This is a genomic window from Prevotella melaninogenica (assembly GCF_018128065.1).
GTDB lineage: Bacteria > Bacteroidota > Bacteroidia > Bacteroidales > Bacteroidaceae > Prevotella.
The window spans coordinates 114676-172346 of record NZ_CP072359.1 but is presented as its reverse complement, the minus strand read 5'-3'; the positions used below and the strand labels follow the sequence as shown (position 1 = coordinate 172346).

Genomic DNA, 57671 nt, shown 5'->3' with positions numbered 1-57671 from the left:
ACTGTTGTCAGCAGAAGATATAACGCGAAGCGTAATACATGGTTGTACATCAATACGCTCTAAATCGTCAAGCTCAGCTACCATGTTAGAGTGTATTTCTGTTTTTCCGCCAACAGTCTTAATCAGTTGAATGAGCAAGGACTCCGCTTCAGCAGGATAAGTTTCCTGTGCTAATATTTCTTTATAGATCTTATATTCAAAGTCAGATGGAATGAAGACAGAATAGTCTGTTTCAGAATTCTTCTTTAGAAAGAAAGATGATCTTTCACCATTCTGCAATTCTTTTACATTTGTAGATACTTTGAAAGAACCATTTGCATTTTTATCAATGATAAGATGAGGGTTGTCCTTATGAATCTTTATAGGCTGGAAGTCATAAGCAGAGCCTGTATAAACGTGGTCGCAATCAACAAAAAGATATATATACTTTTCAATGTAAATACTATATTCCCATGAAGAGATTCCAGCTTTAATCCGCTGATCAATACTATCCAAGCATGGAACATCCAGTTGTATGAGTTCACGTACAGACAGCTCCTTACCCACAGACCAACTACCATTCTTCAGTCTTCGTTTGAGCACAGGGACAAAAATCCCATAACGGAGAAGGTAGATAAGCATTGTGTCATGAATTGTTTCTGCAGTTTTATTCTCATCTTGTTGATTCTCTGCAATAAGTGTTTCAAGACGAAGCTGCCAAAGTGATTTAATCTCCAAACGGCTTAATAGAGATGTTTCACCGAAGTTTTTTCTTAATTCATCAGCTGATGAGTTGTCGCCCATGATACCAGTCTCCTGTTGTAAGAAAGCCCAGTTTGGAGTGTCGGTAGGTTTAGTTGCTCCATCTGGAAGTATTCCGAAACGCTCATACATCTTCCAAGTAAGCCAAGCCACCATCCGCATATCTGTATCTTTGCATGCATCAAGATAGTTCTTTTCTGGTATTTTCGCATCAATTTTATTATAGAAATAACTTTTAATGGTTCAATCAGAAAGTAATTTTGCGTATAGGTCCTTTCTCCATTGCGCCTCATCATTATTTCTAATTTCTTTAGAGATGCCTCTGTATTAGTAAAGATATTTGTAAGTGCGAAATAATAATTGCCAACAGGATTTTTGAAAATGCCTTTAACAATGGTTATCTTGTTGTAGGCTGTCATCACTTTGGTATACAGCTTGTTGGCTAAAGGATAATCTCCTTTATACAATGCATAAATCGCAGCTATCTGGAGAGTAAAGATATCGTCTTTCGATGTCTTGGAATCAAGGAAGATTTTACCTGTTGCTAAATAATAATAGAAAGCAAAGATGGATTCTATTGGTTCTTTTCTTCTTTCAACTCTAATTGGTGTTTTATGGTTGATAACAAGGTCTTTTAAATATTCCCAATCCAATAGTCTGTTCTGATACATTGACCTCTGAAAGATTGCATTCAGGACATGAGCAAACATATCATCGGGCATTGATTGAAAGAAAGCCTTGTGCTCTATCTTGTCAATCAAATGATAACAACAAGCATATAAGCTGTGCATGATTGCCTCATAGGAGGTTGTCGTCGCCTCCACTGCTTTAGGTGCAATACAATAGATTATTAAACCTACCAAAGGAGCCGGTTTGTCGTTAGCATAAGTCCTCCTATAAAGTTCGCGAATATCCTTTAATAAATATCTGTTCTCTTTCTTGAAAAGTTCAACGAGAGCAGGTATCAACAAATCCTGATTTATGTATAAAAGATCTGTAGCCCCATAGTATTGATGATTTTCTTCTATCAGCAGACCTTATTTTTAACTTTTCAAATGCTGAATCGGAAAAAGGAGACGACATTATCTTTTTCAACAACTTTGATAGTTTTATCTTATTCTGACCATATTTGTAAAAATAAGCCATTAGCATAAGAATTTTACGCTCGTTGTAATCAAGAGAAGAGAATGACAACATAAGTGGAATTGAATATTTTTATGATTAGATGTGTTCCTTATAAAGAGTAATTAAACAGAAAACCCATGTTGATTAAAAAATCTATGGTGTCAAGAATAAACTTCATCGAAGGAGTAACATTCAAGACACCATAGGTTCGTACTTATTACTTTGTCTGCTCGACGATAGCGTTCTTAATCAAGCCTTCCAGTTCTTCTGCAAGTTCTGGATTATCCTTAATCATTGTCTTGGTAGCATCACGACCCTGTGCGAGTTTAGTTCCGTTATAGCTAAACCAGCTACCACTCTTCTGAATGATACCATACTGAACGCCCAAGTCAACAATCTCACCAATCTTTGAAATACCCTCACCGAAGGTAATCTCGAACTCTGCCTTGCGGAAAGGAGGAGCAACCTTGTTCTTTACAATCTTCACACGAACCTGATTACCGATAACTTGATCGCCATCCTTGATAGATGTAACACGACGGATGTCAAGGCGTACAGAGCTATAGAACTTCAGTGCGTTACCACCTGTTGTTGTCTCTGGATTACCAAACATCATGCCAATCTTCTCACGCAACTGGTTGATGAAGATGCAGCAAGTATTAGTTTTTGCGATAGTTGAAGTAAGTTTACGCAATGCCTGACTCATCAATCTTGCCTGTAAACCAACTGCAGAGTCACCCATGTCACCCTCAATTTCCTTCTTCGGAGTCAAGGCAGCAACAGAATCGATAACAAGAATGTCAATAGCAGAAGAGCGAATTAGCTGGTCTGCAATCTCTAAAGCCTGCTCACCATTGTCTGGCTGTGAAATCCAAAGATTATCAACATCTACGCCTAACTTCTCTGCATAGAAACGGTCGAATGCGTGCTCAGCATCAATGAAGGCTGCAATACCACCCTGCTTCTGTGCCTCAGCAATGGCATGGATAGCTAATGTTGTCTTACCAGAGCTTTCCGGACCATAAATCTCAATGATTCTACCACGTGGATAACCGCCCACACCGAGTGCTGTGTCGAGCGCAACACTACCTGTTGGGATAACCTCCACCTGTTCTATTTGTTCGTCGCCCATACGCATGATGGACCCTTTACCAAAGTCTTTTTCTATCTTAGACATTGCAGCTTGCAATGCTTTCAACTTACCTTCAGCTGCCGATGTCGTACCTGTATCTTCTTTTGCCATATACTATTATCTTTTTTTCTGATTGATAAAATATTATTTATTCTTCTTTCTACTCTTTGGATAAGGTAACACTTCTGCCAAGACCTTAACAACCTTGACAGCAAAATCAGACCTTGAAACATCTAAAACGTAGTGTTCCTTAGCTCCTTCATAAGGGAATCCACGTTCGGCAGATAGCATCATTGACTTAATTGCCTCGTGTTCTTTGACATAAGGTATATTGTCACAAACTATGATAACAGGCTTTTCGTCAACATAAATCATGTATTCACCGAACATCTTCCTGTATCTTACAGTCCCTGCAGCAGCTATCTGACTACTGACAAATTCAATAAAGTCCAAAGAGCAAGCCATCTTCTTATAGTTCTAAATCACCACCAAACTCTTCATGCCAAGGTAAGCCCTGCTTATTGAGTACCTCCAAGAATGGATCTGGGTCGAAGTCTTCCACATTCCAGACTCCGGGCTTACGCCAAAGACCCTTGAAGAACATCATTGCACCAGCCATTGCTGGTACACCAGTAGTATAGCTAACGCCCTGCATACCTGTCTCGTTGTAAGCATCCTGATGCTTGCAGTTGTTATAGATGTAATAAGTCTGCTCCTTACCATCCTTGATACCACGAATACGGCAGCCGATAGAAGTCTCACCATCATAGTTCTCACCGAGGTCCTGTGGGTTAGGCAATACTGCCTTCAAGAACTGTAAAGGAACGATATTAACCTTAACTGTCTTGCCAGACCCATCAGCCAATGGTGCTTCATACTCAATCTCATCGATACGACTCATACCAAGATTCTGAATACAATCAAGGTAAGTGAGGTACTGCTGCCCAAAAGTCATCCAGAAGCGTGCACGCTTAATCGTAGGATAGTTCTTAACCAATGACTCCAATTCTTCGTGGTGCATCAAATAAGAATCACGAGGACCAATATTTGGATAGGTTATATCCTGATGTACTACCAATGGGTCAGTCTCAATCCATTCGCCATTCTCGTAGTAAAGACCTTTCTGGGTAATCTCACGGATATTGATTTCTGGGTTGAAGTTAGTTGCAAACGCCTTGTGGTGGTTACCTGCATTACAGTCAACAATATCAAGATAATGAATCTCATCAAAGTGATGCTTTGCTGCGTATGCTGTATAAGCCTGTGACACTCCAGGGTCGAAACCACAACCAAGGATAGCTGTCAAGCCAGCCTGCTCGAACTTATCCTTGTAAGCCCACTGCCAGCTATACTCGAAGTGTGCCTCATCTTTTGGCTCATAGTTAGCGGTGTCAAGATAGTTGCAACCGCAAGCTAAGCAGGCATCCATGATAGTGAGGTCCTGATAGGGTAGTGCAAGATTGATAACCAGCTCAGGCTTGAATGAATTGAAGAGTTCCTTCAACTGCTCAACATCGTCTGCATCAACCTGCGCAGTCTTGATGTCAGCCTTGTAGCCCTTATCATGAATTGCCTTAACCAGTTCGTCACATTTCTCCTTACGACGGCTGGCAATCATGAACTCTGTAAACACGTCCTGATTCTGGACAATCTTAAAAGCGGCTACAGTAGCTACGCCACCTGCGCCAATCATTAAAACTTTTCCCATAGTTCAATTCAATTCCCTATCATTTATTCCTATTTCTCTCTCCGAAGAAGAGAGTAAAGAATGCAATGTTGGGAATCCTTATTTTATTATTATTACTTTATTTTTTACTTAATCTTTTGTTCAATCTCTGATGAGGATATACCCATTGCATTAAGAAGCGAGTAACCCAAAATTTGCTGTTTGAAATTACCTCCTTCGAGTGGTTGCATTGCAAACAAGGTAATATGCTTTAATTCATCATCTGCATCGCGAAGGGTAGAACGAAGTGTACTCATTAAATGGCTGTCCTCAGCATTTGGTACAATCATAATGCGTTTAACCTCTCCATGATTAAGAACCGTCTTGAGAAGATCGAGGAGAACATCGTCTTTCTCGGCTGCTTCAACACCTGTTGCAATGGCATTGATAATAAATTCGCCAAGCTGTGAATCTTTGAATGCTTGCCCATTCAGTTCTTTCAGATAATCGGCTGGGGCAAAATTCTCAAGTTTAGGATTCTTCTTATCATGTAAAAGAACCACTTGTGTTTCGTGATTTCCTGGCTTTAAACGTCCGTCAAGGGCAATGTTTACAACCCACTGGCTGAAATCAGCAGCAGGAATACGACGGTTCAACATTCGCTCAAAGTTGACAATGAGATCAAAAGCGACATGGTCTATGTAATCACCATCCACAATGATGATATTCTCACTCCATTTAATGTTCTGTGCTTCTTGTGCATTCATAGCTACAAAGATACATTAAATCAAGCGAAATGCAAAATAAATAAGGTCGTTTTTATAGCTTTGTCGACTTGTGTGATTTATACATAAAGAAAATTATAGCAATAATAATAAGAGAGAAGGGTACTATTGATGACATGGAAATTATTTGGACAGAACATGCTGTAAGATACAATATAACCAACAATAGGATTGGCATTATATCACGAAGTGCTTTCGGATTCCTGTTCTTTCGAGTTTTTCCGCTCACAAGACTTGTGTCGTATGGATGCTTTTCTTGATTGACAATCAGCAAGAATATTATTAATGAAATAACTGGGAGTGCCAGTATAAGATACTTAGAACCATAGCTTTCTGCCTCCCCACTAATGTTCCAATGTAGGATAATCGTCTCAGGTCCATTCAGAACACAATATAATGCAATTATTGTAATAGCTATGATAATGGCTAATGATAAGATTTTACTTTTCATATTATGATTGTTGTTTACGTTAGAAGATTCAGTTCTCATGACAAAATACAATTTATTTTGTAAAATACAAAGCAAATACACCTTTTGTTATATAAGCCTCAATATTGTATTTGCTTCTGAAAACCAAGGTCCTAAGCATATCATTTGATTTTGTTTTTAGTATCATAGCTTGTTCTTAATAATAAGTTGGTTTTGTTTTGGTAGTATATTCCAACGTGTTTATTACTCCGCACCAATGGTGTTAATGGTGAGCACCATTGGTGCTAAGCCTTAGCACGATTGGTGTTGGATAGTGATACATCGGCTAATGAGAATGAAAGTGAGACACTACCATTATAATTATGAGGACATAAGATGCTAATACATATATGAGAAAGGTATAGCAAGCAGTACGAATAGGTAAAAAAAGAGGCTCCTCCATAATGAAGAAGCCTCTTTATATATGTTATATAGTGTTTTAACTATATCCGTTTAATCTGTGGATTAGGCGATTATGCCTCCTCGCTCCAGTCTTCCTGAGTCTTGCGAACATAGCTCTTGTAACGGAGCTTAGCCATATCCTCACAAGCCTTGAAGAGCTCCTCGCCCTCATTTGGATAAGCCTTGAGGACAGAGAGGAAACGAACCTCACTGTGAAGGAAGTCTTGGAACTTATCCCATTCTGGTTCCTTAGAATCGAGTGAGAATGGGTTCTTACCCTCTTCAGCCAACAGTGGGTTGTAACGCCAGAGCTGCCAGTAACCACAAGCAACAGCATTTGCTTCCTGAGCCTGGCTACGACCCATACCGCCCTTCACCTTCAAACCATGGTTGATACATGGAGAGTAAGCGATGATGAGTGATGGTCCAGGATAAGCCTCAGCCTCACGGATAGCCTTCAATGTCTGTGCATTGTCAGCACCCATAGCAATCTGAGCTACGTAAACATAACCGTATGTTGTTGCCATCAGACCGAGGTCCTTCTTGCGGATACGCTTACCCTTAGCAGCGAACTGAGCAATAGCACCGAGTGGAGTAGACTTAGAACTCTGACCACCAGTGTTAGAGTAAACCTCAGTATCAAGAACCAAGATGTTAACGTCCTCACCAGAAGCGATAACGTGGTCGAGACCACCGTAACCGATATCGTAAGAAGCACCGTCACCACCAATAATCCACTGGCTACGCTTAACGAGATAGTGGTCAAGTGTCTTCAGCTCTGCACATACAGGGCATCCCTTTTCAGCACCAGCAGCAATCAATGGCTTCAGCTTAGCAGCAGCAACCTTAGATGCATCAGCATCATTCATGTTGTCAAGCCATTCCTGAGCAGCCTCCTTGAATTCTGCAGGTGTATGGTCGTTAGCCATAGAATCGTTAAGAAGTACAGCGATACGCTCGCGCATCTTCTTGTTACCCATAGCCATACCCATACCGAACTCACAGAAGTCCTCAAACAGTGAGTTGTTGAATGCTGGACCATGACCTTCCTCGTTAGTTGTGTATGGAGTAGAAGGTACTGAAGCTGAGTAGATTGAAGAACAACCTGTAGCGTTAGCAATCATCTCACGATCACCGAAGAGCTGTGAAACAAGCTTAACGTATGGAGTCTCACCACAACCAGCACAAGCACCTGAGAACTCGAACAAAGGCTGAGCAAACTGAGAGTTCTTAGCGTTTGACTTGATATCAACAAGGTGCTGCTTAGTCTTAACGTTCTTAACGAGATAATCCCAGTTAGCAGCACGGTGGTTAGCCTCTTCCTCGCCAGCAACGAACTGTGTCATAGAGAGAGCCTTGTTACCCTTCTTACCTGGACAAACATCAGCACAGTTGCTACAACCTGTACAGTCGAGAACTGATACCTCAATACGGAACTGCATTCCCTTGAGCTGCTTTGGAGCGATGATGTCGAGAGTCTCCTCATTGAAGTTAGCCTTCTCTTCCTCATCCAATACGAATGGACGGATACAAGCGTGAGGACAAACGTATGAACACTTGTTACACTGGATACAGTTCTCTGCATCCCACTTTGGAACGAAGGTAGCAACACCGCGCTTGTCGAAAGCTGCTGTACCTACTGACCATGTACCATCAACAGTACCATGATTAACGAAGTCAGAAACCTTCAAGAGGTCACCTGCCTGTGCGTTCATTGGACGAACAAGCTCCTTAACGAATGCTGGTGCATCGTCAGCCTTAGCTTCATCATCAGCGAGGTTAGCCCATGCTGGGTCAACAGTTAACTGCTTGTACTCGTTACCACGGTCAACAGCAGCGAAGTTCTTGTCTACAACGTCCTGACCCTTCTTACTGTAACTCTTAACGATGAACTTCTTCATCTGATCAACAGCAAGGTCGAGAGGAATTACCTCAGTAATACGGAAGAACGCAGACTGGAGGATAGTATTGGTACGGTTACCAAGGCCAATCTCCTGTGCAATCTTAGTAGCGTTGATATAGTAAACGCTGATATTGTTCTTTGCGAAGTAACGCTTAACCTTATTAGGGATGAAGTGTACAAGTTCCTCACCATCAAAGATAGTATTCAACAAGAATGTACCATTCTTACGCAAACCACGTGTAACATCGTACATGTTCAAGTAAGCCTGAACGTGACAAGCTACGAAGTTAGGTGTATTTACCTGATAAGTAGAACGGATTGGGTTGTCACCGAAACGGAGGTGAGAGCAAGTGAAACCACCAGACTTTTTAGAGTCGTAAGAGAAGTAAGCCTGACAGTATTTATTGGTGTTGTCACCGATAATCTTTACAGAGTTCTTGTTAGCACCAACGGTACCATCAGCACCAAGACCATAGAACTTAGCCTCATATGTGCTTTCACCACCCAATGGAATCTCCTCAACCTCTGGGAGAGAAGTGAAGGTAACGTCATCAACGATACCTACAGTGAAGTGGTTCTTTGGCTCTGGCAACTCAAGGTTGTCATAAACAGCGATAATCTTAGCTGGTGTTGTGTCAGAAGAACCAAGACCATAACGACCACCAACGATCAATGGCTTGTTCTCAACATCATAGAATGCGCTCTTAACATCGAGGTACAATGGCTCACCCTCTGCACCTGGCTCCTTTGTACGGTCAAGAACTGCAATACGCTTAACAGACTTTGGAACTGCAGCGAGCAAGTGCTTAACAGAGAATGGACGATAGAGGTGTACAGCAACCATACCAACCTTCTTACCCTGAGACATCAAGTAGTCGATAGCCTCACGAGCTGCCTCAGTAGCTGAACCCATCAAGATGATGATGTTCTCTGCATCCTTAGCACCATAGTAATCGAAGAGATGATATTCACGACCAGTAATCTTTGATACTTCGCCGAGATAGTGCTCAACAACCTCTGCTACATTCTCGTATGCACTGTTAGATGCCTCACGATGTGTGAAGAATGTCTCAGGATTCTCAGCTGTACCACGAACAACTGGACGCTCTGGAGACATTGCACGGTCGCGGAAGCGCTTGATATCCTCCTCGTCAACTAATGGACGAATGTCCTCTGCATCGATGCACTCAATCTTATGATACTCGTGTGATGTGCGGAAACCATCGAAGAAATTAACGAATGGTACTGATGTCTTCAATGTAGCAAGGTGAGGAACTGCAGAGAGGTCCATAACCTCCTGTACAGAACCAGAACAGAACATAGCGAAGCCTGTCTGACGGCAAGCCATTACGTCCTGGTGGTCACCGAAGATACAAAGAGCGTGACTTGCGAGTGTACGTGCTGAAACGTTGAATACACATGGCAAAAGTTCACCAGCAATCTTGTACATGTTAGGAATCATCAAGAGAAGACCCTGTGATGCGGTGAAGGTTGTCGTGAGAGCACCAGACTGCAGTGAACCGTGTACGGCACCTGCCGCGCCACCCTCTGACTGCATCTCCTGAACGCTTACTGTCTGACCCCAAAGGTTCTTACGTCCGCGTGCTGACCACTCGTCAACGTGCTCAGCCATTGGAGATGATGGAGTGATAGGATAGATAGCTGCTACCTCTGAGAACATGTAGCTCACATGAGCAGCGGCTTCGTTACCATCACAAGTGATAAACTTCTTTTCTTTAGCCATTTTGAAATTTATTAAATGAATATTGTTATAATGTTTTTGGTCTTGCCTAATATAGGAAACCTATTAGCCAAAGTGGTACTTGATTGTCTTTTCCCACCTCAGTATTGTATATAGTATAGGTTGTGTCTGTGCTAAATCGCTTTTTAGTCTTTCCAGTATCACATACCTTAAACTTTTCTTTTTGATTGATAATATATGTGCCTTGTTTATTCCCTTCATTTACCGAGCATACCTCCTGTAACGCATTTACAAAGAATGTCTCCATGAGTTGCTGTTCGTCAAGCTGGATAGGGTAGATGGCATATATCAAGTTAGAGTTCTGTAACATAACCGTTGCAGGCTTTTTAGGAAACTCTTGTCCTACTGGATATACAAGGTTGATAAGTCGTGCATCAGCAAGATTCTTGATATAATTCATTACCGTAGCACGGCTGGTATTGATGTCTTTGGCAAGGTTGCTGATGTTCGGAGCCTTTGGACCTTCCAAGGCAAGGAGGTAAAATAACTTCTTAATCTTAGTCAGATATTTCAAGTCTATCTGTTTGATGAGAAGGATATCTACCTCAGTCATCATGTTCATCGTCTTCAGTAGATTCTCAGAGTAGTTGCGATGTTCTAAGAAGAAAGGGTAAAAGCCGTGATGAATATAATCTGCAAAGAATTTCATCGGATTTACCTTTGAGAGAATTTTCCTTGTAATCTCCTCATGGTTGTTTGTGATGTCCTTTAGTGTGTAAGGCTCAAACTCCTGATTTGTTTGTAAGTTCAAGTATTCACGAAAAGAGAAGCCTCTGAGGTTGTAACTTTTGACAATACCGTTAAGCTCAGGGTTTTCTTCTTTCAGTCTCATGACGCTTGAACCTGTGAAAACAATCTTTAACTCTGGGTAATTGTCATAACATTGACGGAGCTCACGACTCCAGTCTGGCTGTTTGAAAACTTGGTCAATCAATAAGACTTTTCCTCCGTGGCGATAAAACTCGCCTGCGAAGTCTGCTATGCCTCTGCCTTGGAAGTAAAAGTTGTTCATATTTACATAAAGACATTGGCGATCTGTAGATCCGTAACGCTCTTTGGCATATTGTAGGAGGAAGGTTGTTTTACCTACGCCTCGCGTACCCTTGATGCCAATGAGTCGGTCGTCCCAATTAATCTCATCCATGAGGCGACGACGCACAGGAGCATTTACATGCTCCACCAAGTAAGTATGCGTGCGAAAGAATGCGTCCATCTTGTTCCCGTTATATATAATATTATCCACATGCAAAGTTACTATTAATTTCTTTAATTTGCAAACTATAGATAGCAAAAAATGATTTTTTTGTTTTTATTTTGTGTTATATTTGGTTTGATGTACCTTTGCACAGCATTAATAAAGGAATTCAATGACATTACATGTATTTAACCCCGAACACGATATTGCATTAGCTTATGATAATAAGTACTTTACAGCTCCACATGCAGGTAGGCAGCTTCGCCATGACTTAGATTATCTGCCTGCTCTTTGGGCAGAGGAAGGTGATTGTATACTTGTTGAGAATGTGAACTCTGCCCAGCAGCATGCCCTTCGTTTTCAACGTTATAGTAAGCATGTGCATTTTGTTAATAAGGAGGATGTTAGACATCTATCAGCACAGATAGACAATGTTTTACCGTGGGGATGGGATGCTTCTGTTAAATTTCAGTTGGGACAGATGGACGTTAGAGATTCTATATTGCTTAATAATGAGCAACTTGCTGATATACGTAAATTGAGCAATCGTCAGTTTGCTTCTGTCGTGTTAAAGGAGTTGCAGGCGTCGCTTTCTAATACGACTCTACTGGGTGAAGCTTTCTATGTTGATAATCTTGTGGATTTAGAAAATATTCTTCAACAAAACGGAAGGGTTGTTATTAAGGCACCCTGGAGTAGTAGTGGGAGAGGTGTACGCTATATTGATACCGTTTTAGATGCTGCTTTAGCTAATTGGACTAAGAATATAATAAAGACCCAAGGTGGTATTATGATAGAACCTTATTATAATAAGGTGAAAGATTTTGGTGTGGAGTTTTATTCTGATGCTGAAGGTATCCATTATGCAGGGCTGTCAGTGTTTCATACGCTTAATGGAGCGTATATCGGTAATAGTCTTGCTGATGAGGTAGAGAAGCAATCTACTTTGTCTACTTACATCTCAAATGAGCTGTTGAATAAGGTGATAACAACTTTGGAACAGTTACTTACTACTCGCTTAAAAGGTTTTTATAGTGGTCCGTTAGGTGTTGACATGATGATTGTTACATCTAAGAATGGCTTTATGCTTCATCCCGTTGTGGAGATAAATCTAAGACGTACAATGGGACATGTTGCCTTGGCTTTGTCTGCTTGTGAAGAACTTCATAACAGAATGATGCGAATAGATTATGATGGGTCGCATTATCATCTTCATGTAGTTCATAAGGATAGATAATGTATGTAATAAGAAGAACGTTTACCTGCAATATATTATAAGGTGTTTAACGCTCAACACTATTGGTGTTAACCATGAACACCAATGGTGTTCATGGTTAACACCACATGTGCGGGGCTGCAACACATAGGTAAATGGTAGTATTATAGCCTGTATTATACTTAGTTTTTCATTCTTATTCGGCTATTTGTAGCTGAATAAGGATAAGATTTTGAACTTTTGCTCGTGTTTGATGTTAATGGATTTAGTTGTTATACAACCAGTACACCAATCCTAAAATTGCTAAGGTAAAGAATGTCATAACAATCTTCATTACCTTGTTTAACGCTTTACGGCGACGTGCTGCTGATGAAGATGGAGGTTTAATTCCTCCAGCCTGATAGTTGGTATGCTGATGTCTTGTCATGTTTTAGAGTTTGTACGATGAGATCTTTCCGTGAGTAGTATAAGATCTTTGTTTATTAATATATTTACATTATTTGTAGCAAAAGTACAAAAAATCACGGAAACAGCCTAATGTATCCGTGATTTTCTTAAAATTAATTTATTTTAGAAGCGGAAACTTAATTCTAAGTCAAACATTGAGTAGTTTGGTTTACTTGTTGGACTATTCAAAGAACGGTCGTGCACATAAGAGTAAATGCCACTTAACTCAAGGTTTTTTGTGAATTCATAATCGATTCCTATGTCGTACTGTGTACGCTGTTTCTCTGCACCATCTGAAGGCTGATACATGTCATAACGAGCCTTTGCATGTAGTTTCTTAGGAATGATAGGCGCAATCACCAATGCATAAACACCTTGTGCCTTATTGCCATCTGCGCTTAGATTGCAGTCTGTTGCTGCTGAAGCATCCGTATTGCTCAATGCTTTTGCAAAGGCATAACCTGTTGAATGAACGTACTCTGAACGAAGTGTCCAGTCGTTTACTTTGTATTCTGCTGAAAAAGCGTAGCGACGTTGCTGTAGACTGCGTACACCTGTTTGTGTTGCACCAGCATTATCTGTCCATGAACCCTTACGTGCATAAGAACCAGTCCATCCAAACCATCCTAAGCGCATGCCTTCTACAGGCATAATCCATACGCCACCGATGATATTCTTCTGTTGGTCAACATCTTTAACGTTGATGCCCTGTCCATCAAATACACCTACTTGGTAGTGTATAAGGTTTCTGTCTGCATTATTCTTCAGGAAATCACCTTGTATCTGTACACCGATGTCACGTCCATTAGATGGGTGTGCACCTGCTCGGTCAGAGAAGCTTGCCAATTTCTGAACACTTTGTGCAACACTCATAAATCCCTGGTCGATAGGATGTATGGGATTGTCAAAAGTGAATGGGTTTTTGAATTGTCCTGCTTTAACACGGAAGAAATCGTATTTCTGCCATTCGAGAAATAGGTCAACGACACGTGGTGATGATCCCAATGTTGATGTGTTGCCGTTGACTTGCAACTGTGCTTTCCAATACCAGTCGTCCAAAATTCGACCATCAAGTGAGATACGCCCCAGACGAAGGTTGAAAGTGTTTGACTTGTTATTGTTCATACCATTGTATTGGTACTGAACGATGCCGAAGCCAGATAATTTTACGTTATTAATCCACTTGGGTGCTTCCTGTGCTTTGCCGAGAAGTGAGCATAGCATCATAGCTGATAGGATAATTGTTTTTCTCATAACTCTATGAATTTAGGTAATGATAATATTTTTAGGTTTATAACTCGGCTGTTAACGATGCAAAGATAGTATTTTATAAAATAATAACAAAATATTATGCTGCTTTTGTCATTTGTTTTTCTTGGTAATGGTGGGTGATGAGTTGTGGCTATATATATTAAGGTGAAATTGCCTGCTATGTCAGTTGTTGAAAGGGTTATTTCTGTTAACTGATATAGCAGGCAATCTTAAAATATAGAGTTTATTAGTTTTTCTATCGTTTCTCCAATAAGACAACGTTCTCGACGTGTGGTGTATGTGGGAACATATCTACTGGTTGAACAGCAGCTACCTTATAGTCGACATCAAGTAGTGCAAGGTCGCGTGCCTGTGTTGCAGGATTACAACTAACATAGACAATTCGCTTTGGACTTGCACCGAGGATAACGTTTACAACGTCTGGATGCATACCAGCACGTGGAGGGTCAGTGATGATAACGTCCGGACGTCCATGCTCGCTGATAAAGTCCTCAGTAAGAATGTCTTTCATGTCACCTGCATAGAAGAGTGTGTTGTCAATTTTATTGACTTCAGAGTTTACTTTTGCATCTTCTATTGCCTCTGGAACGTACTCAATACCAATAACTTTCTGTGCCTTCTTTGCGACGAAGTTCGCAATAGTACCCGTACCCGTATAGAGGTCATATACAAGTTCGTTGCCAGTGAGGTTTGCAAACTCTCGAGCAACTGTATAAAGGTGGTATGCCTGCTCGGTGTTTGTCTGGTAGAAACTCTTTGGACCCACTTTAAACTTCAGGTCTTCCATTGTTTCAAAGATATGGTCGTTGCCTTTGAAGAGAGTAAGCTCAAGGTCGTTGAAAGTATCGTTACCTTTCTGATTATCAACGTAGAAGAGTGAGGTAATCTGTGGGAAACGGTCTGCAATATGTTGCATCAATGCTTTCGCGCGCTCATCGTCTCCCTCCTCGTCATAGTGGAACTGTATCAGTACCATCCATTCGCCTGTATTAGAGTTGCGCACCATGATGTGTCGCAGCAAACCATGCTGAGCACGGATGTCGTAGAATTTCATGCCAGTGCTAAGTGCATAGCCGCGAATATCTTTGCGAATCTCGTTACAGAGATCGTTCATCAGCCAGCATTTCTCAATAGGATATACCTTATCAAATGCACCTGTTATGTGGAAGCCAATAGCCCCTTCTGCTAAACCAACTCCTTCTGGTAACGCCTTTAATTCTTCTTCCGTATACCAACGCTTATTAGCACAGCCGAATTCGAGCTTATTACGATATTCTTTTGTATGTACTGAACCCATAATTGGGCGGAACTCAGGGAGTTCTACTTTGCCAATACGGCTCAGTTGGTCATACACCTGTTGCTGCTTTGCTTTTAGCTGTTCGCCGTAAGGAAGATTTTGCCACTTACATCCACCACAGATGCCAAAGTGTTCACACATAGGCTCCTCACGTACAGCGCTTTTGCTGATGAAGCGGATGACGGTTGCTTCGCAATAACTACGTTTCTTCTTACGCACCTGAAGATCTACTACATCCCCTGGTACAACAAAAGGAACAAAGACAACTTTATCGTCAACATGTGCAACACATTTACCTTCGGCAGCCACAGCTTCTATTGTGACATTCTCCAGAATGGGTAATGGCTTTCTTTTTCTACTCATAATCTGTTTTGTATTTCGGTGCAAAGTTACTATTTTTTTTCTGTTTGTAGTCTGCTTGATAGCTTTTATCGGGTCTGTGTTCGCCAACAGATTAAAAATGTAAGGTGAGGATAGCAATTTTTATAGAAAAGTTTGTTACTTTACCTATTTATTGGTATATTTGCACTAAGAAATATCTAAAAATTTATTATCATTTATAACTTATGAGCGAAAAGAGAGTTTATACCTTTGGTAATGGTAAGGCTGAAGGTAAGGCTGATATGAGAAATCTCCTTGGTGGCAAGGGTGCTAATCTGGCAGAGATGAATCTTATTGGTGTTCCTGTTCCTCCAGGATTTACGATTACCACTGATGTATGTAATGAGTATTTTGAGAAAGGTAAAGAGACTGTTGTTGGCTTGCTGAAAGCAGAAGTTGAGAACAGTGTAAAGCATGTTGAGAAATTGATGAATTCAACGTTCGGTGACCCTTCCAATCCTCTGTTGGTGAGTGTACGCTCTGGTGCACGTGCTTCTATGCCAGGTATGATGGATACCATTCTTAACCTCGGTCTGAATGATACCGTGGTTGAGGGCTTGGTAAAGAAGACGGGTAACGAGCGTTTTGCTTATGACAGCTATCGTCGTTTCGTACAGATGTACGGTGATGTCGTATTGGGTATGAAGCCTGTAAACAAGGAAGATATTGATCCTTTCGAGGCAATTATTCAACAGGTTAAGGCAAACCGTGGTGTCAAGCTTGACAATGAGATGACCGTTGAAGACCTTAAAGAACTTGTAGTTCTCTTCAAGAAAGCAATCAAGGAACAGACTGGCAAAGACTTCCCAGATGATCCAATGGAACAGCTTTGGGGTGCTGTATGCGCAGTATTCGATTCATGGATGAATGAGCGTGCTATCCTCTACCGTAAGATGGAGGGCATTCCACAGGAGTGGGGTACAGCTGTTACCGTTCAGGCAATGGTATTTGGTAATATGGGCGATTCATCTGCTACAGGTGTTTGCTTCTCTCGTGATGCTGGTACTGGTGAGGACCTATTCAATGGTGAGTACCTTATCAATGCACAGGGTGAAGACGTTGTTGCAGGTATCCGTACACCACAGCAGATTACAAAGGAGGGTTCACTCCGTTGGGCTACTCAGCAGAATATTGATGAGGAGACTCGTGCTACTAAGTATCCTTCAATGGAAGAGGCTATGCCAGAGTTGTACAAGCAACTCTATGCACTTCAGGACAAGCTGGAGAAGCACTACCATGATATGCAGGATATGGAGTTTACTGTACAGGAAGGTAAGCTTTGGTTCCTCCAGACTCGTAACGGTAAGCGTACTGGTACAGCAATGGTTAAGATTGCAATGGACTTGCTCCACGAGGGTGAGATTGACGAGAAGACTGCACTTATGCGTTGTGAGCCAAACAAGCTTGACGAACTCCTCCATCCAGTGTTTGATAAGGAGGCATTGGCACAGGCTCGTGTGTTAACTCGTGGTTTGCCAGCTTCTCCAGGTGCTGCAAGTGGTCAGGTTGTGTTCTTCGCCGATGATGCAACAAAGTGGCACGAGGATGGTCGTCAGGTTGTCATGGTTCGTATCGAAACATCTCCAGAGGACCTCGCTGGTATGTCTGCAGCTGAGGGTATCTTGACAGCTCGTGGTGGTATGACTTCACACGCTGCCGTTGTTGCACGTGGTATGGGTAAGTGTTGTGTCAGTGGTGCTGGTGCAATCATGATTGATTATAAGGCACGTACCTTAGAGATTGATGGAACTATTATCCGTGAGGGTGACTATATCTCTTTGAATGGTTCAACGGGTGAGGTTTATCTTGGTGAGGTGAAGACTCGTCCGGCTGAGGTAACAGGTGACTTTGCTGAGTTGATGGATCTTTGTAAGAAGTATAGCAAGTTGGTAGTTCGTACCAATGCAGATACTCCACACGATGCAGAGGTTGCAAGTAACTTCGGTGCTGTTGGTATCGGTCTTTGCCGTACTGAGCACATGTTCTTCGAGAACGAGAAGATTAAGGCTATGCGTGAGATGATTCTCGCTAATAGCACAGAAGAGCGTGAGAAGGCACTTGATAAGCTCTTGCCTTATCAGAAGCAGGATTTCTATGGCATCTTGAAGTGTATGGACGGTATGCCTGTTAACATTCGTCTGCTTGATCCTCCTTTGCATGAGTTCGTACCACACGATCTTAAGGGACAGGAAGTAATGGCTGAGGAGATGGGCGTAAGCGTTCAGTTCATCCAGAACCGTGTAAATGCACTCTCTGAGAGTAACCCAATGTTGGGTCTTCGTGGTTGCCGTTTGGGTAACACATTCCCAGAGATTACCGCAATGCAGACTAAGGCTATTCTCGGTGCTGCTGTTCAGTTGAAGAAGGAAGGCTTCAATCCTAAGCCAGAGATTATGGTACCATTGGTAGGTATTGTTAATGAGCTTGACATTCAAGAGAACATCATTCGCAAAACTGCAAATAAACTCTTCAAGAAGGAGGGTGTTGAGGTTGAGTTCAAGGTAGGTACGATGATTGAGATTCCTCGTGCTGCTTTGACAGCTGATGTTATTGCACAGAAAGCAGAGTACTTTAGCTTCGGTACAAATGACTTGACACAGATGACTTTCGGTTATAGCCGTGACGACATCGCAAGCTTCTTGCCAAGCTATTTGGAGAAGAAGATTCTTGATGTAGACCCATTCCAGGTTCTCGATCAGAAAGGCGTTGGTCAACTCATTAAGATGGCTGTTGAGAAGGGCCGTGAGACTCGCAAGAACCTCAAGTGTGGTATCTGTGGTGAGCATGGTGGTGAGCCAAGTTCTGTTAAGTTCTGCCATCGTGTAGGTCTTAACTACGTTAGCTGTTCTCCATTCCGTGTGCCTATCGCAAGACTTGCTGCGGCACAAGCAGCAGTGGAAGAAAAGTAGTATTTTGCTAAAATTCAATATGTTAGGCGGTGTGCCACGTGTTCACGTAGGTACTCCGCCTAATTTGCATAAGGGAGAAATGTTCATTTTTCACACTTTATGCACCCTTTTGAATAGTAAAACTTACCAAAACTTACAATACGTGTGTAAAGGAGTACATACCATTAACTTACCAAATATAACAAACGATTATGGCAATATTTAAGGCGGTAGTCAGAAGACCACGCAAAGATGGCTTCTGGCAGGTATATATCAGAGTAGGTGTAGGCGTAAAGGTCGGATATATAACAACTGGCAAGTATGTAACAAGTAAGGGACTTAGTAAGACGAACGAAATCACCGACCCATACGTTTTGCAATATTGCTCAAGTCTGATCATCGAGTATAATGATAGGCTTAACAGGGTGAACACATCAAGATGGACAGTTAAGCAAGTGGTTGACTTTTTACGCACAATGGACTCTGACTTATGTTTCAGCGAATACGCACGTAAGCACATTGATAGAATGGTTGACAGAGGGCAGCAACGCAATGCACGCAACTACGAACTTGCCTTACAACATCTTGAACGTTTTGCTGGTACAACCAAAGTCATGTTCTCTGAACTTACTTCGTTGTTCATTAACCAATGGATAAAATCTCTTGAAACAACAAAACGAGCAAAAGAGATGTACCCTATTTGCATTCGTCAAGTTTTTAAGGCTGCTCTTGTAGAATACAACGACTACGATAACAATCTCATCAGAATTAAATCCAATCCTTGGATGAATGTTGAAATACCAAAGGCAGATAGACCAGAGAAACTTGCTATTACTCCTGAAGCATGTAGAGAGTTTTTCTTTTTTCCTCTTCCCGAGAGCAAGATGGCGCATCCACTTGAAGAGTTAGGACGTGACGTTGCTATGATTGTTATCTGCCTGGCAGGAATTAACACTGTAGATTTATTCCACATGAAGAAGTCTGATTATTACGATAGCATTCTTCACTATCAGAGAGCAAAGACAAAGATGTTTCGCACTGATGGTGCTTATATGGAAATGCGTGTTCCTGCTATCCTGCAACCCCTATTTGAGAAATACAAAAGCACAGACGAGGATGATGAGCATCTTTTTTGTTTTGCAAAACGCCATACGACATCTGACAGCTTCAGCGCAAATGTAAACATTGGTATTCGACACCTTTGCGAGGCTATGGGAATCGATAAAGATAACGATTATTCTGTTTACACTTTCCGTCACACCTGGGGAACTGTAGCACAGAATGATTGCAATGCAAGTATTGAAGAAGTTGCATTTGCAATGAATCATAGCAGTGCTCACAAGGTAACACGTGGTTATATTAAAACAGATTACTCTCCAGCATGGGAACTCAACGATAAGGTTATTGATTTTATTTTCTTTTCTGATAAACCGTCACGACGTGAACAAAAACCGAAAGAAGAACGTTTTAAACTATCATACCGTTACCAAGTACATGGAGAAGCATTTTTTCAAGGACGTAAGTTAGCCGAGATAACTGATGTCGGTTTTAACAACGTTGATGAGGTTATAGCAAAACTCGCAGCGCAACTCCCTGATAGCATTCCCAATCGCTCAATGGTTATTTTCAAAATAGAAAACCAAGACAAGAAACAATCGGCTGTCTACGAGCGAATGAAAGGCAAAGGTTTTTAATTCACTTCTAACCTACAGAAGAACTTTCTTTTGTAGGTTTTCTTTTTTACTTTCATTAACAAAAGGCAAATGCTCCTCGCGTACGTACACGCGCGCGGTAGATGTATATTATTTATTTTACTTTACTTTATGCACTTTTTTCCGAAGAAATGCGTTTCAAGTGGGATTTCTTCCGAAGAAATGCGTTTCAAGTGGGATTTCTTCCGAAGAAATGCGTTTCAAGTGGGATTTCTTCCGAAGAAATGCGTTTCAAGTGGGATTTCTTCCGAAGAAATAAATTAACGTTCGTTTGCAATAATACTTTTGGGTATAAAATATCAATTCCCGAAGCCAAGAAAATGATATAAGTGCGACATATAGGGAGCATTGTAAATGATATAAAAAACACCAAAGTGCGACATATAGGGAGTATTTTGTAAATACTTGTAATTAAATTAGTTACAAATAATAAAGGGACTATTCTCACGAACAATCCCTTTTAACTAAAACAAATCAATTCAATTAATTCAACAATCTAATAAAAGCGTTTCTATAGTAGTTATTTGTAGATTCTATTTGCCTCCACCAGACAAAGCGATAAGTCTGTCCTCGATGGTCTTTTTGGTCTCTGTTGCAACGTCAAGGGTTGTTGCCTGTAATTTTGGAGCAATATAAGCTGTAAATCTCTCCATTGCTTGTATACGTTCTTTAGGCTCAAGACTTGCTAAGTCTTTCTCAAATAAGTCAGAGTCATAGTAATTGCCAGTAACATTTGCTAAAATACTTCTTACTTTTCCCGACACTTTGTTTGGAGTTCCAGCAACGCGACCACCTGTCTTCGCTATTCCTTTAGGGCGTCCTCCTTTCTTCTTTTCAGTAGTCATATTATTTGGTGTATTAAAAGTTAAACGAACCATGCAAAAGTAATGTATTATTTTCGCAGAAAATAGATAACTTTTAATAATAAGTCATTATGGGAATGATAGGAGCTGCAGTAGGAGCTGCAGGAAGTATCTTCGGTGGTATTTCGGCTTCAAAAGCTATAAACAAGATGAAAGCCAATATAGAGGCTCAGAAGAAATCTAATCAGGATTGGTACGATAGGCGTTACAACGAGGATGCAACGCAGAGAGCTGACGCACAGCGTATATTGACCATGACAGAGGAAAGTATCAAAAATCGTAACAAGGCTGCTGCAGGTGCTGCTGCCGTAATGGGTGGCACGGAGGAAAGCGTGGCGGCAGCTAAGGAGGCAAACAACAAGGCTCTTTCGGATGCAACCTCGCAGATTGCGGTTAATGCAGAGCAACGCAAGGATTCGATAGAGCAGCAGTACCAACAGCGTGATGCAGACCTTACCAATCAGCTCAACAGTCTTGAACAACAGAAAGCAGAGGCTATTGGTCAAGCTGTTCAAGGTGTTGCTGGTGCTGCTGGTAGTATGCCATTCTAATTCAGAGAGAAGAATATGAGTGCTATAAATGATATTTTAGGAAGCAAGCCTGCCGCAATGCAACCACCGCCTGCAAGTCCATCTAAAGGACTGAAAACGGAAACAGCATTGGGTGCTGCAGGAGTAGCGCAGCAGAGAGCAGAGAATGCCCACTTTAGGGAAAATAGGGCTGTTCCGACAACTCAGGCTGGAAATATTAGCGGTAACAACACCGCCCCCTCTGTTTCAGTTCCTCTTGCTCCAAGTATTGAACAGAGCGTTGCAGCAAAAGGAGAGGATAATGAAACTCCTGTAAAGGCTGCAACGCCAAAACGTATGTCTTATGTTGATATGTTTGCGAAGCTTAGTCCGTATCAACCTCCGACAGAAGAAGAGTTGGCAAAGGAACGAAAGAAGGAGAAACGTGAGAAAATCTTTGCTGCTATTAGCGACGGCATATCAGCATTATCTAATCTTTATTTCACTACAAAGTATGCACCCAACATGTATAGGCATGAGAACTCACAATCTGCTAAGACGGAAAACAAGTGGGAGAAACTTCGTGCAAACAGAGATGCGCAGCAAAATGCATATATAAGAAATCTTATGGCGGCACAGCAAGCAGACGATGAAAGGGAGGACAAGGAGAGAGCTTGGATGCGTCAATTAGGCATAGATGCCTATAATCAGAAAAAGGATGCCGATGCAGTTCAGTATAAGAAAGATCGTGACAACGTCAAGGATAACCAATGGCAAAAAGCATTTGACCAACGAGATAGTCTGTTTGCTCAAGATATGGAGCATAAAGGTAAAGTCTTAGCAGAAACAAAACGTGCACACAAGGCAAACGAGGGACTAAAAGGTGCACAGATAGCCGAAGATGGTCGTCATAACAGAGTAAGTGAAGCACAAGGTGCTGCAAGAATTAGCCAAGCTGAAAGTCATTTTAGAGCAACGCACAATCCTGATGGAACGGTTAAAAGCTCCGTTACAGGAAAAGATAGAGGCGAAAAAGAGACAATTAGACTCAAAGATGGTAATATTTATGCCTATTCAGCAGACAGAAAAGGTGCTCTTACCTCTCTTGCTCCATCAATGGTGAAAAAAGCAAAGGTAGCAGCAGAGCGTTATCGTAAAGCAGGTGACCGTAAGACAGCTCAACATTACAACGCCATAGCGGAACAGCTGGAGAAGACGCAAAGTAAAGATGGAATTGCTGCGATTGTTGTTTCTAATATAGGAGACTTCCCTTCTATGGATAGCGAAGTTCGTAGCGTGTTAGGAATGACAAACGCATCACCGTCTAAATCAACTTCGTCAGGAGGTTTCAATGCAAACAATTATCGTCGTAATAAAACAAAGCCTACGGCAAAACAAACCACAACAAATAAACCACCGTTAAATTAATACATTATGCCAAATAAGATAACATACACTATCACAACAGCCGATGGCAAAGAACATCAGGTTTCTAAGGAAAATGTCGATAAGTACGGTATTCAGTCGTATGCAGATGCATATAAGGGTGCTACAATCCGTATGCGTGATGCGCAGAAGGGAGATTATGACATTCCTTTACAGCATTTCGATAATGCGAGAAAGCAAGGACTTCATGCTTTCTCGCTTGAGCATACGCCTATTCAGAAGCAGACGGCACCAAAAGCTACACCTACTCCAACAGCAAAACCTGCTACAAGCCCAAGGGTACACCCTCAACAGAGCACACCGCAAGTTAGTAAGCCGCTTTTGTCAGACTCATTTTCCAAAGGAGCTGATTTCTTAAAGCCTAAGCCTGTAGGTTATAATCTTTCAGAAGGACATCGCACCGAAGTTCTTGGAGAGCAGGCAAAGCGTAGTGCTACTCCATCAAATCCACATGTACAGCGTGCTGTTCAGTTAGGTAACGAAGCTAAAGCTAAGCGTGTAGAGCGTGAGCAAAATCGTTTTGGTAAACCGACAATCGTTAAAGCCTTTGATGATGCTGTACATGGTGATAAGAAAGCGGCAAAGGAGTTGGGTATGCAGCAGGCTATGCAGCAGAAGAAAGACGAGATTGATTACATGCAGGCAACAGGGAAAGAATTACGTAACCCTGTTGACGCTGGATTAACATACGATGAAAATGGAGATGTAGTTCATTCAATGTTTGCTCCAACAGTAGCACGTGACGAACATGGAAACATCGTTACAAATGATGCAGGAGAGCCACTTGTGGGAGTTACGTCAGATGAAGCGCGTGCAAAAGCATACGGAGATAGTATACAGACAGGTATCGAGGCGCAACGTGAGAAAGATAAGGTTGATAATCTCTACAAAGATGCTGTTGAGAGTGTAGATGATGCCTTTAACGAAGAGTATAAAAAGAAAGAGGCTTTCAGAAAGGAACATCCTTTCTTGGGAGCAGTCAGTGATGCGCTTGAGGGATTTAGTAATCGAGGGAATGCCCTTCAGTATGTTCCAGAAGAAGCAAAAGCAGGGTTGTCGACACTTGGAATACTATCGAAAGCTGCGGTTGCGAAGAATAATGCAGACAGGTATGGGGATGCAGGAACTCTAAGTCGTCTATATGGTGGTATCATGGCAGGCTTGACAGACCCGTCAACGTATGATTTTGGCATAACTGATACATTTAACGCTGCTAATCTCTATCGTGCAGCAAAGAATTACGAAGAAGGGAAAGCAACTGATAAAGATAAGATGCTTCTTGATGCTGCAGCTATTGCTAATAACGTACAATTAGAAGCCTCTGATAAGCTTGGCGGTGCATTTGGGGCAGGTCAGAACCTTGTTGGTACTATTGGATTTATGGCGCAAATGGCTACAAATCCTGCCTCTGGGGTAGGCAAAGAAGCTGCTGCAAGTGTTGCTAAGACTGTTGCAAAAAGAGCACTGCAGAAGTTTGGTAAAGGAGCAATAGCAAAAGCTGTTACAGGTCTTGCTAAGGGTGCAACACGTGTGGGAATGGATGCTGTGGAAGCTGGCGTGGTTACAGGTATGTATAGCCCAACAAAGATTGTAGGCGATTATCTCAATCGAAAAACAGGTGATGTACAATCGGATGGTAAGGGTGGTTACATCTTCCAAAACAAGGAATATAGTGATGTAAAGGCACTCGCTAAGGCTATCAATGGTCAGTACGCTGAGAATATCTCTGAAATGTGGGGCGAATATCTACCTGGAGTGGGTAAAGTAAATGCGGCTATTGGTCGTGGCATGCGTAAGGTTGGCTTAGGAAAGGTCGTTGATGCTTTTGAACACATGAGTTCATCTAATTGGGCGAAGACCTGGAAAAATTTCCAAGAGAAAACCAAGTGGAACGGAATGGCTGGAGAATACTTCGAGGAAGTTGCTAATAATTTCTACAATGCTGTTACCAATGGAGATATGACACTTGACACAGACCCACACACTGGAGTGTTCAATCCAAAGATTAATCTTGATACGTTCTATAGTGTAGCTCTGATGAGTGGTATAATGAGCGGAGTTAACACAGCAGGTTATGCAAGAGAACGCTACAAGGCACCACATGAGCAGCGTAAAGCTGATGCACAAGCACGTTCTGTTTTTGGTGAGCGTTGGGATGAATATAAGGATGCTATTGATAATGCTGATGAAAAGCAGATAGGTAGCGTAATGGAAAAAATTGGCAATGATAAATCTTTGTCAAATACTCAAAAGGTTGCAGCCTTACAATATCAATATCGCACGGCTGTAGTGCATGGTGTAAATGCACAAGACACAAAGAATAAGTTGGAGGGGCAGTTTAATGCTATGGATGAAGCCTACAGTATGGGCTACAACTTGCAAGACGAAAAGGAACTCAACAATACAGCTATTCTTTATGACGAGGCGAAGAAACAAGCGACAAAAACTACTGGTTGGGATGAAGACACCCTTGAAAGTATGATAGGTAAAGATGGCGGTGCGTCAACTTTAGCTTATATGAAGCATAGTGATGAGTTTAACGACGAACAGCTACAGGCATTTACCGACTATGCCAATGCACGTGCAGCCTATAATGGTATGATTCAGCGTGTGAAAGATGATATTGACACAAAAGTACATGAAAGTAACCTTGAGGTAGACCAGCGTACAAACCTTGATACTGGTGCTATTCATCCAGCAACTATGAAAGTGGATGATAGACAAGTGTATATTGTCAATGGTAACGTTGTAATGCTCCCCGATGGTAGCGGTGTTGATCATGAACACTCTGATGATTTTGTTGTATTACGTGATGCCGATACCGGAGAACTTGAAACGGCAGACCCTTCTGCAATCTTCAAGGTGGATGCACCTATTAATCCAAAAGAAGAAAAAGAAGCTGCAGCGGACAATATTCGGCAGACATTTGCACAGCAGCAGGCTGACAAGATTGATGGTAAATTAGAGTTCAAGCAAGGCGACACCTATCCAATTATTGACAAAGAAGACGGCACGCAACACTCTTTGTCTATAATTGGTGATGCAATAGATGAGAAGACAGGACAGGTTAATCCTGAAATGGTGCTTGTTGATATTGATGGAGCTCAGCAGCCAACCCTCTTACCAAAAGCACAAGTTCAGCAGCAGGTTGATGAGGCACGTCGAGCAGCAGTTGCAGCAACGCAGGTTGTAGAGCATGCGCCAACTAACAGCTCTAATAACACTTACAATATAAACGATGAGGTTACGTTCACGGATGAGAATGGAAATATTGTTCGTGGAAGTATAACTGCCCCTGAGAATGAAGATGGTAAGTTTGAAGTCTATACAGAGCAGCCTATTAATGGAAAGAAAGTAAATCTGTTTAGTGCTGAAGAACTTGATTTGCTGACAAAAGCGCCTGCAGAGGATTCGGAAGATGCAACAATTCAGCAACCTCAGCAGCAAGAAGAAACAGAGGAAGCGGTAGAAGTGGTAGAAGCGAAAGCCCCACAACAGCAAACAACAGCTTTGGAACGCATTCCTAAAGACGAATCTGGACAGCCTCTTTATGAGCAGACAGACCCCGAGACAGCATGGGATGCTATTGTAGAGCAGACGGAAGGTGACACGAGTATGGCACAGACTGTTGCCGATGATATGGTGTCTGATTTGGAAGCTGGTGTAAAAAAGGCTGAAAAGACCAAAACAAAGAGTGGTGGTAGTATTGCAGAGAAGATTGCAGCGGAGAAAGAACGTGCTGCAGTTATTGAACAGGCTAAGGAAACACTTGCACATTGGAGGAAGATTGCAGCTGTTAATCGTATGCGTGAAGCCGCTATACAAGCAGAGGAACAGCGCAAAGCTGACGAAATGACACGTGTACGTAAAGAGGAGGAAGAAAAAGCACGTGCAGAGCAAGAAGAAGCGGAACGCATCAAGCGTGAAACTCTTAATGGCGTACCCGATTTTATAGAAGATAAGGCTCCAGATGCACGAGCAAGAGGTTACAGGCGTGTCAATGGGGATAAGGTAGACAGACAAGAGCCTATTGACGCAACGATAGGTAAAGAAGTGCAGGTTAAATTTGATGATGATAACATTCCAACAGGACACGTTGCAATCATTGAAGCTAATCAGTTACAACCAAGTCATAAGAATGGGCAACGAAATCCACAGCACTTTATCGACGAGGCACAACCAAAAGAGCGTAAAGACGATGCAAGCGTAGGTGCAGCACGTAAGATTGCAGCAAACATTCGCCCAGAAGAAATTACATCGTCTGTTACAGCTTATACAGGTGCACCAACAGTGAACAGTCGTGGAGAGGTTATTCAAGGTAATAATAGAAGTGCTGCACTTCGTGAAATGTGGAACAATCAGCAGGAACAAGGCGATAAGTACAAAAAGTATCTCATTGATAATGCAGAAACATTTGGTCTAAGAGCAGAAGACATTGCAGCAATGGATAAGCCCATACTTGTTAATATGCTCGATGTGAACGATGATGAAGCTATTTCATTAGGTCAGTTCGTCGCAAGTGATACAGAAAGTGGAGGTACAGAACGTATCAAGCCTAAGAATGTTGCTAAGAAACTTGGTGACAAGATGAAGAACTTTGCAAACATTCTTTTGCGAGCTAATGACGAGAATATCTCTTTTGCAGAGCTTGTTGATAGCAATGGTATTGACGCTTTGAAATGGCTAAATACTAATGGAGTAATTAGTCCAACACAGTATAAGAGTGCATTTGATAGCAAAGGCAATATTACTGCAGAAGCGAAGAATGATATCAAGGGTATTATGTATCAGAGTATCTTCGAGGGTGGTAATACACAGCTTGAGGAGATGTTTAATGCACTACCAGCAAAAGCACAGAAAGCAATTCTTGCAACGGCTTATCGTGATTATGATAGTCCACAAAGCGAACGTATGATAGAGGATATTCAGGACTCTATCATGGCATATTATGCTCTGTCACATGATAGCATGTTTATGAATGCTAAGAATCATAAAGATGCACGTATAGCTGTTGAGGCATGGAGAAGACAACTTGCTTTCGACGATGTTACAGGAGAAAGTTATCTTCCTGCTGAAAAATATAATAACTTTGCATTATTGCTTGCGACTATGTACAAAGGTGACAATCAGTCACTCATACAGGGTACTTTCAATAGATTGTATGACCTTATACAAGGCACACAGGAAGAAACTCTGTTCGAGCAGCCTGATAATACACCACGTTCGCTTGTGCAGGCAATCAAAGAAACATTAAATATAGAACATAATGGACAACAAAGAAGCAATGTTTTGGCTGGCGATAGTTCAGCAAGCCAAGAAGGGAGAGCAGGAAGCAATGGAGATGCTACGCCAAGAGGACGAAGTGAGAATATCGATGGGGCAGAAACCAATAAAGGAGGAACTGAAGGAGATACTGGAAGAAGCGGAAGTGGACAAAGCAGTGGAGGCAGCCAAGAAGAGGTTGCAGCAGAAAACTCACATTTAACGAAAAAGGAGGCTGCTGATTTTATAGCTCAAATGGAATTGGGTGCAGATGTAGCACAAGAAATTCCGTTAACAATAGAAAATTGGGATAAAGAATTTGGAGAAGATGGCATAGTTTCCACCCCTATTGGTGACGTTAAAATGGGCGAGAACCAATTTGCAAAACTTATGCGAGCAGGTCGTAATGGCAAATTGGGAATGTTAAAACCAACGTTGGAATATCCAGATGCCATTGTAGAAGAAAATAGTAAAGCAAAGGAGGGAACACATACAGAACGACCATCTTCTTTCATCTTTATAAAGTCTTTCAGGAAGTCTGACGGAACACGTTATTACTATTTCACATCGATAACTGTTAGTGTTGATGGGAAAGAAGTCGTTGTTTCCAATCAAGAAAAAAGCCGTAACAGAATATTACGGCTTTTGATGGAGGGTAGTGTTATTTGGCGCACTCCGAAAGATGCGACTACTTCTTCGGCTGAGAAGCAAGGTTTGGACTATGTTCACCCTGATAAAGCCGAGGGCGAGACAAAGGGCTCGGTAATAACTCCTCAAAACACTTCTTCTGCTGGCAAAGATAGCAAACAATCTGATACAAAGCAAAAAAAATCGGAAAAATCTGCTAAAAAAGATGCTGTCAGTGAAGATTTGTTTGCAATGGCTGAACGTGTAGCGGCAGAAGATAAAGCTAAACGTACACGCAAAAAAGAGGAGGCAAAGGTTGACACCAATCCGACTGAAGCACAGAAAGAAGCTGGTAACTACAAGAAAGGTCATATTAAGGTAGATGGCTTCAATGTCACTATTGAACAGCCTAAGGGCAGTGTTCGTCGTGGTAAGGATGCAAATGGCAAGGAATGGAAAACCGAGATGCATAACACCTACGGATACATTCGAGGCACGGAAAGCGTTGATGGTGATCATATCGACATATTTTTGTCAGATAACCCAACAGAGGGCAATGTCTTTGTTATAGACCAAGTAAATAAAGATGGTTCTTTCGATGAGCATAAGGTAATGTACGGATTCTCTGACATGGAAAGCGCAAGGAAAGCATATCTTTCTAATTATGAAGAGGGATGGCAAGGATTGGGCAACATTACAGAAGTTAGCAAGGAAGAATTCAAGAAGTGGATTGATAGCAGTAAACGCAAGACAAAACCGTTTGCAGAATATTCTTCTGTTAAAACAGAAGGAGATGTAAATGTACAACATCCTATTGATGATAAAGGCAGCAAGCGTCTTGTATCTAATGAACGCTACGAAGAATTAAAGAAGCGTATGCGCTCTAAGTTGGGTCAGCTTAATTTAGGTGTAGACCCTGAGATGTTAGCTATCGGTGCAGAAATGGCAGTGTATCATATAGAGAATGGCGCACGTGCCTTTGGAGCCTATGCAAAGGAAATGATTTCTGACCTCGGAGATGCTATTCGTCCATACCTCAAAGCATTCTATAATGGTGCAAGAGATTTACCAGAGATGGTAGAGTTATCAAACGAAATGACCCCCTATGAAGAAGTGAGTCGTTTTGACATTGCTACAATAGGCAATGAGGGCGAGCAGTTAACACCTTCCGCTATTGAAACAGCTGAGCAGATTAACAACGAGGCAATAGTTGAATTTAATGCAAAGCAAGAACAGAGTAATACTAATGAGTTAGAAGATGTAGACAACGACGCGTATTCTATTACCAAGCAGCACAACAACAAGAAAGATGTTGATATCTGGGTTGTACGTGGTAAGGAACGCACAGACAAGGAAGTTTACACCCAGCGTAAGCAGGTGGCAAAAGAACATAACGGTTATTACTCTTCTTTCCGTGGTGTTAATGGCTTTGTATTTAATACAGCAGAAGAAGCACATGCTTTTGCTGATGCGATTTTTAACACACAATCAGAGAAAAATTATGCGCAAAATTCAGAAGAAATCATGCGCAAGGATATTATAAATAATGAAGACTCTGAAAATCAAGACAAAAACTCGGATGAGGATATTGTCAGCTCAAATAAAGCAATTACTGCAAAAGAGGAAAAAGTAAGTGCAGAGAAAGAAAAGCCAATAAAAAAGAACAACTCAAAGAAAAAAGATGTATCTTTGGAGCAGCCTACCACAGGTGATTTGTTTGGTGGCTTCTTCAATGAAAATGAATCTAAATTAAAAGAGAATGAAGATAACCCAAGAACTCGAACAGAAAATCGAAAAGGCAATGATGAAGTTTCGCAACGAGAATCTTCTGGCAGCAGGTCAGTTAACGAAAGAGAACTGGACAAAAATACTGAAGAACGCAGGTCTGAGCGACAAGGAGATAGCCGAGTACAGAGCAGAACAGCAGAAGTGCGCAGCAGCACTGAACGACCCTCTGGACGCTTATCGAGATTAAACGTTTCTAATAATCATGCTGAGCGTGGAGCAGACTATGCGCCTACAACCGTTGACGCTCGTATTGAAGCCAATATCAAAGCTATTGAGTTGGCAAATGAACTTGTCGAGAGTGGCGAAAAAGCAACTCCCGAACAAATGTCTGTTCTCAGAAAGTTTAGTGGATGGGGAGGTTTAGGCAAAGCCTTTAACCAATCTTCATACAGCTGGAGCAAAGATTCTATTCCTGCTCGCCTACAGAGTTTGTTAGGCGCAGAGGCCTACGAACAAGCCGTGATGAGTGCTAATAGTGCTTATTACACACCAGCGTACGTTATAGACACATTGTGGGACATTGCAAAGCAGCTGGGCTTTAAGGGTGGCAATATTCTTGAAGGCTCTGCAGGTATCGGTAATATTCTTGGACTTATGCCAATGGATATAAGCGACAATAGTCATATTCAAGCTGTAGAGATAGACGGAACGTCTGGCAATATTCTTTCCTTACTATATCCTGAAGCTAATGTCAACATACAAGGCTTTGAAGAGACGCGAGTACCGAATGGAAGTGTAGATCTTGCAATTACCAATGTTCCTTTTGTTACAGGTCTTCGTGTAAACGACACGACAGGAGATGGCGACCTTTCTAAGAAGTTCCACAATATTCATGATTTCTGTATTGCTAAGAATGTACGTAAACTGCGTGAGGGTGGTATCGGTATCTTTATATCTTCAAATGGTACACTTGACAGGTCACAGAAATTGCGTGACTGGCTTGTAAGTGAAGGTAATGCAGATGTTGTTGGTGCTTTCCGATTGAATAATAAAACATTCGGTGGCACTGGTGTTACATCAGATATCATTGTTATTCGTAAGCGTGTTAATGGTCAAGTTTCGCCAAATGCAATAGATGTAAGCACTGTTACAGGTGAACGTTCGGTGGAATTTGATACTGGAGAAACAAAACGTGTTAAGGGTGTAGATATTCCAGTTGTTAAACATCTTTCGATGGATTACAATAAATACTTCATTGAACACCCAGAAATGATGGCAGGTAAGATGGAGTTCGCTTTTGAGCATGGCGACAAATATCGTGCTACCTCAAAGGGACTTTATCCTACTAATGACAAGTCGCAAGATAAGTTGTTATCAAACTTCGTTCAATCTTTTACAAAGATGAAAGATGAGGCTGTGTCAACAAAGCAAGAGGGGCAGCCAGTGAATGTGTATGAAGAGCTTGGCAGTGATATCAAAGAGGGAAGTATGCTTGTAAATAAGGATGGCCAACTCTGCGTGGCTCAACTGGGCCAAGCAGTACCACTTAATCTTAACACGAATAAAGTTAAGGGGCATACAAAAGAAGAATGCTTTAACGCTTATACTGAAATTAAGCAGGCGCTCGCTGATGTCTTGAAGTATCAGACAGAAAACGAAACCGATGAAGGCTTAAAACCATTGCTTGATAAGCTGAATAAGGCATACGACTCTTTCGTAGACACATATGGACATCTCAACAAGAATACTTCTATAGCATTTTTACGCAATGATGTCGATTATCCTAACGTATTCTCTTTAGAAAAATACGAGGAAAAGGCAGATAAAAACGGTAAGCGTGTAGAATCATTCCATAAGACAGACATTTTTAATAAGCGTGTTGTAGAGAAGAGCGTGGAACCACAGCCTAAGAATGTAAAAGATGGTATCGTGGTAAGCGTTTATAAGTTTGGGAAAATAGATATTCCATATATCAGTCATCAGCTTGGGAAGACAGAGGAAGAAATCAAGCATGAGATTATTGCAAACGGATTAGGTTTCGAGAATCCTGTAAGTAAACAGGTTGAGGTGTCATACCAATATCTTAGTGGCAACGTAAGAGAGAAGTTGAAGCAAGCTGAGGAGAATAATGAGAATGGAGAGTATAACAGTAATATCAAAGCTCTTAAAGAAGTTGTACCTAATAGCATACCTGCACATCTTATAGAGTTTAACTTAGGCTCATCATGGATTGCACCAGAACTTTATGAGGAATATGTTAAAGATAAAACGGATGTTGATGTCAAGTTTACAGCAGCAGGCGGAACATGGTTTATGAAAGAGCCGCATTGGACAGACAATGAAAAAAATCGTTCATTTGGCGTACACAGCGACTTGTTGGGTAAACATGTTATGGGACATGAACTTATAGAAGCGGCTATCCAAAATAAGACTATTACAGTCTCAACGACACGTAAACTTTATAATGGTACGACAGAAACTATTACAGACAAGGAAGCGACACAAGCGTGCTCAAGCCGTATAGACGAAATAAGACAGGAGTTTAAGGACTGGGCACGCAATAAGATGCAGAGTAATCCTGAGATGTCTGATAAGATGGAGCAGGTTTATAATGACCTTTTCAATAATTACGTACCTATAGATATACCAAGTGAATATATCCCAGAGCATTTCGGAGGTGCTACTCATAACATTACATTACGTCCACATCAAGCAAAAGCGGTTGTACGTGGAACAATGCAGCCGTTAATGCTTGCACATGAAGTAGGTACTGGTAAGACTTTTACGCTTATTTCCACAGCAATGGAAATGCGCAGACTTGGCACAGCACGTAAACCTATGATTGTTGTACAAAATGCAACAGTAGGTCAGTTTGTTGCAAGTGCGAAAGAACTATATCCAAATGCAAAGATTCTTACGCTTGAGGATAGTGACCGCAATGCAGAAGGAAGAAAGAACTTCTATGCGAAGATACGTTACAACGATTGGGATATGATTGTTGTTCCTCAATCAACCTTTGAATTTATCCCTGATAGCGAAGAGCGTCAGATGACGTTTATCCAGGATAAAATAGAAGAGAAGTTGACTGTCTTGGCAAAGATGAAAGATGCAGACAAGTCAGGTCGTAATTTAATCACTCGTCAAGCGGAGAAAGAAGTTGAGCAGCTGAAAGAAGAATTAGCAAATTTGACCAATACACTTTCAGAGAAGCGAACGGCAAAGGAAGAGAAGAAACGTGCAGTTACAAAACAGAATACGGAGGTTAAGGCTCGTGAGATGCTTGAGCGTAGAACGGATGAAACAGAGAATTTCGATGACATGGGAATTGACGCTCTGCTTATCGATGAAGCGCACGAGTATAAACATCTTGGTTTTGCTACAGCTATGCAGCGTGGTGTCAATGGTGTTGACCCTTCATATTCTAAAAAGTCACAGGGTGTTTTCTTAAAAACGCAAGCCGTGTTATCAAAGAGTCATGGACGTAACGTCATCTTTGCAACTGGTACTCCTATTAGTAATACAGCAGCAGAGATTTGGACGTTTATGCGTTATCTCATGCCTTCTGAAACTATGAAAGAGTATGGTATCTACTACTTTGACGACTTTGTGCGAAACTTTGGTAATATTCAGCAGATGCTTGAGTTTACTACCAGTGGAAAGTTTAGGGAGAATAATCGTTTTGCAGGCTATATTGATTTACCAGAGTTAGTGCGTATTTGGTCAAGTGTGTCTGACACGGTTCGAACAAAAGATGCTGGTGAAGTCAGTGATAAAATTCCTAAGATGGAAGGGGACAAGGCTCAAGACCTTTATCTACCTCAAACACCAGCACTTCGTGGTATTATGAAATATGTCAAGGCAGAACTTGAGGCATACGACAAGATGAGTGGTAAGGAGAAAAAAGAGAATTCTCATATTCCGCTTACCATGTATGGGATAGCTAAGGCAGCAGCTGTGGATGCACGATTAGTTGATGAAGCGGCAGAAGACGACCCTAATAGTAAGACCAATGAGGCTGTGCGTCAGACTTTACGCTCCCTCAAAGAAACAGCTTCTTACAATGGTACTGTAGCTTTGTTTGCAGATAATTATCAGAATAAGACGAGTGGCTTTAATCTTTACGAAGATATTAGAAGGAAACTTATAGAGGCGGGCGTTCCAGAGAAACAGATTGTTGTAATGAAGTCGGGAATGACCGTTAAGAAGAAATTAGAAATCTTCGATAAGGTCAATCGTGGAGAGGTCCGAGTAATCTTAGGAAGTACGTTTACACTCGGAACAGGTGTGAATATACAAGAACGTCTACATACACTTATACATATTGATGCGCCTAATAGACCAATGGATTATACGCAGCGTAACGGGCGTATATTACGACAAGGAAATATTCATAAGGATATGAACAAACCTGTTCGTGTGCTTCGTTTTGGTGTAGAGGATAGTCTTGATGTTACCGCTTACCAAAGACTAAAGACTAAGGGTGCTATTGCTGAAAGTATAATGAAAGGTAAACAGCTCATGGCAAACAGTATGGAGAATCGTATACTTGAAGAAGAGGAAGACGCTTTCGGAGATACTGTAGCACAGCTTTCAGGAAGCGAGTACGCTATGTTAAAGAATCAGGCAGAGAAGAATGTCCGTAAGTATGAAAGTCGCAAACGTCAGTGGGAAGCAGACCAAACCTATATTCACAATGCTAAGCCACGTCTTAATGGACTTATCAAAAATGCTCAGCTTCAAAAGGAAGAGAACGAGAAGAACCTTTCACTTGTGAATAATACCTACCCTGATGGCAAACTTAAAGCTATCATTGTTGGTAAACATAAGTATGATAGCGTGGCAGGAATGGAGGACTTCTTCAAAGACCATAACAAGAAGGTTAAAGAAGAAAGCGAAAAAGTTAAGAATGGAACCAATGCTACTTATGGCAGCACCATTAACGTTGACATTGATGGACTTGTTTTCACAATTCATACCGAGGTTTCAAAAGAAATGTCTTCTAAGGGTGTTAATCTCTTTGCTAAGTCTGTTCGTACAATGACCTATTCTCAAAAGGAACTTGGACTCAAAGATGTTCCTGTAAAGGGGGCGTTGATGCGTAATGCAATAGAGGATATTGCCGATAATATTATAACTGGTAATGATTTCAAGGAGAGAGTAGAGCGAGCAAAACAAAATATTGCACACTACCGCTCAGACTTAGAACATATCCTTTCAAGAGAAGGTAAACCTTTCGAATTCGAGAATGAACTTGAAGAAGCTAAAGCAAAGTATGTAGAGTACACAGAAGCGATGAAGAAAGAAATGGAAGAAAAGGAGAAGAAATATGCCGAGATGGATAAACACGTTGAAGCGGTCTCTTCACTTTCAGAAATTTCTGAAGACGAGGAAACTCTTATGCGTTCTGGGCAAGGTTCATTCTCTGACAACGAGCTAAGCTTTATTAATGACCCAGTTGCAAAGATGCTTGGTAAGAACAGCCGTACCGAGGAAGACCGCAAGGCTTTTGCGGAAAGGGAGCGTCAGCGCATGATAAGTCGTATAAGCGAACTTGCTGACAGGTTACACCTTAATAATATTGAAGCTGTTACAGATAGTAACGGTTTGCAGGGCAAGAAAGCTAAGGCAAAAGGATTCTATTCTAAGAGTAGTGGAAAAATTACCATCGTTATCCCTAATCATGCAAGTGTAGAAGATGTAGAGAAGACTCTGCTACATGAGGCTGTAGCGCATTATGGACTAAGGAAATTGTTTGGTGAACACTTTGAGACATTCCTTGATAACGTATATCAGAATGTAGAGCCAGAAATAAGACGCATTATAACAAGTCAAGCGGCAAATAACAACTGGGATTTCCGTACAGCAACAGAAGAGTATCTTGCAGGACTGGCAGAACGAACAGACTTCGAGAGGGTTCATTATACAATATGGAATAAGATAAAAAGTTTATTCCTAAAGATGTTGCATAGTATAGGTTTTGAGGGCTGGTCGGCTACAGAGTTAAGTGACAACGAACTTCGTTATTTGCTATGGCGCAGCTATGAAAATATGAAAGAACCAGATAGATATCGCAGCATATTAGGTGAGGCTGAAGACATAGCAAAGCAAAATGAATTAAAGGTTGGGAACTATGAGCTACAGGACACTGATTCTTCTAATGTAGCTGAACGAGGGATTCTATATAGAGAAGATGATTCTGAAGAGAAAAAGCGAGTTAATGCAAGAGAGAAGTACGAGCAGCGTGTTAATAGAGCTATGTTCCAGACGCAAGAAGCCTTACAAGATAGCATGCTTGCTCTCAAAGAGGCTATGAATGCTATTACTAAGGCAGAGGGAAAGAATGTTAACATTGAAGACATTGATGGCTATGAAAATGCCTACTTAGGCGAAAACAGATTATCATCAGTGAATAAAGCAGAGGCGGATGCTTTTGCGCATCTTTTGTTTAAGCCAATGCTTGCAGAAGTTTCTAAGATTTGCAAGAATGCACAAGAACGTACAGAACTTGTAGATTACATGATGGCAAAGCATGGTCTGGAACGTAATGCTGTCATGCGTAAGCGTGCGATAGAAGATATCCTTAATAACGAAAAGTTAAGCGATGCTCAAAAGAACGCACGTGCAGGTCTTGCAGAATATCGCGACTATGCAGGACTTACTGCATTAACAGGTAAAGATAATATAACAGAGGCAGAAGTAGATGCGGAAGTAATGGTATCAGAGTACGAGAACACCCATGACACTACCAATTTGTGGGATAAGGTAAATACAGTAAATGCAGCTATCTTGTCTAAAAGTTACGAGTGTGGGATGATGAACAAGGATACTTATGAGAAAATAAGCGATATGTACAAATACTATATTCCACTCCGTGGCTTTGATGAAACCACGAGCGAGGAAGCATATGCATACCTTTTGCATCAGAATAGCGCTTTCAATGCACCAATCAAAGTTGCTAAGGGACGCTCTTCTAAAGCAGATGACCCTTTTGCGAATATGCAAAGTATGGCCGAAAGTGCTATAACGCAGGGAAATAGAAACAAACTTGTTAAACAGCGCTTCTTTAACTTTGTACTCAATCATCCAAGCGACCTCGTTAGCATTAGTGACATGTGGTTAAAATATGATGATGTGGCAGACGAATGGAAACCTGTATTCCCTGACAACTTTGAGGAAAACGACTCCGCAGAGGATATTGAACAGAAGTTGAAAGAGTTTGAAGATAAAATGAAAAAGCTTGCTGAGCAGGCTCCTGACAAGTATAAGCATGGAAAGGAAACTGCAAATATTCCTTATAGAGTTGTCGATAGCCGTGACTTGCGTCAGCATCAAGTACTTGTTAAGCGTGGAGGAAGAGATTATGTTTTAACTCTTAATGGTAATCCACGAGCTGCTCAAGCTCTCAATGGGCAGACTAACCCAGACAATGATACATCTGGTGCTGTTGGTGCAATCCTCAAAGCTGGAGAGATGGTTAATAGACAACTAAGTGCGTTCTATACTACAAGGAATCCTGACTTCGTTGTGTCTAACTTTATTCGGGATATGCTGTATGCAAATTCAATGGTATGGGTGAAAGAAAGTCCAAACTATGCATTACGTTTCCATAGAAACATTGCACGTTGCAACCCTGCACAATTAAAACTGCTCCTTGCAAAGCATAGAAAGGGAACGCTTGATATGAATAATAAACTGGAACATATGTTCTATCAGTTTATGATGAATGGTGGCGAAACAGGCTATGCTAATGTGAGAGATATCGAGCAGCATAAGAATGATATTCGTAGAGAGTTGAAGCGTGCTAATGGTAAGTTAAGTATTACAAAGGCTTTTAATTTACTTGGAGAAAAACTTGATGAGTATAATCGTGCTGTTGAGAACTGCGCACGCTTTGCAGCTTACCTTACGTCACGTGAGATGGGTAGAATCGTAGAACGTTCTATTTACGATGCAAAAGAAATATCTGTAAACTTCAATAAGAAAGGTAGTGGTGCGAAATTTATGAACGCAGTTGGGCAGACTAAAATCGGTACTGCCAGTGCTTTTGTTTCGGGTATAGGACGCAGCGGATTTGTATTCTGGAATGCTGCAATACAAGGTACAACAAACTTTGGCAGACAGTTTAAGAAACATCCAACTAAGGCTTTTACAGCTTCAGCTATAATGTTCTTACTTGGTGCTGTAATTGCAGGCATAGGAATGGGAGACGGAGATGATGATGCAGATGCAAATAGTTATTGGAACTTGCCTGAATATGTAAGGCGTAGCAATATCTTGTTTAAGATAGGAGACCAATGGGTATCTATACCATTGCCTGTAGAGTATCGTGCAATCTATGGCATGGGTGAACTTATGGTAAGTGCTATGAGTGGAAAGGAACATTTCACAGGCTCAGAGTTAGGTAAGGCGATAGCAGGACAAGCAACTCAGGTTCTTCCTATTGACTTCTTAGAAGGTGGAGGCGGTGTTAAGGCATTTGTGCCAAGTGCTGTTAAACCATTTGCAGAAGTCTATAGCAATAAGGGTTGGACAGGTATGCCTATCTATAAAGACACTCCTTATAATAAGTACATGCCAGAGTGGACAAAAGCATACAAGAGCGCTAACAAATATCTTGTTGGAATAGCTAAGACGCTTAATGGGGCTACAGGAGGAGACGCTTACACTAAGGGGTCTATTGATATCAATCCAGCGCAGATAGAATATCTCCTTAATGGATATTTTGGTGGTGTTTCTGGCACTATAGATAAACTTTCTAAGAGCGCAGAGACTATAGCCGGGGATAGGGAGTATGACCCACGCGATTTCTTACTTCTCAATCGAATCTTAAAGAATGGAGATGAGCGCACAGAGGCACGTGCAATCAACAATGAGTATATGCGTGTTAAAGAAGAGCATGATGTCTTAAAGGCAAGAATGAAGCATTATGAGAATGATACCGACAAAGGCCTCTTTGATTATGCTGATAAGATTGATTTTCTATATAATTCTCCAGAGTTTGCTCGTTATGAGATTTTCGAAGACTATAGCAAGGATATTGATGCCCTCTATAAAGAGTTGAAAGAAGCTAATGATGGAGCAGAACATCTCTCAATTGAGAAAGAGCTTACAGAACTAAAAAAAGAGATGATTGAAGAAATGAACAAGACACGTAAATAGTTAAACTTATGATAGTGTAAGCATTGCTTATCTTTGCCTACACTATTAAATTGGATTTCAATATGCATACTGTTACAAATAAAAAGGAGAAGCTGATACCGATGAGCCGTATTACTCCAAATACAAAAAATGGGGAAATGGATACGGTTGCTTTTCGTGCAAACAATTTTGAGAGGCGTAGGGCTTTTGACGTGCTGATAGAAGCTCAACACTATTGGAACGAAATGGATCAGTTCCGAAAAGATAGACAGAGGAACAAGAGATACACCTACGGAGACCAATGGGACGATAAGATTTGCGTCGATGGCAAAACGATGACAGAGGAAGAGTATATCAAGCAGCAAGGTAACGTTCCGCTAAAGAACAATCTTATCAGAAGGCTTGTTCGTAATGTACTTGGTGTATATCGTTCACAATCGAAAGAGCCTACATGTGTAGCACGAGATAGAGATGAACAAAAACTTGGAGAAACAATGTCTACCATTCTGCAATGTAATATGCAGCTTAACAGAATGAGCGAGGTATATGCACGTACAATGGAAGAGTTTTTGATATCAGGTTTTATTGTACATCGCAAAAGTTATGGATGGCGTAACGGTAAGGAAGATTGCTGGACGGATTATGTTCAACCCAATAACTTCTTTATCGATAACAATATGCGTGATTTTCGTGGTTGGGATGTTGGTTGCTTGGGAGAGGTGCACGATATTAGCTTTGGACAACTCTGTGAACAGTTTGCTGAAACTCCAGAAGATTATCGTAAACTAAAGGAGATTTATAAATGGGCAGATGATAAAGAATATATAGCAAGCTACGCAGAGAAGTTTGGCTATAGTAGACTTGACAATTTTGATTTCCTCTTCACAAGTGAGCCTGGAAGATGTCGTGTTATAGAAGTTTGGCGCAAGGAACAGAAGCCGCGCTATCGTTGCCACGACTATCTTAATGGCGATATTTACAAAATAGATGAAGAAGATTATTACAAGGATGTCGTTTCGGTAAATGAGCAGCGTATGCAAATGGCAGAGGCTTCAGGAATGCCAGCAGAAGAAGTCCCACTTATCAAAGCTACTTGGTTCATGGATGATTATTGGTACTTCTATTATCTTTCCCCATTTGGACATATCCTTAAAGAAGGAGAGACTCCTTTTGAACACGGAAGTCACCCTTATATCTTCAAAGCTTATCCATTCATAGATGGTGAGATTCATTCGTTTGTTAGTGACGTAATAGACCAGCAGAGGTATACTAACCGACTCATTACGCTATATGATTGGATAATGAGAGCGAGTGCTAAGGGCGTTTTGTTGATGCCAGAAGATTGTTTACCTGATGGTGTTAGCATGGAAGATATTGCTGAAAGTTGGGCGGAGTTTAACGGAGTCATTGTGTTTAAACCATCTAAGACAGGACAAATGCCACATCAAGTAGCGAATAACTCTACTAATATTGGCATTACTGAATTACTCAATTTACAGCTTAAGTTCTTTGAGGACATATCAGGTGTGAATGGAGCTATACAGGGTAAGCCTGGTTTCTCTGGACAAAGTGCATCAATGTATAATCAGCAAGTTCAGAACTCTACAATGTCATTGCTTGATATGTTAGAGTGTTTTTCCTATTTTGTTATAGATGGAGCTTACAAGGATGTAAAGAATATACAGCAATTCTATGATGGGAAACGTGTGTTTAATATTGCAGGAAAAAGTGGAGCACAAATTGAATACGACCCAAAGAAAATTAGAGATGTTGAATTTGACTTGTCTATCACCGAAAGTACAACAACACCAGCATATCGTCAACTTGCTAATGATGTCCTTATGCAACTATGGCAAGCTCAAGCTATCAGTGTAGAACAACTGCTTGAACATGGAGACTTCCCATTTGCAGATGATCTACTGCAAAGCCTACAATCTCAAAAAGAACAGATGCAGCAAGGACAGTTACCTCAAGGTGTTTCACCGCAGATTATACAAAAAGCGCAACAAGGAGCTAATATGCAAGCTGTAGACCAGCTATATCAAGCGTTACAAGCTGCATAACAAAAGGCGTAGGATTTCCCTACGCCTTTTGTTTTACTTTTTCTTGTTCACGTTCGTTTGAATATTCTCTACCGCTAAAGGGTCATTGGTAAGAGTTGCAATGCCTTCAAGACTTTGTTTTATGTTGTATCTTCCCATTGCACCAAGAGTAATACTGCTGTTTCTTCAATTCAATAACAGAGGCTGGCATCTCAGCTGTCCCATTTCTATATGGGGTTGCATAAAAGCACTCTCTTTCAAGGTCAGCAACAAAAGCCTTATTGGTGATATAGCCTTTGTGTTTTAGCCGACGGAAGTTAAATCTATCCATGACAAGGAGTGCTCTCTTTGTACCTGAAGCAGGCATGACATAATAACGTTCACCAGTTCTCTCATGTGCCTCATTTGCCTTTCTTACCGCTTCACGATAGCGTAGGTAAGCTTTCAACTTTTTAAAAACATTCATCATCTTATTATATATTAAATTAAACTTATATTGTTGCAGCTGATACTGCTTTCTTCTTTTTGGGGATACGCATCTTGACACGTAGCACAATAGTTGGTATGGGCATTTCAAAGAAGCAAATGTGAAGCCCAATAGCACGTGTCATTAACAAATCATCATGCTTTCCTATAATAGCTCCAAAGGCTCCATTCTGTTTTTTTTCATAAACCACATATTCATCTAAACAGCGCTCGTCACGTTCTATGTATAAATGTTCACGTACAACCTTAATCAAAGTTGATATAATCATTGGCTTAGTTGCAATGTTGGTGTGAAAACCATACTTACGAGGTAGACCTTCCCTAATCTCGTCTTCTGTCTGTTTACGTGCATATAGATTTGGATAGACATCTTTAATCTGATTAAGAATAAAGTGTGATAAATCTCCGTCCACTTGTCTTTCCTTGTCATGTGTCTCAAGTGTATTACTCTCGATAACAAGTAATGAGTTATCATAGAATGCTGCTATTTGTGCAGCTTTCCAAGCAAGTATATCCATATCAATATGTCCGTACCATTGTGCAACAACTTCAGGTCTATCTCCGTCTATCATAAACAGACGGTCGATTACTAATATAACAGACCAGTCGGCTTTTTTCGAACGCCCACCAATATCAACTATTGTAAGATATCTATTTGTAACAACCTCTTTGTCATCAATCTCTGGCAAATCCCAAATCCATAGTAAACCTTGCGTGTCTTCTGCAAAGCGAAGATTTTTAAGTGCATCTTTACCAGAGTCACCATCTGCATAAACATCTCCAATATACTTAGGCGGTTTGCATGACGCTCTGAACTCATCAACTTTATACTTATCGAAGACACGTTCACCCGAATGTACAAAAGCCTCAACATCATCAGATGGATATTCTGATGCCATTGGAGCATGTTCGTTATACTTAGCACGCTCTTGCACATACCAATTGATTGCTTCTAATGTTGCGCCCTGTTCCCATAGCCACCATAGATACTTACCGCTCTCGGCACGAGTTGACAGGATATTACTATTATTGCGGTTCTTCCATAACCATACGGCAAAGTCTGCCTTTTCTTCTTCATTCTCAAAAGATAGCGAGTACTGTTCGATGTCAAACCAAGAAACGAACATTGCTTCAAACTGTGAAGTACCATGTTTTGCCGCATCATATTCTCGCTGAAAGAAGTTTCCAGTACCATTCGCCGTACTCTCATATACAATCATTGTATACGGCTTCAGTAAGATTCCAGAGCAAGCTGAGCGCACAATATCCTCAGGCTTCTTACCATCCGTCGTCTTCCATAGTCCTACCTCGGAAAGATGTACAAGGTTGTAATCTCCACCACGGCAAGAGTCAGGACGTTCCGCTGTTCCAATTTTTATTTTACAGTTACGTTGTGGTACACGATGAATAGAACCAGAGTGTCCTACACCTACTAACTTAGATTCATTTTCATTGTAGGTTTCACCCAGTTTATAAAGCATAGTTATAGGATAAGCTTTAATCATACGGTCAAACATATCCTTGATTTCATCAGAACCAGCACCTTGGTGAGCGATGATTAGCGAGTTAAGACCTACCTTGTGAATGAGCTGAAGCCATGCCATATATAGCTGAGAAGTTGTAGAACCTCCCCATTGTCGTGCCTTTAGTAGAACTATTCGTATAGGCTTGTTGGCTTTGCGCAACTTTTCAAGTCGCTCTACAAACTTCCTTTGAGGTCGTGTGAGTCGAAATAACACATCGTCTCCACCACCTTTGTTTTTGATGTAAACATACAATGCTGCCCAAAAAGCAAAGTCATAGCGGCACCTTAATCGTACAAATTGCTCTATAACTTTAAGACGATCTTCCTCAGAATATTCTACTTCTAATTCTTCTGTTAGGAATTTTATTATACTTCCACAGCTTATTAGCAGTTTTACCAATGGAATGCTAAGCATTTCAACAGGAATATACTGTGTTTCTAATGGGAAACCATCTATATGTACTTCAACACGTTCTCCAATAGACCCTATACCGCTGATAGGGTCAAACTTTTGGTAAACGTCAGCATTACGTTTATCATTCTCTTTTAATATGTTGATTACTTCTTTCTGCATATTACAATCGGATAGTTAAGAAGAGATGATAATATACCACATAAATAACAATACAGATGGAGCCATCCATTTGTGTATGGGAATACAAAGCCGATAATAAGATAGAACACCATCCATGCTTGATAGTACAATTTCCTACGTACTTCTAACGAAATAGAACCGAAGAGAAAAAACACAATCCCAGATAGTCCAACAGTTGGTAACGCAGAAATAGGTAAGACTTGAGAAAGTGTTTCTATTGGGAATGTTACGGCAACAATATAAGCAAGTATTAGCCTTTGCAATCTGATATTGTAGATAAAAACTAAACTGATAAGACACCAAGCGTTAAGGGTAGCATGTATGATACCCGAATGAAAGAAAGGGTAGAGACCTCTTCCTACCCACGAACCTCCTGCGTAGATGCCGACTTTGTGCAAGTCAGAAAGCTTTAATAAGGATAGAGCTATTACTATTACTGCTAAAAGCAATGACGTAACCTTTTCTTTCTTTCTTCGTATCTTTTCTTTCTCTCTTTGCATATCATAATTCTAATACTGCCAGCACTTAAATAGAATTTAGGAGCAGGCTGTGCTACAACTATCTCACAACACTTGTTTATCGACCAATGAGGGTTCTTTGTTTTAAGTTCAACAACACGTTTGTGTATTTCATGAAACATCTCACGTTTTAAAGGGCGCATCTTATAATAAGGGTGTTTACCTTTTATTATAGCCATTACTATTTTGCTTGCCCAAATTTCTGATACCCAAAATCTCCGAGAAGGCATATTGGATATCTGTTCGCAAATGTGTGGAATACTGATATATTCGCATGACGATATATGCTCATTATATAGTCGCATTATATCGTTCATGCGCTCTTCAGCATACTCCATAGTGGAACCTCGATGTTTCATAACGGTTTTATCTATGTTCCAAAGTTATAAAAAAGAACGTAAAAACTTAAACGATTTATATAATAATTGTATCCTATTTTTGCATTAAAACAACCATCATAAATTTAGAGATATAAGATTATGGCTGAAAATCCAACAGTTAAGAGTAATCGTGATAAGTTTAGAGAAAGGATGAGCAAGAAGTATCCTGATCATAACTTTGATGACGAAGAGGCTTTATATGGTCAAATCGGGGATGACTACGATGGATACGAAAAGGAAATTAATGGCTATAAGGAGCGTGAAAAGGCTTTCTCAGATCTTTTTACAAGTGATCCTCGCAGTGCTTCTTTCCTCACCAACTGGTGTAAAGGTGGCAACCCTGCCATAGAATTGGTACGTATGTTCGGAGACGACTTTGTAGAAGAGTTGAAAGACCCTGATAAGCAGGAAGAACTTGCTAAAGCAAGTCAAGAGTATGCAGAACGTGTTGCCAAAGAGAAAGACTTTGAAGAGCAGTATCAAAAAAATATTTCTGAGACGCTTTCCACGATTAAGGCGATTCAAGATGAAAAGGGATGGAGTGACGAGCAGGTCGACGAAGTAATGGAGTTCCTTGTAAACATCATGAAAGATGGAATTCTTGGTAAGTTCTCACGTGAGAGTATTGAAATGGCTTCTAAAGCTATCAATCACGATGCTAACGTTGAGGAAGCTGCACATGAAGGCGAAGTTCGAGGACGTAATGCAAAGATTGATGAAAAGCTTCGTAAAAAGACCCGCAATGATGGCACTGCTAACCTTAGTGGTAAGAACGGAGGTAGCGGCTCTAAACGACAAATGCCAGACCTTGGTGCTATTAGTCGCTACGACGGAGCTCAGTCTATTTGGGAGCGAGGTGGCGAAAAACGTACAGCCTACAAATAAGTACAAATTTTACTATTAATAATTCAAAACAAAAGGAAGAATGAAGAAAATTAAGAAAAGTTCGAGTTTTCTCTATCGCATTATGCTAACATTGTTGGCTATTGTGATGGGAGCGTCAAACGGCGTGCTGATGGCTAACGCCTCCGCACTTCCAGATGCAGGAAAAACAAATGCAGGCGCAGAGGGCACTGGTGGCACTGATGGTATTGCGACAGAAACGCAGGGACGTACAGATGGTGACGAAAACTTCTACATGAGCGACGTAGACCAGCGTATCGTTAAGATTCGTCCTATGGCTACGCCAGTGGACCAGATTAGTCGCTATGCTAAATCAAGTTCTTGTGACTCATTTGAGGTGAAGTATTATTCTGTTGGAACACGTGAGATTAAGTGTACTACTACAAAGAAGGTTGAGGCTATGACCAGTGGTGCCAGCACGTCACTTCCTGTGAGCGACACCAATATGTTTACACTTGACGATACTATTCGTGTAGTTGGCGTTAAGGGTGTAACAGACCCTAATACTGGCAAGGCATATACTGGTAGTAATATTCCTGACCTTGTGCTGTGTGTATGTGGTAAGGATGCTTCAACAAACGTCCCTACAGTATATGCTGTTAATGGCTCTATGGATAACACCTCTAAGCAGCCAATCTTTGTTCCAGAGATAAAGAGTGGAGCTACGCTTGTTAGAATGGGTAAGGCTTGTGGAGAGTTGGATGTTCAGACTGGACGTTTCAATAATATTCCAATGCCAGAGACCCAGTACTGTCAGAATTTCATGATTCAAGTAGAACAGTCAACCTTTGATAAGATTGCTTCAAAGGAGGTGAACTGGAACTTCTCTGATTTGGAAGAGGATGGTATCTACGACATGCGCCTTGCAATGGAGAACACTTACCTGTTTGGTGTTAAGAATGTTATCAAGCATATCGCAAAGGAAGGTATGAATACTTGGTTCACTGGTGGTATTTGGTGGATGGCAGGAAAGGATATCGAGGTTGGAAAGTGGGATGCGGCAAAGAATTGTGCTGTTATTTCAGATGAAGACCTTGTTGATATCACCAAGGATTTGTTTGTTGGTACTGGTATTGGAAATAAGCGTAAGATTCTTCTCTGTGGCTCAGACATGCTTTCTGCATTCTCTAAGATTAAGAGTGACAAGTTCCGTCTGAAGGACACCGTTGAAGTTTGGAACTTGAAGTTTAAGTCATGGGATACAGACTTTGGCGAGGTGCTCACGGTTCATCATGAGTTGTTTGATGTTAACGGTATGAGTGATTGTGGCTTCGCTCTTGATCCAGAATATTTGTCTAAGAAAACACACGTATCTTGGGCTCGTAATATTCTTGACTTAAAGAAAGCCGGTATTCGTAACACCGATGCTGTAGTTATTCAGGAAGTTAGTTGTCTGTACTTGCGCTATGCTAAAGCACATGCACGTATGAAACTTGCACACGCCTAACAGCAAATAATAATTAATAACACTAAGGGGTGGGATTCTCGTACATCCCATCCCTTTTTATTTATAAAGACATGACAAAGCATTATATATCAGATTCGCATATCGCAATTAACGTTACTCTTGATGGTGGAGAAAGCATGCATCTATCCTTTATTGCATTATCAAATGGTGGCAGCGTCTTTTCAACTGATAGTGAAGAATTACAGAATGCTATCGAACGACACTATCGTTTCGGAGATTTATTTTCACTTGACCATACTGAGGAACCTGAGAATACATCAGAAACAGGTACTGATGGTGAAGAGTATACCTCCATAGGAGAGAGAGAGGACGGCAATATTCAGAAAATTGCTGTGAATGACTTGGGAGAAGCTAAGAACTACCTTGCAGACACATTGGGTATTAGTCGTACGTCACTTCGTAGCCTTAAGACTATCCTCGAAGTTGCAAAGGCTAATAACATTGAATTCGAGGGTTTGGATAAGTAACAGTTCTATACAATGAAAGTATATCGTCTTGATGAAATAGCAAAAGACGTTCGCATAGCAATAGACCAAAATATGTCCAGTGAAACACTGATAGGCTTTGATGATGTGGACACTCTTTCCTTAAACGATATTATCAAGTCAAAGGTTACAGATGCTGTAAAAAGAATACATAGTACGGCTCCTGCATACCTACTTGACGGAGGTAACAACTTTGGAGACGCCATCTACTGGAAAGAACTTGAAAGCGGTTGGTGTTTGCTTCCTGAGAACTTCATGCGTCTTGTAGTATTCCAAATGGATGACTGGGAGCGTGCTGTATATAATGCTATCAGTGAGGACGATGCAGAATACAAAAAGCAAAGTAGCCGCTTTAAGGGCATACGTGGTACTCCTCAGAAGCCTGTATGTGCAATAGCTATTCGCCCAGAGGGTAGAGCTTTGGAATTTTATTCTTGTAAGAGTGAGGATGCTATGGTAAGTAGAGCTGTCTATCTTCCTTATCCAGTAATAGATGAAGATGATGGTATCGAGATTTGCGAACGCTGCTACCAAGCTGTAGTTTACACTATAGCATCATTAGTATTAACAACTTATGGCAATGCTGATTTAAGCAAGGCGTTGTCAGATTTAGCAAAATCAGCATTAATATGAGTTCTGTAAAGACAACGCAATTAGACGGTGACGTATCAGTAGGTCGTAATACTTCCATAGGTGGCAATGCTACTGTTCAAGGAAATACTCATATAAAAGGCAATTGTAAAGTAGATGGTTGGCTTGAGGCTAAGAATGTCAAGTCAGCCAACAAGGGTCTTTTTACTACTGTCGAGAAACTTCGTGAGGCATACCCACGTCCACATGACGGCTGGTGGGCTATTGTTGGACGTAGCTTGCCAAGTCCTATTTATGTAGCTGATGGTGGTGCATGGGTAGCAACAGGAGAGAATGGCGGAAACCCTACAGTGGATAGTGAGCAATATAATAGCAACATATCTGAATTGCAGGGTGACCTTAACGCTACGAAGACAGATGTTAAGGGTATCAAAGATGATGTAAAGGCACTCAAAACACAAGTAACGACACAAGGCGATAGTGTGAACCAAACTCGCACAGCCGTTGAGACAGCACAGCAGACTGCCGAAAATGCTAAGAAAGCTGCATCTGATGTAAATGCTGAATTAACCACTATAAAAGACTCGAAAGGCAAGGCAAATGGTATTGCTCCTTTAGATGAAGATGGCAAAGTACCAGCTGTTCACTTGCCAAGTTATGTTGATGATGTCATAGAGTTTGATGGTTGCATGGATAGCTTGACAGCACAGCAGCAAGCTACAGAGAAGTCATCAAAAGACGAACATGCTAAGGTTATCTATAACAGAGCTAAGAATAAGTTTGTATTAGCAGTAACATCGGACGAAGATAGTACAACCACATATTATGCTGATTGGTCTGATGCGGACAATTACGGTACTGATTCTAAAGATGGTCGCACCCCTGCAAGTGGTAAGGTATATATTGATTCTTCTGACAATATTACCTATAGGTGGAGTGGGACGAAATTAGCCCCTATTGGTTCAGACCTTGCATTGGGCTATACAGCTGGGACAGCATTTCCTGGTAATGAAGGTGCAGAACTAAAACAGAACCTTGCCAATTCGCAAAGAGATATTGAAGCATTGCAGGACGATGAGAAGGCAGCCGTTGCTCGTGGCGTTGTGAATGTCAACAAGCTATTAGGTATGGAGAATAGAGACATGACTTTCTCTGTTGCTTTGGAAAAGATTAGCGAGTACAAGGGCAAGGAGAAGATAATGATTCCTGGTATCGTCCTTACATTCAACACACCTAATAATGGTTGGGTATCTAAGCAGTGGGTCAATACAGAGAGTTGGAACAAAGAGGGTAACTGGAAAGATTTTGGCGCAAACGGCACGAATATAGGAAACACCCTCAACGTCAATACGCTTTGCCCAGACGTTGAGTATACATTGAGTACAGCTATTAAGGCAGTCCAAGATTTGGAACAAGCAAGCGGTTTTACCTATTTCAGAAGCGGAGCAGTACTTACTTTCAAGACGGCCGAGAAAGATAGCAATGGAGCACACGTATGGGCAACATTCCAATTTACTCGTGAAGTACCAGACATCAATCCAGCAGACTTGAAGCCATGGGTTGCCTTTGGAGGTGGAGGCACAGCAAAGGTGGAGTTAACAGGCACACCAAGGAACAATGAAGAGAAAGCCTTTTCAAGTGCAGGTGCGTACAAGCACATCCCAACCAATCTAAAGGTTAACACAGAAACAGAGGGTGTTGTAAAACTACAGATGACGAATGAAGCAGGAGAAAGTATAGGTGACGAGCAGCAGTTCGTTGTCGGTACTGGCTCTTCTGTTGGTGGTACAACCATAGCTATTGCATTCAAAGAGAATCCTTTGTATGGTAAAGCTGGTGGATTATTCAACGTACATGCTTCTATCTTGAGTATCACAAAGGCAGGAAATCAAGAAACAAGTAATAGTATTACAAACGTACAGTTTGTAGATCGTACCACAAAGAAAGTCGTTGCAACATTCGACACAAAGAAACCATCATCTTCAACCTTGGAAGATTATAGCTTTGTCTTTGATTTGAGTCCACTCTATGTAAATGCAGGACAAGGCAGCTTGCAGATGGTAGTTGTAGACGATAGTGGTAATACTGCAAGCAAGAACCTATCTGTAGTAGCCGTAGATGTAACTTGCGTGAGTGTGCAGACCCTACACTACACCAAAGACACAAGCCTTGAAGTGGGAGGAAACGCAAAGAACATCTTGATGTATTCTTTCCCAAAGAATAGTAGCGATAAAGGTATCCGTACCACAATTGAATTATTCAGAGACGGCACGTGGCAGCCGTTAGAGACTACTGTTATTACAGATACGTATTCACACTCTGTAAGAATAGACCCGACAGGATTAGCGCATGGTGCTTATCCTATTCGCATACAAGGTCAAGATGTTGCGTCTGGTGTGAAAGGTAATATCTTGCATACTGCCGTTATGGTCATTCAGCAGGATAGTAGCCTTGATGACTACGACAAGCCTATTGTAGTGGCACGTTGGAGTGATGACAGTGAGGGGAAGAAGAAACTATATGCTACAGTCATTTTTGATGTGGCAGTTTATCAGCGTAGCACATCACGTCCAGAGGCTGTTATTTCACTTACCAACGAGACAACAAGCAAGACAGAGATAATCACACGACAGGTGATGGCTCGTGATACTACACAGGTGATAAACAGACGTCTTATCGGCTACCACGACGGAGACAACCTACTCTTTAGTGTTAATAGCGGTGATTCCACATTAAAAGAATCGTATAAGGTTACTATTAGTGGTACGTTACTTCCTATCAGTGAAACCGAAGGTGCTGTACTTAAATTCAGTATGGCAGAGCGTAGTAATGCTGATAGTGATAAAACGATAAAGACGGTCACATCAGATGGACTGCCTGTAAGTATTAATGTAAATGGTGCAAACTACACAACTAATGGCTTTGTAAAAGATAGCTTCGGTACAAGCGATTATGGTACAGCTGGTGACAAAGGACGTATGGCATTACGTATTGCAGAAGATGTAACAGCAGAGTGTACTTATCAACCTTTTGCTTCGAACGCTATCGAAACGAATGGCTTGGCATTCTCATTCACCGTCATGACCAAGAATGTTGCAGACCGCAATGCACACCTTATTAAATGTATGGGTGAGAAGTTGGGCTTTGTTCTGACAGGAGAAGAACTCATCGTAGCGACTAATGGCTCTCTTACAGATGCGGCAACAACAGCACTTGTGCCATACGTCAATGATAAGCCAACACGCTTCGATATTGTGTTTGAACCATCTACGATTGCACCATACGGAGGTATTGGTGTTATTAAGGTGTTCTTAAATGGTGATGAGGCTGGTGCTGTCGCATATAAAGCTGGTGAGTTAGCAAATCATAGCTCAACTATTCATTTCGATGGACACAAAGCAGATGTGTACCTCTACGAGTTGACAGCATGGAATACTTACTACAACTATATTCAAGCATGCTATAACTATCTTGTTGGCTTGACAGATACCACAGCGATGATTGGAGAGTATGAGCAGAACAATGTTATGGCAAGTATTACCGCAGAGGGAACGACCAAAGACCGTCCAACGATGCAGAAATGTCTTGACGCAGGTCTGATGGTATGTGCTATCTGTAAGAATCCAGATGCAGAAGATATTGCAGCAAACTATCCTGACTATCTTGAAACGAAAGATGGAGACAAGAAAACAAAACAGATAGTTGACTGGTATTGCTACTTCCCAGACCGCCCTTGGCAGAACTGCAAGATAATCGGTATCACGCAGACCAATCAAGGCACAACATCATCATGGCGACCTATTAAGAATAAGAAAGGTAAGATGAAGATAGCCATTGTCACCTTATTGCATACACGTGAAGAAATTCAGACTATGTTCCCTGGCAATGCTGATGCACTTAGCAAGTATGATAAGTGTGTGAAAATGGCTGCTAAGAACCGCATACAAGTTGTGGAGGGTGGAAACTTTACTAACATCATCTGTATTAAGGTGGACTATTCCGATAGTTGCGGTGCACACAACGGTGCTATGATGGAATTGATGAACGAGACTCAAATAGCACTGGGTGAAAAGTACATGACACCAGCACAGGTGTACAATGAGGGTGAGTATGAGATACACACCAGCATTGATAGCGTTCCATGCGCTTTGTTCCGCACCGATAGCCGAATGAACCACAGCGATGCCGAGAACCCTACCAAGGCGTATTTCCATGCTAAGGCAAACTTCAATGCCGATAAAGGTGATGCCGACTTCTTTGGCTTCAAGGGGGTAAACGGATATAGTAAGAAGTGCCTCAACTATGGTGACTTTATAGAACTCGTAGCAGCACAGAATCAAGCACTAACAGCTTTTAAGTCGCAAGTGTTAGCAGACACTACCCAATTAATTGCAGGAAATATCTATGTTCTTAGTGAGTATTGTGGTAATAAGCATTTTGTAATAGAGAATGACGGTAAGGGTGCTATGCGAGAGGTACAGGCTGTAGAAAAGCCTGTTGCAGTCGACAAAACGCTTGCAGAAGTCCTTGCAGATGATGTTAAGAACTACACTTGGCAGAATGTGTACAAGACCAGTGATGACCACTATGTACAGTATCAAGGTGGCAACTGGATAGACACTACTGGCAGTATGACCTTTAACAAGGCTACTAAGAAATGGAGTGTTATAGGACGAGTTGTAAATCCAACAGAGTGCTACGAATACTTAAAGTATGATAGCCTATGTTGGGGTCAGGGCGTGAACAGTCTTGATGACATGATGCGTATTGACCCTGCAACAGGAGCACCCATCTGGATGAGTTATTATGAAACTCGATATCCTGATGATGACAATCTTGAAGAGTTTTACAAAGCCGGCAAGAAGGTCCCTTATAACCTTTACAAGTGGCTTGTGTTCTCACAGCAATGTAACCAACATCAGACAGAAGCAAATGGGAACATTACACTTGGTGGTGTGTCAGTACCAGGAACAAAGGAAAATCGACTAAAGAAATGGCAGCAAGAAGTACATAAGTACGCCAATCCATATTCATTGTGTTGCTACACAATTGCGTCCGATTACAAGGCAGCAGTAGACCAGCGTAGTAAGAATATGATGATTGCCTTCTATTTGGAGCCAGATGGAACGATACGAGCCTACTTTAATCATTGGTACGATGGAGACTGTGTAGATCGTAGCGATAATGATTGTGGCCTTACAATTCCTTGGGATATGGATGCCGTTACTTCACATCTATATCAAGGTTGGGATAGTGTAACATTCGTACAGACGTATGCAGCACCAAACTTATGGATAGACGATAGTGGTACAACAACCATTACACTACATGAAGTAGCAGCTGCTATGCGTAAGACAGAGCGCAATAGTAGAAAAGTGTTCAGTGCTGATGGCTGCTATTACTATTGGATTACAAAGCGTTTGTCACGTTGGGCAAAGGTTATCAGTTCTTTCGATGGTGAACGTAAGTATATTCAGAACTCTACAGCAGCAGCCAACTACTTCTATGCACTTCACGGTTTGCGTTTAGAGGACTTACCTGACTACCAGCGTAAACGCTTTAAGCTGCGTGACGGCTATTATCAAGTAGGCGACTTATATACTGCACCATTCAAAGCACGTATGATGGGAGAAATCTCAATCAAGATAACAGCAGCGCAAGATGGCTTCTTTGGATTAGGTGAAGACCGTGCGGATACGGTTACAGATAGCTGTTACCTAAGAGCAGGTGAGACTTACACCTTAAGAGCCAACGCAGCACAGGAGAGTGGCAAGATGGTGTATGTGTTTGGTGCAGACAAATTGTCGGTGCTTGATATTTCGGCTTGCACACCAAAGCAAGAGGGTTTCGACATCAGTACTTGCACACTATTGGAAGAATTGATTGTTGGCGGAGAAAGCTATACGCCTGCCTACACAACAGGCGTTCTGACTTCTCTCAATCTTCCTGCAATGCCATTCTTAAAGAAGATTGACATACAACACACCAAGGTGCTTAGTGTGCGAGCAGAAAACTGCCCACGCTTAAAGACATTCCTTGCTAAGGGTAGTACATTGCGTACATTTACTCCAGCTGAGGCTTGTCCTTTAGAAGTAGCACAGTTCCCTGCAAGTATGACAGACATTGTGTTTGTAGGTATGCCAAAAGTTACTTATCCTAATGGAGGCTTGACCTACGAGGGCTTGAGTAATGTAAGTAGCGTGCGTATACACAGATGTTCGAATATAGACCCAGTAAGAATATTAGAAGATGCTGTTGCTGCCGGTGCTACGATTAGTACCATTTTGATAAAAGACGTTGATTGTTCTAAGAAAGATACCGCACTATCTGCAATGAAAGAAATGGGTACACGTGGTATTAACTCGGAACACACTAACATCTGCGATGGTCTAAGTGGAACATGGACGCTTACGAAGTATGTTGAAGATAGCAAGCTTGCAGCTTTGAAAGAGTATTATCCAAACTTGACAATACATCAGTCGCAATACTCACTGATAGTCTTTGACGATACTGTTGATGACCCTGCTAATATCAGTAACCTCGACAATGAGACAGGTCAGATGTTTTCTAATGACTTTGTGCCAAGCGCACATGTAGCCAAGATTAGACAGCAGCTTATACCAGTTAAGGGAAAACTCAACACGGAAAGAAACGTGTGGGAGGGCGTTAAGGTTTCAGAAACGAATTATCACAACCTTGCTAACGGAGTTGAATTTGACTATACCGATAAGGCTGCCGACGGCTTTGACGTGATGATGCGTTGTCCTGCAATGTGGTACAAAGGTATCAATGACTTCAAGAATCAGAAGAAATATATTGCATGGAGTAGTCTGACAACGGAGCCATTATCTACTGCTAAGCGTGTCACACGAAAGAAGCTGAAAGATATCCTGCTGAAAGCTAATACTGGCGTGATGTCTGAAAAAATCAGATTAAACGAAAGTACCTTGGATAGTGCTGGTATCCTTGCTGAGGTGTCAAATGTAGATGTTTACAAGATTGATGTTGCAGGAATGAAGCAGGTCAGATGGCCAGGTATGAATAATGCCACAGTAGGAGCATGTTTTCTGAATGCAGCAGGCACTATCATATCGAAGTACAATCTTGCAATAGGCAATACCGCCTTTGACTTCATCGATGGAGACTACGTCTTTATAGATGTGCCACAAGGCGCTAATGAGTTTGTATTCTCGTCAAGTAATGTAAACGCTGAATTAGAGGCTATTGCAGTAGACAGTGCAGAGATAGAAGCCGTTGAGCCTGATTGGGTACGCAATGAGCCATGGTTATTGGGTGTCTATCAAGCATCAGTAGATAGTCTACTTAGACTGCGTTCTGTATCTGGAGCAACAGTGCAGAGAGGTAGTAATAATAACCGTACATCTTCTGAATGGCTATACGACGAGGAGGGTTATGCAACTAACACACCTGTACGCAAGATGGAGTTTACCTATAAAGACTTCCAAAATCTTGCACACCGCAGAGGTAATGGCTATCAGATGATAGACTATGATATGTCTAAGCTGATGGCTGTTCTCTGGTTCTCATTGTCAGGAACACGTGATTCACAGTTGATTTGTGGTTATGGCTATGGTAGTAGTGATGTTACAGGCTATCGTGATGATATTGGCAACTCTGATAGTAGACGTGAAGATAATAGAGGAACAAAGTGCTTAGGTTTTGAGAGTTTCTTTGGTGTTTATTATGAGTGGGAAGATAATGTTGCCGTGAATATACCGTCTTATCGTCAATATATGAAAGACAAGACGGTAGAGGTTAACACTTATCCGACAGACGCTGTATGGCATATCTATGACCCAATCAGCAAGACAGAACGACTTGTGCAAGGGACTAAAGACAGCAGTTACTGTATAGCACGTGTAAGACATGGACGCTATTGTGACATTATCGCTTCAAGAGTAAGCTCTGATGATAGCAGATGGGCATCCAACTATGCCGATGGACAATGGTATAATCATGCAAGAAGCCGTGTTGTCGGGCGTTCGTGTCGCGGTGCGTCGGCGGATGGCGGTCTCGTCTTTGCGGATGCGCTAACCACATCATCGCGGTCGAGTTCGAGCGTCTGTTCTCGGCTTGCCTTCCGTGGAAAAGTTGAGATAAGCGAATAAAGCGCTCACTATGGTGTCAGCATCGTGACACTATAATGACAGCGTTGTTACACCATAGTAAAAAACTATCACATCAATAGCAAGAGAAAAAGCCACGAGGACAATCCTCTGGCGTTATGTATAATCCTTTAATTTCAATTTATTATGGAAAAGAATTTAAGTTTTCTTCTAAAAGAACAGAAAATGATGGTCGGACCAATGAAGGGTAAGAAGGTATTCATCGCAACACCTACCGACCGTCGACGTATCTCACACCGTAGCTTCTGCGAGGAGGTGGCACGTGCAACAACATTCACGGGTGCAGAGGTGGAAGCCGTGTTGCGCCTGGCTGCCGAGACGGCTAAGAAACATGTTGAGAGCGGTGAGTCGGTTGACTTTGGCGACATCGGTTCGCTGACCCCATCCTTCAAGTCGAAGGCTGTTGAAAAGGCTGCCGATTTCAACGCTCAGAAGCATATCACTCGCCCCGTGGTGAAACTCCGTCCCTCAAAGCGTTACTTCACGCTGACGGACGTATCGTATGAGCGTGTCGAGCCACGTCCAAGCGAGAAGAAGAAGAAAAGCGGCGGCTCTGAATCTCCAT

General features: G+C 41.4%; 29 protein-coding genes (2 of these 29 only partly in view). 13 read left to right on the top strand and 16 right to left on the bottom strand.

The window, feature by feature from the left end:
• From J5A56_RS13870 to J5A56_RS00740, 9 genes are all read right to left on the bottom strand, one after another.
• On the bottom strand, positions 1–855 hold the 5' end (the start) of the coding sequence (locus tag J5A56_RS13870) for a DEAD/DEAH box helicase (protein WP_432757711.1). The gene continues 2091 nt to the left of window position 1, outside the view; only the first 855 of its 2946 coding nucleotides appear in the window; the start codon lies at positions 853–855; its stop codon lies off the left edge, out of view.
• Entirely contained in the window at positions 753–1712 is a 960-nt protein-coding gene (locus J5A56_RS13315; RefSeq protein WP_249112041.1) for a hypothetical protein, read from the bottom strand. Before J5A56_RS13315 ends, J5A56_RS13870 begins: the two co-directional genes overlap by 103 nt.
• A gap of 371 nt (positions 1713–2083) precedes the next feature.
• Entirely contained in the window at positions 2084–3109 is a 1026-nt protein-coding gene (gene recA / locus J5A56_RS00770; RefSeq protein WP_021671410.1) for a recombinase RecA, read from the bottom strand.
• 33 nt (positions 3110–3142) lie between these two features.
• Positions 3143–3463, bottom strand: coding sequence for a TfoX/Sxy family protein (locus tag J5A56_RS00765; RefSeq protein WP_021671409.1), 321 nt, complete (start codon positions 3461–3463; stop codon positions 3143–3145).
• 4 nt (positions 3464–3467) lie between these two features.
• Positions 3468–4706, bottom strand: a complete 1239-nt coding sequence (locus tag J5A56_RS00760) for a saccharopine dehydrogenase family protein (RefSeq protein WP_021671408.1) — start codon at positions 4704–4706, stop codon at positions 3468–3470.
• Positions 4707–4810: 104 nt separating this feature from the next.
• Positions 4811–5431 (bottom strand): DUF6621 family protein, encoded by a 621-nt coding sequence (locus J5A56_RS00755; RefSeq protein ID WP_021671407.1) that lies wholly within the window; start codon positions 5429–5431, stop codon positions 4811–4813.
• Positions 5432–5483: 52 nt separating this feature from the next.
• Complete coding sequence (locus J5A56_RS00750) at positions 5484–5900, bottom strand: DUF1648 domain-containing protein (protein ID WP_021671406.1); 417 nt, start codon at positions 5898–5900, stop codon at positions 5484–5486.
• A 491-nt stretch (positions 5901–6391) separates the two neighbouring features.
• The gene (gene nifJ / locus J5A56_RS00745; protein ID WP_021671405.1) at positions 6392–9967 is read right to left on the bottom strand and encodes a pyruvate:ferredoxin (flavodoxin) oxidoreductase; all 3576 of its coding nucleotides are present in this window, start codon (positions 9965–9967) and stop codon (positions 6392–6394) included.
• Between the two features lie 46 nt (positions 9968–10013).
• Positions 10014–11198, bottom strand: coding sequence for an ATP-binding protein (locus J5A56_RS00740; RefSeq protein ID WP_036919336.1), 1185 nt, complete (start codon positions 11196–11198; stop codon positions 10014–10016).
• A gap of 154 nt (positions 11199–11352) precedes the next feature.
• Here J5A56_RS00740 and J5A56_RS00735 point away from each other — a divergent pair, with 154 nt between their 5' ends.
• Positions 11353–12417, top strand: coding sequence for a hypothetical protein (locus tag J5A56_RS00735; RefSeq protein ID WP_021671403.1), 1065 nt, complete (start codon positions 11353–11355; stop codon positions 12415–12417).
• 244 nt (positions 12418–12661) lie between these two features.
• Here the strand turns inward: J5A56_RS00735 and J5A56_RS00730 are convergent, their stop codons facing one another.
• From J5A56_RS00730 to rlmD, 3 genes are all read right to left on the bottom strand, one after another.
• Positions 12662–12823 (bottom strand): hypothetical protein, encoded by a 162-nt coding sequence (locus J5A56_RS00730; protein WP_021671402.1) that lies wholly within the window; start codon positions 12821–12823, stop codon positions 12662–12664.
• Between the two features lie 143 nt (positions 12824–12966).
• On the bottom strand, positions 12967–14097 hold the full coding sequence (locus J5A56_RS00725) for a porin (protein ID WP_021671401.1): 1131 nt from the start codon (positions 14095–14097) through the stop codon (positions 12967–12969).
• Between the two features lie 253 nt (positions 14098–14350).
• Positions 14351–15775, bottom strand: a complete 1425-nt coding sequence (rlmD, locus tag J5A56_RS00720; protein WP_036919333.1) for a 23S rRNA (uracil(1939)-C(5))-methyltransferase RlmD — start codon at positions 15773–15775, stop codon at positions 14351–14353.
• A 203-nt stretch (positions 15776–15978) separates the two neighbouring features.
• On the opposite strand from rlmD, the gene ppdK reads away from it, so the two are divergent.
• Together ppdK and J5A56_RS00710 are read left to right on the top strand one after the other, a co-directional pair.
• Positions 15979–18702, top strand: coding sequence for a pyruvate, phosphate dikinase (ppdK, locus tag J5A56_RS00715; RefSeq protein WP_021671399.1), 2724 nt, complete (start codon positions 15979–15981; stop codon positions 18700–18702).
• Positions 18703–18893: 191 nt separating this feature from the next.
• Positions 18894–20375 carry a tyrosine-type recombinase/integrase gene (locus J5A56_RS00710; RefSeq protein WP_021671398.1) on the top strand — a complete coding sequence of 494 codons (1482 nt, stop codon included), beginning with the start codon at positions 18894–18896 and terminating at the stop codon, positions 20373–20375.
• 551 nt (positions 20376–20926) lie between these two features.
• Here the strand turns inward: J5A56_RS00710 and J5A56_RS00705 are convergent.
• A complete protein-coding gene (locus J5A56_RS00705) occupies positions 20927–21238 on the bottom strand; it encodes a hypothetical protein (protein WP_036919331.1) in 312 nt (103 codons plus the stop codon).
• Between the two features lie 89 nt (positions 21239–21327).
• Between J5A56_RS00705 and J5A56_RS00700 the strand changes: the two genes are divergently transcribed.
• The 4 genes from J5A56_RS00700 (at position 21328) to J5A56_RS00685 (ending at position 42029) form a co-directional block, all read left to right on the top strand.
• Positions 21328–21807, top strand: coding sequence for a virion core protein, T7 gp14 family (locus tag J5A56_RS00700; protein WP_021671396.1), 480 nt, complete (start codon positions 21328–21330; stop codon positions 21805–21807).
• A gap of 15 nt (positions 21808–21822) precedes the next feature.
• A complete protein-coding gene (locus tag J5A56_RS00695) occupies positions 21823–23193 on the top strand; it encodes a hypothetical protein (RefSeq protein WP_021671395.1) in 1371 nt (456 codons plus the stop codon).
• Positions 23194–23199: 6 nt separating this feature from the next.
• The gene (locus tag J5A56_RS00690; RefSeq protein ID WP_021671394.1) at positions 23200–39987 is read left to right on the top strand and encodes an LPD38 domain-containing protein; all 16788 of its coding nucleotides are present in this window, start codon (positions 23200–23202) and stop codon (positions 39985–39987) included.
• Positions 39988–40049: 62 nt separating this feature from the next.
• The gene (locus J5A56_RS00685) at positions 40050–42029 is read left to right on the top strand and encodes a hypothetical protein (RefSeq protein WP_021671393.1); all 1980 of its coding nucleotides are present in this window, start codon (positions 40050–40052) and stop codon (positions 42027–42029) included.
• A 106-nt stretch (positions 42030–42135) separates the two neighbouring features.
• Here J5A56_RS00685 and J5A56_RS00680 read toward each other — a convergent pair whose 3' ends face one another.
• Genes J5A56_RS00680 through J5A56_RS00670 form a run of 3 tightly spaced genes read right to left on the bottom strand, consistent with a single transcriptional unit; the run spans position 42136 to position 45114 of the window.
• On the bottom strand, positions 42136–42477 hold the full coding sequence (locus tag J5A56_RS00680; protein WP_021671392.1) for a hypothetical protein: 342 nt from the start codon (positions 42475–42477) through the stop codon (positions 42136–42138).
• 22 nt (positions 42478–42499) lie between these two features.
• The gene (locus tag J5A56_RS00675; RefSeq protein WP_021671391.1) at positions 42500–44593 is read right to left on the bottom strand and encodes a hypothetical protein; all 2094 of its coding nucleotides are present in this window, start codon (positions 44591–44593) and stop codon (positions 42500–42502) included.
• Complete coding sequence (locus J5A56_RS00670) at positions 44578–45114, bottom strand: rhomboid family intramembrane serine protease (RefSeq protein WP_081691271.1); 537 nt, start codon at positions 45112–45114, stop codon at positions 44578–44580. Before J5A56_RS00670 ends, J5A56_RS00675 begins: the two co-directional genes overlap by 16 nt.
• Before the next feature lie 497 nt (positions 45115–45611).
• Here J5A56_RS00670 and J5A56_RS00665 point away from each other — a divergent pair, with 497 nt between their 5' ends.
• From J5A56_RS00665 to J5A56_RS00640, 6 genes are all read left to right on the top strand, one after another.
• Positions 45612–46397, top strand: coding sequence for a hypothetical protein (locus J5A56_RS00665; RefSeq protein WP_021671389.1), 786 nt, complete (start codon positions 45612–45614; stop codon positions 46395–46397).
• 40 nt (positions 46398–46437) lie between these two features.
• Entirely contained in the window at positions 46438–47862 is a 1425-nt protein-coding gene (locus J5A56_RS00660; RefSeq protein WP_021671388.1) for an SU10 major capsid protein, read from the top strand.
• Between the two features lie 71 nt (positions 47863–47933).
• Positions 47934–48350, top strand: coding sequence for a hypothetical protein (locus J5A56_RS00655; RefSeq protein WP_021671387.1), 417 nt, complete (start codon positions 47934–47936; stop codon positions 48348–48350).
• Between the two features lie 12 nt (positions 48351–48362).
• The gene (locus J5A56_RS00650) at positions 48363–49001 is read left to right on the top strand and encodes a hypothetical protein (RefSeq protein WP_021671386.1); all 639 of its coding nucleotides are present in this window, start codon (positions 48363–48365) and stop codon (positions 48999–49001) included.
• The gene (locus J5A56_RS00645; RefSeq protein ID WP_021671385.1) at positions 48998–57088 is read left to right on the top strand and encodes a hypothetical protein; all 8091 of its coding nucleotides are present in this window, start codon (positions 48998–49000) and stop codon (positions 57086–57088) included. The genes J5A56_RS00650 and J5A56_RS00645 overlap by 4 nt, the downstream gene beginning before the upstream one ends.
• 144 nt (positions 57089–57232) lie before the next feature.
• Positions 57233–57671, top strand: the 5' portion of a protein-coding gene (locus tag J5A56_RS00640) for an HU family DNA-binding protein (protein ID WP_021671384.1). It continues 23 nt past the right edge of the window; 439 of the gene's 462 nt are visible here — the first part of the coding sequence; the start codon lies at positions 57233–57235; its stop codon lies off the right edge, out of view.

What these genes read in the sequence shown, in the direction of transcription:
- recA (WP_021671410.1), bottom strand. Translation starts at nt 3,109, where the DNA reads ATGGCAAAAGAAGATACAGGTACGACATCGGCAGCTGAAGGTAAGTTG.
- J5A56_RS00765 (WP_021671409.1), bottom strand. Translation starts at nt 3,463, where the DNA reads ATGGCTTGCTCTTTGGACTTTATTGAATTTGTCAGTAGTCAGATAGCT.
- J5A56_RS00760 (WP_021671408.1), bottom strand. Translation starts at nt 4,706, where the DNA reads ATGGGAAAAGTTTTAATGATTGGCGCAGGTGGCGTAGCTACTGTAGCC.
- J5A56_RS00755 (WP_021671407.1), bottom strand. Translation starts at nt 5,431, where the DNA reads ATGAATGCACAAGAAGCACAGAACATTAAATGGAGTGAGAATATCATC.
- J5A56_RS00750 (WP_021671406.1), bottom strand. Translation starts at nt 5,900, where the DNA reads ATGAAAAGTAAAATCTTATCATTAGCCATTATCATAGCTATTACAATA.
- nifJ (WP_021671405.1), bottom strand. Translation starts at nt 9,967, where the DNA reads ATGGCTAAAGAAAAGAAGTTTATCACTTGTGATGGTAACGAAGCCGCT.
- J5A56_RS00740 (WP_036919336.1), bottom strand. Translation starts at nt 11,198, where the DNA reads ATGGACGCATTCTTTCGCACGCATACTTACTTGGTGGAGCATGTAAAT.
- J5A56_RS00735 (WP_021671403.1), top strand. Translation starts at nt 11,353, where the DNA reads ATGACATTACATGTATTTAACCCCGAACACGATATTGCATTAGCTTAT.
- J5A56_RS00730 (WP_021671402.1), bottom strand. Translation starts at nt 12,823, where the DNA reads ATGACAAGACATCAGCATACCAACTATCAGGCTGGAGGAATTAAACCT.
- J5A56_RS00725 (WP_021671401.1), bottom strand. Translation starts at nt 14,097, where the DNA reads ATGAGAAAAACAATTATCCTATCAGCTATGATGCTATGCTCACTTCTC.
- rlmD (WP_036919333.1), bottom strand. Translation starts at nt 15,775, where the DNA reads ATGAGTAGAAAAAGAAAGCCATTACCCATTCTGGAGAATGTCACAATA.
- ppdK (WP_021671399.1), top strand. Translation starts at nt 15,979, where the DNA reads ATGAGCGAAAAGAGAGTTTATACCTTTGGTAATGGTAAGGCTGAAGGT.
- J5A56_RS00710 (WP_021671398.1), top strand. Translation starts at nt 18,894, where the DNA reads ATGGCAATATTTAAGGCGGTAGTCAGAAGACCACGCAAAGATGGCTTC.
- J5A56_RS00705 (WP_036919331.1), bottom strand. Translation starts at nt 21,238, where the DNA reads ATGACTACTGAAAAGAAGAAAGGAGGACGCCCTAAAGGAATAGCGAAG.
- J5A56_RS00700 (WP_021671396.1), top strand. Translation starts at nt 21,328, where the DNA reads ATGGGAATGATAGGAGCTGCAGTAGGAGCTGCAGGAAGTATCTTCGGT.
- J5A56_RS00695 (WP_021671395.1), top strand. Translation starts at nt 21,823, where the DNA reads ATGAGTGCTATAAATGATATTTTAGGAAGCAAGCCTGCCGCAATGCAA.
- J5A56_RS00690 (WP_021671394.1), top strand. Translation starts at nt 23,200, where the DNA reads ATGCCAAATAAGATAACATACACTATCACAACAGCCGATGGCAAAGAA.
- J5A56_RS00685 (WP_021671393.1), top strand. Translation starts at nt 40,050, where the DNA reads ATGCATACTGTTACAAATAAAAAGGAGAAGCTGATACCGATGAGCCGT.
- J5A56_RS00680 (WP_021671392.1), bottom strand. Translation starts at nt 42,477, where the DNA reads ATGATGAATGTTTTTAAAAAGTTGAAAGCTTACCTACGCTATCGTGAA.
- J5A56_RS00675 (WP_021671391.1), bottom strand. Translation starts at nt 44,593, where the DNA reads ATGCAGAAAGAAGTAATCAACATATTAAAAGAGAATGATAAACGTAAT.
- J5A56_RS00670 (WP_081691271.1), bottom strand. Translation starts at nt 45,114, where the DNA reads ATGCAAAGAGAGAAAGAAAAGATACGAAGAAAGAAAGAAAAGGTTACG.
- J5A56_RS00665 (WP_021671389.1), top strand. Translation starts at nt 45,612, where the DNA reads ATGGCTGAAAATCCAACAGTTAAGAGTAATCGTGATAAGTTTAGAGAA.
- J5A56_RS00660 (WP_021671388.1), top strand. Translation starts at nt 46,438, where the DNA reads ATGAAGAAAATTAAGAAAAGTTCGAGTTTTCTCTATCGCATTATGCTA.
- J5A56_RS00655 (WP_021671387.1), top strand. Translation starts at nt 47,934, where the DNA reads ATGACAAAGCATTATATATCAGATTCGCATATCGCAATTAACGTTACT.
- J5A56_RS00650 (WP_021671386.1), top strand. Translation starts at nt 48,363, where the DNA reads ATGAAAGTATATCGTCTTGATGAAATAGCAAAAGACGTTCGCATAGCA.
- J5A56_RS00645 (WP_021671385.1), top strand. Translation starts at nt 48,998, where the DNA reads ATGAGTTCTGTAAAGACAACGCAATTAGACGGTGACGTATCAGTAGGT.